At 69.2% G+C, this 56955-nt stretch carries 51 protein-coding genes, 1 tRNA gene and 2 pseudogenes (1 of these 54 running past the window's edge); 28 read left to right on the plus strand and 26 right to left on the minus strand.

All coding sequences use genetic code 11. From position 1 onward, the window contains the following. From ACI2LP_RS13985 to ACI2LP_RS13995, 3 genes are all read right to left on the minus strand, one after another. Positions 1 to 1945: tetratricopeptide repeat protein (locus ACI2LP_RS13985; protein ID WP_404724762.1), on the minus strand; the 1945-nt coding region annotated here is incomplete at its 3' end. Between the two features lie 93 nt (positions 1946 to 2038). Next, positions 2039 to 2425 (minus strand): hypothetical protein, encoded by a 387-nt coding sequence (locus tag ACI2LP_RS13990; RefSeq protein ID WP_404724763.1) that lies wholly within the window; start codon positions 2423 to 2425, stop codon positions 2039 to 2041. Positions 2426 to 3054: 629 nt separating this feature from the next. Next, the gene (locus tag ACI2LP_RS13995) at positions 3055 to 3954 is read right to left on the minus strand and encodes a pentapeptide repeat-containing protein (RefSeq protein WP_404724764.1); all 900 of its coding nucleotides are present in this window, start codon (positions 3952 to 3954) and stop codon (positions 3055 to 3057) included. A gap of 331 nt (positions 3955 to 4285) precedes the next feature. Here ACI2LP_RS13995 and ACI2LP_RS14000 point away from each other — a divergent pair. Next, positions 4286 to 4591 (plus strand): annotated as a pseudogene (locus ACI2LP_RS14000) (IS481 family transposase); the annotation flags it as partial. 65 nt (positions 4592 to 4656) lie between these two features. Here ACI2LP_RS14000 and ACI2LP_RS14005 read toward each other — a convergent pair. Continuing rightward, a complete protein-coding gene (locus tag ACI2LP_RS14005) occupies positions 4657 to 5433 on the minus strand; it encodes a GntR family transcriptional regulator (RefSeq protein ID WP_404724765.1) in 777 nt (258 codons plus the stop codon). A 185-nt stretch (positions 5434 to 5618) separates the two neighbouring features. Between ACI2LP_RS14005 and ACI2LP_RS14010 the strand changes: the two genes are divergently transcribed. The 4 genes from ACI2LP_RS14010 (at position 5619) to ACI2LP_RS14025 (ending at position 9149) form a co-directional block, all read left to right on the plus strand. Continuing rightward, positions 5619 to 5981, plus strand: a complete 363-nt coding sequence (locus ACI2LP_RS14010) for a hypothetical protein (protein WP_404724766.1) — start codon at positions 5619 to 5621, stop codon at positions 5979 to 5981. Next, entirely contained in the window at positions 5978 to 7285 is a 1308-nt protein-coding gene (locus ACI2LP_RS14015; RefSeq protein WP_404724767.1) for an FtsK/SpoIIIE domain-containing protein, read from the plus strand. The genes ACI2LP_RS14010 and ACI2LP_RS14015 overlap by 4 nt, the downstream gene beginning before the upstream one ends. After that, positions 7282 to 7476, plus strand: coding sequence for a hypothetical protein (locus tag ACI2LP_RS14020; protein ID WP_404724768.1), 195 nt, complete (start codon positions 7282 to 7284; stop codon positions 7474 to 7476). The genes ACI2LP_RS14015 and ACI2LP_RS14020 overlap by 4 nt, the downstream gene beginning before the upstream one ends. Positions 7477 to 7742: 266 nt before the next feature. Continuing rightward, complete coding sequence (locus ACI2LP_RS14025; RefSeq protein WP_404724769.1) at positions 7743 to 9149, plus strand: replication initiator; 1407 nt, start codon at positions 7743 to 7745, stop codon at positions 9147 to 9149. A 127-nt stretch (positions 9150 to 9276) separates the two neighbouring features. Here ACI2LP_RS14025 and ACI2LP_RS14030 read toward each other — a convergent pair whose 3' ends face one another. From ACI2LP_RS14030 to ACI2LP_RS14055, 6 genes and pseudogenes are all read right to left on the minus strand, one after another. Continuing rightward, positions 9277 to 10719 carry a recombinase family protein gene (locus tag ACI2LP_RS14030; RefSeq protein WP_404724770.1) on the minus strand — a complete coding sequence of 481 codons (1443 nt, stop codon included), beginning with the start codon at positions 10717 to 10719 and terminating at the stop codon, positions 9277 to 9279. Between the two features lie 13 nt (positions 10720 to 10732). Further along, a pseudogene (locus ACI2LP_RS14035) lies at positions 10733 to 11482 on the minus strand (EamA family transporter); the annotation flags it as partial. After that, positions 11479 to 11967 carry a YbaK/EbsC family protein gene (locus ACI2LP_RS14040; protein ID WP_404724771.1) on the minus strand — a complete coding sequence of 163 codons (489 nt, stop codon included), beginning with the start codon at positions 11965 to 11967 and terminating at the stop codon, positions 11479 to 11481. The gene ACI2LP_RS14040 and the pseudogene ACI2LP_RS14035, both read right to left, overlap by 4 nt. Before the next feature lie 194 nt (positions 11968 to 12161). Beyond that, positions 12162 to 13802, minus strand: coding sequence for a penicillin-binding transpeptidase domain-containing protein (locus tag ACI2LP_RS14045; protein WP_404724772.1), 1641 nt, complete (start codon positions 13800 to 13802; stop codon positions 12162 to 12164). Between the two features lie 142 nt (positions 13803 to 13944). Beyond that, a complete protein-coding gene (locus ACI2LP_RS14050) occupies positions 13945 to 14856 on the minus strand; it encodes a helix-turn-helix domain-containing protein (RefSeq protein ID WP_404724773.1) in 912 nt (303 codons plus the stop codon). Positions 14857 to 15005: 149 nt separating this feature from the next. Further along, positions 15006 to 15560, minus strand: a complete 555-nt coding sequence (locus tag ACI2LP_RS14055; protein WP_404724774.1) for an ATP-binding protein — start codon at positions 15558 to 15560, stop codon at positions 15006 to 15008. 161 nt (positions 15561 to 15721) lie between these two features. On the opposite strand from ACI2LP_RS14055, the gene ACI2LP_RS14060 reads away from it, so the two are divergent. From ACI2LP_RS14060 to ACI2LP_RS14070, 3 genes are all read left to right on the plus strand, one after another. Beyond that, positions 15722 to 16594 carry a helix-turn-helix domain-containing protein gene (locus ACI2LP_RS14060; protein ID WP_404724934.1) on the plus strand — a complete coding sequence of 291 codons (873 nt, stop codon included), beginning with the start codon at positions 15722 to 15724 and terminating at the stop codon, positions 16592 to 16594. After that, on the plus strand, positions 16591 to 16803 hold the full coding sequence (locus tag ACI2LP_RS14065; protein WP_404724775.1) for a DUF397 domain-containing protein: 213 nt from the start codon (positions 16591 to 16593) through the stop codon (positions 16801 to 16803). Before ACI2LP_RS14060 ends, ACI2LP_RS14065 begins: the two co-directional genes overlap by 4 nt. A gap of 123 nt (positions 16804 to 16926) precedes the next feature. Continuing rightward, on the plus strand, positions 16927 to 17052 hold the full coding sequence (locus ACI2LP_RS14070) for a hypothetical protein (protein WP_404724776.1): 126 nt from the start codon (positions 16927 to 16929) through the stop codon (positions 17050 to 17052). Between the two features lie 288 nt (positions 17053 to 17340). On the opposite strand, the gene ACI2LP_RS14075 is transcribed toward ACI2LP_RS14070, so the two are convergent. Next, positions 17341 to 18147, minus strand: coding sequence for a leucine-rich repeat domain-containing protein (locus ACI2LP_RS14075; protein WP_404724777.1), 807 nt, complete (start codon positions 18145 to 18147; stop codon positions 17341 to 17343). Between the two features lie 256 nt (positions 18148 to 18403). Beyond that, entirely contained in the window at positions 18404 to 19021 is a 618-nt protein-coding gene (locus tag ACI2LP_RS14080; protein ID WP_404724778.1) for a TetR/AcrR family transcriptional regulator C-terminal domain-containing protein, read from the minus strand. A gap of 67 nt (positions 19022 to 19088) precedes the next feature. Between ACI2LP_RS14080 and ACI2LP_RS14085 the strand changes: the two genes are divergently transcribed. Continuing rightward, a complete protein-coding gene (locus ACI2LP_RS14085; protein WP_404724779.1) occupies positions 19089 to 20351 on the plus strand; it encodes a beta-ketoacyl-[acyl-carrier-protein] synthase family protein in 1263 nt (420 codons plus the stop codon). Positions 20352 to 20501: 150 nt separating this feature from the next. Here the strand turns inward: ACI2LP_RS14085 and ACI2LP_RS14090 are convergent, their stop codons facing one another. Continuing rightward, positions 20502 to 20855 carry a hypothetical protein gene (locus ACI2LP_RS14090; protein ID WP_404724780.1) on the minus strand — a complete coding sequence of 118 codons (354 nt, stop codon included), beginning with the start codon at positions 20853 to 20855 and terminating at the stop codon, positions 20502 to 20504. A gap of 126 nt (positions 20856 to 20981) precedes the next feature. Next, a complete protein-coding gene (locus tag ACI2LP_RS14095) occupies positions 20982 to 22703 on the minus strand; it encodes a dolichyl-phosphate-mannose--protein mannosyltransferase (protein ID WP_404724781.1) in 1722 nt (573 codons plus the stop codon). A 53-nt stretch (positions 22704 to 22756) separates the two neighbouring features. Between ACI2LP_RS14095 and rsmI the strand changes: the two genes are divergently transcribed. The 15 genes from rsmI to ACI2LP_RS14170 all read left to right on the plus strand — a co-directional run bounded on the left by rsmI (position 22757) and on the right by ACI2LP_RS14170 (position 41270). After that, positions 22757 to 23644, plus strand: a complete 888-nt coding sequence (gene rsmI / locus ACI2LP_RS14100; protein WP_404724782.1) for a 16S rRNA (cytidine(1402)-2'-O)-methyltransferase — start codon at positions 22757 to 22759, stop codon at positions 23642 to 23644. A gap of 127 nt (positions 23645 to 23771) precedes the next feature. Next, positions 23772 to 24188 carry a hypothetical protein gene (locus tag ACI2LP_RS14105; protein ID WP_404724783.1) on the plus strand — a complete coding sequence of 139 codons (417 nt, stop codon included), beginning with the start codon at positions 23772 to 23774 and terminating at the stop codon, positions 24186 to 24188. A gap of 33 nt (positions 24189 to 24221) precedes the next feature. Then, positions 24222 to 25091, plus strand: a complete 870-nt coding sequence (locus tag ACI2LP_RS14110; protein ID WP_404724784.1) for a TatD family hydrolase — start codon at positions 24222 to 24224, stop codon at positions 25089 to 25091. A 139-nt stretch (positions 25092 to 25230) separates the two neighbouring features. Then, the gene (locus ACI2LP_RS14115) at positions 25231 to 26838 is read left to right on the plus strand and encodes a ubiquitin-like domain-containing protein (RefSeq protein ID WP_404724785.1); all 1608 of its coding nucleotides are present in this window, start codon (positions 25231 to 25233) and stop codon (positions 26836 to 26838) included. Continuing rightward, entirely contained in the window at positions 26835 to 27695 is an 861-nt protein-coding gene (gene rsmA, locus ACI2LP_RS14120; protein WP_404724786.1) for a 16S rRNA (adenine(1518)-N(6)/adenine(1519)-N(6))-dimethyltransferase RsmA, read from the plus strand. The genes ACI2LP_RS14115 and rsmA overlap by 4 nt, the downstream gene beginning before the upstream one ends. Continuing rightward, entirely contained in the window at positions 27692 to 28585 is an 894-nt protein-coding gene (locus ACI2LP_RS14125; protein ID WP_404724787.1) for a 4-(cytidine 5'-diphospho)-2-C-methyl-D-erythritol kinase, read from the plus strand. The genes rsmA and ACI2LP_RS14125 overlap by 4 nt, the downstream gene beginning before the upstream one ends. A 67-nt stretch (positions 28586 to 28652) precedes the next feature. Further along, positions 28653 to 29972, plus strand: coding sequence for an acyltransferase (locus ACI2LP_RS14130; protein ID WP_404724788.1), 1320 nt, complete (start codon positions 28653 to 28655; stop codon positions 29970 to 29972). Between the two features lie 124 nt (positions 29973 to 30096). After that, the gene (locus ACI2LP_RS14135; RefSeq protein WP_404724789.1) at positions 30097 to 31902 is read left to right on the plus strand and encodes an ABC-F family ATP-binding cassette domain-containing protein; all 1806 of its coding nucleotides are present in this window, start codon (positions 30097 to 30099) and stop codon (positions 31900 to 31902) included. 286 nt (positions 31903 to 32188) lie between these two features. Next, the gene (locus ACI2LP_RS14140; RefSeq protein ID WP_404724790.1) at positions 32189 to 34003 is read left to right on the plus strand and encodes a PQQ-binding-like beta-propeller repeat protein; all 1815 of its coding nucleotides are present in this window, start codon (positions 32189 to 32191) and stop codon (positions 34001 to 34003) included. 96 nt (positions 34004 to 34099) lie between these two features. Next, positions 34100 to 35947 carry a PQQ-binding-like beta-propeller repeat protein gene (locus tag ACI2LP_RS14145; RefSeq protein WP_404724791.1) on the plus strand — a complete coding sequence of 616 codons (1848 nt, stop codon included), beginning with the start codon at positions 34100 to 34102 and terminating at the stop codon, positions 35945 to 35947. A 208-nt stretch (positions 35948 to 36155) separates the two neighbouring features. Then, on the plus strand, positions 36156 to 36848 hold the full coding sequence (locus ACI2LP_RS14150) for a LuxR C-terminal-related transcriptional regulator (protein WP_404724792.1): 693 nt from the start codon (positions 36156 to 36158) through the stop codon (positions 36846 to 36848). A gap of 218 nt (positions 36849 to 37066) precedes the next feature. Then, positions 37067 to 38110: a galactose-1-phosphate uridylyltransferase gene (galT, locus tag ACI2LP_RS14155; protein ID WP_404724793.1), complete on the plus strand. Its 1044-nt coding sequence runs from the start codon at positions 37067 to 37069 to the stop codon at positions 38108 to 38110. After that, a complete protein-coding gene (gene galE / locus ACI2LP_RS14160) occupies positions 38107 to 39075 on the plus strand; it encodes a UDP-glucose 4-epimerase GalE (protein WP_404724794.1) in 969 nt (322 codons plus the stop codon). The genes galT and galE overlap by 4 nt, the downstream gene beginning before the upstream one ends. Beyond that, positions 39072 to 40178 carry a galactokinase gene (gene galK / locus ACI2LP_RS14165; RefSeq protein ID WP_404724795.1) on the plus strand — a complete coding sequence of 369 codons (1107 nt, stop codon included), beginning with the start codon at positions 39072 to 39074 and terminating at the stop codon, positions 40176 to 40178. Before galE ends, galK begins: the two co-directional genes overlap by 4 nt. Positions 40179 to 40493: 315 nt before the next feature. Then, positions 40494 to 41270 carry a LuxR C-terminal-related transcriptional regulator gene (locus ACI2LP_RS14170; protein WP_404724935.1) on the plus strand — a complete coding sequence of 259 codons (777 nt, stop codon included), beginning with the start codon at positions 40494 to 40496 and terminating at the stop codon, positions 41268 to 41270. Here ACI2LP_RS14170 and tamR read toward each other — a convergent pair. Then, positions 41229 to 41726: a MarR family transcriptional regulator TamR gene (gene tamR / locus ACI2LP_RS14175; RefSeq protein ID WP_360881784.1), complete on the minus strand. Its 498-nt coding sequence runs from the start codon at positions 41724 to 41726 to the stop codon at positions 41229 to 41231. The genes ACI2LP_RS14170 and tamR overlap by 42 nt on opposite strands. Positions 41727 to 41857: 131 nt before the next feature. On the opposite strand from tamR, the gene ACI2LP_RS14180 reads away from it, so the two are divergent. Continuing rightward, a complete protein-coding gene (locus tag ACI2LP_RS14180) occupies positions 41858 to 42679 on the plus strand; it encodes a trans-aconitate 2-methyltransferase (RefSeq protein ID WP_404724796.1) in 822 nt (273 codons plus the stop codon). Continuing rightward, entirely contained in the window at positions 42679 to 43041 is a 363-nt protein-coding gene (locus ACI2LP_RS14185) for a VOC family protein (RefSeq protein WP_404724797.1), read from the plus strand. Before ACI2LP_RS14180 ends, ACI2LP_RS14185 begins: the two co-directional genes overlap by 1 nt. 164 nt (positions 43042 to 43205) lie before the next feature. Here the strand turns inward: ACI2LP_RS14185 and ACI2LP_RS14190 are convergent, their stop codons facing one another. The 3 genes from ACI2LP_RS14190 to ACI2LP_RS14200 all read right to left on the minus strand — a co-directional run bounded on the left by ACI2LP_RS14190 (position 43206) and on the right by ACI2LP_RS14200 (position 46768). After that, the gene (locus ACI2LP_RS14190; protein WP_404724936.1) at positions 43206 to 44882 is read right to left on the minus strand and encodes an FG-GAP repeat domain-containing protein; all 1677 of its coding nucleotides are present in this window, start codon (positions 44880 to 44882) and stop codon (positions 43206 to 43208) included. A gap of 237 nt (positions 44883 to 45119) precedes the next feature. Continuing rightward, positions 45120 to 45791 (minus strand): TetR/AcrR family transcriptional regulator, encoded by a 672-nt coding sequence (locus tag ACI2LP_RS14195; protein ID WP_404724798.1) that lies wholly within the window; start codon positions 45789 to 45791, stop codon positions 45120 to 45122. Continuing rightward, entirely contained in the window at positions 45788 to 46768 is a 981-nt protein-coding gene (locus tag ACI2LP_RS14200; protein WP_404724799.1) for an acyl-CoA desaturase, read from the minus strand. The genes ACI2LP_RS14195 and ACI2LP_RS14200 overlap by 4 nt, the downstream gene beginning before the upstream one ends. A gap of 213 nt (positions 46769 to 46981) precedes the next feature. Here ACI2LP_RS14200 and ppc point away from each other — a divergent pair, with 213 nt between their 5' ends. Continuing rightward, positions 46982 to 49711, plus strand: coding sequence for a phosphoenolpyruvate carboxylase (gene ppc, locus ACI2LP_RS14205; protein ID WP_404724800.1), 2730 nt, complete (start codon positions 46982 to 46984; stop codon positions 49709 to 49711). 106 nt (positions 49712 to 49817) lie between these two features. Here ppc and ACI2LP_RS14210 read toward each other — a convergent pair whose 3' ends face one another. From ACI2LP_RS14210 to ACI2LP_RS14245, 8 genes are all read right to left on the minus strand, one after another. Continuing rightward, positions 49818 to 50495 (minus strand): hypothetical protein, encoded by a 678-nt coding sequence (locus ACI2LP_RS14210; protein ID WP_404724801.1) that lies wholly within the window; start codon positions 50493 to 50495, stop codon positions 49818 to 49820. Between the two features lie 195 nt (positions 50496 to 50690). Further along, the gene (locus ACI2LP_RS14215) at positions 50691 to 51161 is read right to left on the minus strand and encodes a hypothetical protein (RefSeq protein WP_404724802.1); all 471 of its coding nucleotides are present in this window, start codon (positions 51159 to 51161) and stop codon (positions 50691 to 50693) included. 55 nt (positions 51162 to 51216) lie between these two features. Continuing rightward, a complete protein-coding gene (gene pth, locus ACI2LP_RS14220) occupies positions 51217 to 51813 on the minus strand; it encodes an aminoacyl-tRNA hydrolase (RefSeq protein WP_404724803.1) in 597 nt (198 codons plus the stop codon). 159 nt (positions 51814 to 51972) lie between these two features. After that, the gene (locus ACI2LP_RS14225) at positions 51973 to 52569 is read right to left on the minus strand and encodes a 50S ribosomal protein L25/general stress protein Ctc (protein WP_404724804.1); all 597 of its coding nucleotides are present in this window, start codon (positions 52567 to 52569) and stop codon (positions 51973 to 51975) included. Between the two features lie 190 nt (positions 52570 to 52759). Next, positions 52760 to 53734, minus strand: a complete 975-nt coding sequence (locus tag ACI2LP_RS14230) for a ribose-phosphate diphosphokinase (RefSeq protein ID WP_404724805.1) — start codon at positions 53732 to 53734, stop codon at positions 52760 to 52762. A 109-nt stretch (positions 53735 to 53843) separates the two neighbouring features. Beyond that, positions 53844 to 55292, minus strand: a complete 1449-nt coding sequence (glmU, locus tag ACI2LP_RS14235) for a bifunctional UDP-N-acetylglucosamine diphosphorylase/glucosamine-1-phosphate N-acetyltransferase GlmU (protein ID WP_404724806.1) — start codon at positions 55290 to 55292, stop codon at positions 53844 to 53846. A 110-nt stretch (positions 55293 to 55402) separates the two neighbouring features. Beyond that, a tRNA-Gln gene (locus tag ACI2LP_RS14240) sits at positions 55403 to 55474 on the minus strand. Between the two features lie 27 nt (positions 55475 to 55501). Continuing rightward, positions 55502 to 56359: a hypothetical protein gene (locus tag ACI2LP_RS14245; protein WP_404724807.1), complete on the minus strand. Its 858-nt coding sequence runs from the start codon at positions 56357 to 56359 to the stop codon at positions 55502 to 55504. Positions 56360 to 56515: 156 nt separating this feature from the next. Between ACI2LP_RS14245 and ACI2LP_RS14250 the strand changes: the two genes are divergently transcribed. Beyond that, positions 56516 to 56955, plus strand: the 5' portion of a protein-coding gene (locus ACI2LP_RS14250; RefSeq protein WP_404724808.1) for a sensor histidine kinase. Its footprint extends 895 nt past the window's final position; the window shows 440 of its 1335 coding nt (coding positions 1-440); it begins with the start codon at positions 56516 to 56518; its stop codon lies off the right edge, out of view.

Here is a 56955-nt window from a genome sequence, read left to right on the forward strand (position 1 = left end):
TGGTGAGGGTGTTGGGGTGGTCGGGGCCCAGGACCCGCTCCCGGTCGGCCAGCACCCGCTCGCCCAGGGCGAGGGCCTCCTCGATTCGCCCGACACCGGCATAGGAGACGATGAGGTTGTTGCGGGAGCGCAGGGTGTCGGGGTGGTCGGGGCCCAGGACCCGCTCGAAGTCGGCCAGCACCCGCTCGCCCAGGGCGAGGGCCTCCTCGATTCGCCCGACATCGGCATAGGAGTTCGCCAGGTTGTTGCGGGTGGTGAGGGTGTTGGGGTGGTCGGGGCCCAGGACCCGCTCCCGGTCGGCCAGCACCCGCTCGCCCAGGGCGAGGGCCTCCTCGATTCGCCCGACATCGGCATAAGAGGCGGCGAGGTCGTTGCGGGAGTTCAGCGTGTCGGGGTGGTCGGGGCCCAGGACCCGCTCGAAGTCGGCCAGCACCTGCTCACGCAGGGCGAGGGCCTCCTCGAAACGCCCGACATCGGCGTAGGAGGCGGCGAGGTTGTTGCGGGACTGCAGGGTGTCGGGGTGGTCGGGGCCGTGGATGTCGTTGCTGTGCCGAACAGTTCCCTTGTCGTAGTCGATTGCCTGGTGGTAGAGGCCCACGTCGGTGAGGCTGCTGCTGACGTGGTAGATGCAGGGGTGGGTTGTGGGCCGCCACAGCGCCGGGCGTGTGTGGTGGTCGAGGCGGGTGGTGTTGGCGCGCAGGCTGGCCGACAGTTCGCGGTCCTCGTGGTCGAGCTGGGGCCAGAGACTGAGGATTGCGTCGGCCGCGGTGCGGGAGATGGCGGGCAGAGTGCCGGGCGGGATGGTTTCGCGGACGGCGCGTGCGGTCAGTGCGTGCATGCGGATGGGTGCCCCGTCGGCGTCCTGCGTGATGAGGGCGTAGGTGCGCAGGCACTCCAGCGCGTCACGGACTGCCTGCTCTGTGACTGCCGGGTGGTGCTTGGGTCGGAGCAGGCGGCGCTGACCGCGGCGTGCGGTGCGCAGGTATTGCAGTGCAGGGGGTGTGGTCCACAGTTCGGCGGGGTGTCCGAGCGGGTCCATGAGTGAGATGAGTTCGAGCAGTGGCCCCGCGAGGTGGGTGGTGTCGGCGGTCCGGACGGCGTCGAGGGAGACCAGGAGTGCGGTGGTGACGGGGCGTCCGTAGCGTTCGGTGTCCGCGTCCGGGGGGAGCAGGTCGCTGAGCTTGTGTCCGGTGCTGAGGAAGCGTCGTAGATAGTCGCCCGTCACGCACCGTTTGTTGATCATATATGCGGCGGCGTGTCCCAGGGCGAGCGGGAGATGCCCGAGTTCCTCGGCAAGGGATATGGCGTCATCGGGGTTGCAGAGGTGGCCGTGACCGGCGTCGGTAAGGCGTCGGCGGAGGTAGGCGGACGCTTCCTGCGGTGTGTAGAGGTCCAGGCGGATCAGCTTGCGGCACTGGCCGCTGAGGAGGGCGTCCTGGCGTCTGGTGGTGGCCAGGACCCAGCCGTTGCGGTGGCTGCCGTCCGGCCACCAGGCATCGATGGCTTCCGGATCGGTGATGTCGTCCAGCACGATCAGCCATCGCCGCTCGGTGGCCGCCAGCCAGTCCAGGAAGACCCCCGCAGCGGCCACGCTGTCGTCCGAGGCACCGCCCGGCAGTTTCAGCCGTTTGGCCGTCTGCGCATAGGCGGCGATGATCCGGTCGGGCTCGGTCGCATTCACCCACAACAGCAGATCCAGCCCTCCACCCTCCGAGCGTTCCTGGTCCCGCAGTTCACGCGCGATTGAGGCGGCAAGCTGACTCTTGCCCACTCCGCCGTCACCGGCCAGGACTTGCGAGAGGACCACGCCACTGCCCTCGGCACGGGCCTGAGCGACGGCGTCACGCACATCCGTGCGGGGCTGGAAGGCTGCCGCCAGCTGGGGAACCCTCCCCACCCGCACCGGCCACTCCACCCCCGGCCCCGGCGGAACGTGCACATACATGTCACCCGCGACCTGAGTAACGTCCCCGCCCGCACGCGAACTCTGTCGGGTACGGCGCCGCTCCGGACGATCCACCACCGCATGTCCCCCATTTCAGGCGCGGTCGCCACCGACCTGGTTGATGCCACCGTTCCCGTCGCTGCGCGCCTTCTGCCGCACGTCCTCCCGCACCGGCCGACGCCGCGACCCACCTTGCACACCTTGGTCGCCACCCGTCTGCGTGATGTTGCCCCGCCCGCGCGCCGACTGCCGCACCCGACGACTGGCACCCTCGCCCGCCGGAGACGTACCGGCCTGAGACGCCCACCAGCCCAGCGCGGCCAAAACCCCCGCCGCCAGCACACCCGCCACCGGACCGATCACATCCCACGGATCATCACCCCCGTCCGACAGCACCCCCCAGGGAACTGCCACGGCGCAGAACGCCACAACCGAGCCGCCCACCGCCGCCAGCCACCGCACCACAGCCTGAGCCTGCACACCCGCCCCCGATGCACACCGCCAACACCCCAATGAATCAGCCCATACTGGCACGCGACAGCCGAGGCGGACCGCCAGAAACGGGAAACGGGAAGGCCGCTGACGCGCAACAGTCAACCCGCGGTCGGTGTAACGGCTTTGGGCTGGAGCTGCCATGGGGCGAGAGATCGGGGCCCGTAAGCTTTCCGCGACTCGGGCAGCCTCTGGACCTGCCCGCAATAGCCCGATGTGGGCCCCGATTTTCGAGGCTCGCCCCATGGCGGCTGCGTAAAGCCGCGGAGCCGACCGCCCCAGCCCCATGCCGGCCGATTCTCTAGCAGTTGGCGTTCGCGCTCGGTGCGCCGCCGCCCGGCCGGGGGCAGCCGGGCGAAGACAAAGGCAAGCCCGCGGCGGGGGCCGCGGCGCGCGCCGCGCTTGCGCGGCGCCTTGAGTAAGTGAAGAAGGTTTGGACCGATCCGGGGTTGTCAGTTGTGTCTTGTCTCGGTTGATGCTTGACGCAGTGGCTTCACCTGATGCTTGACACCGCTTTCCTCGGCTTGGCTCTGCGCGTCTTGCCGGCGCGGGCGGGGAGGGCCGGGGCCGTGCTGGTGGAGTTGAGCGTGGTCGAGCAGCAGGTATCGGACATGGCATCACGAGCGCCTCGGCAGTCCCCGTGCGCCTGCCAGCTTGGCGCCTGTGAGGTTCGCGTTGCGAAGGTCGGCGCCGGTGAAGTTCGCGTTGCGAAGGTCCGCGCCCGTCAGGTGGGCGTTGCGAAGGTCGGCGCCCGTCAGGACGGCGTTGCGAAGGTCCGCGCCGTCCAGGAAAGCGTACTGAAGGTTCGTGCAGAGACTTGGGGTCTCCACGCCTGACGCTGTGTCCAAGATGACGCCCGCGCAGGTCATGTCTGCTTTACGAAGGTCCGCACCGGCGAGGTTCGCGTTGATGAGGTTCGCGTCAGACATGACAGCGCCTCTGAGGTCGGCATGGCGCAGGTACGCCATTTCAAGGTTCGTGCTGCTCAGGTCCGCCCAACGAAGATCCGCGCCCGACAGGTCCCCCCAGCGAAGGTCTGCATCGGACAGGTCCGCTCGGGGGAACTTGATGAGGATCCTGTCTGTGACGCGGAGGCCGCGAAGATCGACTTTGCTCAGATCGACGGGTGTCCCCCCGTCGCGGTCGGGGAGGCGCCTGGCCAGCACGGCGATCGCCGCCCGGATATCGGCAGACGGCGTATGAGCATCGGCGCTGTCCGCCATCGGTTCCTTCTCGCTCGCCGAACTGGCCCCTGCGTGCTGGCGTACGAAGGCGGCGAGCACGGAGACAACTGTGGGGTGGTCACGAACGGAGTCCTGCATGATCCGCTGCAGCGCGTAGATCCCGCCCAGTCGTACGTCCAAGGATGCAGATCCCAGGTTGCCAATCGCGGAGTTGAACCGGTTGGTGATCTGCCCCTGCTCGGTGATCCGCAGTTCCTTGCTGGTCTGCCCCACCTGCATCCAGGTGAACAGCAGCGCGGCCAGTGCAGCCAGCCCCGGCAAGCTGACCGCCACGAGCCCGACCCAATGTGCTCGGTCCCTGGTTTGGGACTGATGCGCCCCGGATTGATGGCTCCGCAGACGTCGGCCCCGAGGGGCACCACGCCGATGAACGATCCGGCGGAGCCTATCGGCGCCAAGATTGCGGGTCACCTTCCCTATGCCATCTCACTGGTCGAGCCGTCGCAACTCTCATTGCTCCAGCGTCGTCCTTTGGCCACGCGACTTTGCCCCCTCAACCAAGGGCCTCGGTGATGCGGCGGTACGTCGTGTGGGTGATGCCTCGGGCTCGGACTTCGGCCTCGAGCTGGTCGAGCTGGCTGAGCGTGGTCGCAGGGTCGAGCCGCTGCCCTGTCCGCTGTCGGTCTCCGCCTGCGGTCGGCTGCGAGGCGGTCGACCGGCGGGGCCGCCCCCGGCCTGCCGCCCCCGCCGCGCAGATTGCCGAGCGGACAGGCAGCAAGGTCGGAGGCTTCTTGGTGGCCGGACAACGCATCCAGCTCGGCCGCAGCCCGGCAGGTGTCAGCGCCCACCTGGACGAGCAGGAGACGGCATCTTCCACGGCGGAGAGTTGATTGCCACCGTCCCTCGCAACACCACGAAGGAGGTGGTGATGCGCACCTCCGGTGCATACAACGGCCTGAAGATCGTCTAGGGCAGACGTCAAGCATCACCCGATGCCAACCCGTCAACCATCAACTGAGACTCGACACGGGGTTGTCAGTTGCGGACGGCGCGGAGTGTGCGGGGGCTGTCGGCGGTGATGCGGTAGGTGAGTTGGGCCTGGCCGCCGTTGACACGGAGTTCTTCGAGGATGAGGGGTTGGTGGTCGGTGCCGTGGGTTACGCGCATCGTGTGGATGACCGGTGTGGCGTCGGGGAGCTTCAGGGCGCTGCGTTCGTCGGCTTGGGGCATGCGCGCTCGTACGGTTTCGGACCAGGTGAGTTTGTGTCCGGCCGCTGTCAGCGCGGCGTAGATCTCTTCCAGCGCGGTGTCCGGGGCATCGAGCAGTGGCGGCGTGTTCTCGGCGGTGGCGAACGGGATGAGCACGCGGTGCAGGGCTCGGGTCCCGGTGCGGGGGTCGGTCAGTACGCGGTCGACACCGAAGAGTGCTTCTCCCTCGGCGAGTTCGAGTAGCGGGCCGGTCGTGGCAGTGGTTTCGGTCCGGTACACGGTCGGCTCGTGCGGCTGCTCCCAAGGGGCGTGCTCGGGAGCGTACGTCTTCCCCGTGCGGGTGATTGAGCGGTCGATCGTCAGGGGCGGTGTCGGTGTGCCCTTCACGAAGCTGCCTTTGCCGTGCCGCACTTCGATGAGGCCTTCGGAGCGCAGTGCTGCGATGGCGTTGCGCACGGTGGGCCGGCTGACTTCGTAGCGCTCGATGAGCTGGGCCTCTGAGGGGAGCGGGGTGCCGGGCGGGAATTCGCCGTTGGCGATGCCTTGCCGGATGGCGGCGGCGACCTGCTGGTACAGCGGTCCGGGGCGCTCGATGCCTGCCATGTCTGTGGCCTTCCGCTCGTGGACGCCGGGATGGGTAGCGGGCGGCTGACGCCCGTCGTGTTACGTCACTCGTCAGCATAAGCACTTGCCTTCTCGCGTCAAGACATGCATGGTTGTAACTCGTCAGTACGAGTGACGTCAGGTTGGTTCCCGGCGTCCTGGATGGCCAAGGAGGCCAACTACCCATGCAGTCCATACCTGTGGACACATCCCGGCTCGGCGTACTGCGGTGCGCTGTCGAGCCGGAGGCGAAGGTCAGCAACTTTGAGACCAAGGAGGTGAAGAAGGACCGGGACGGCAACACGATCTACACCGTGGCCGTCATGGTCCGCCAGGAAGGCCGCCGGGTCTCGGTGATCGAGATTTCGGTGACCGGGGAGCCCAAGGGCATCACGGAAGGAACCGAGGTCAGGGTTACGGGCCTGGAGGCGTTCGCGTGGGCGATGGGCGACCGGCACGGGATCAGCTTCCGCGCCGCCGCGATCACGCCCGTGCCTGGCGGTGGCGGGTCGGGAACAGCTGCTGCCAGTAAGGCGGGTGGCGCATGAGGGCACCGATCTTGCTCGCGTTCGCGCTCGCCGCACTCGCCTGGTTACTGGTCGCCGGGTCGGCGCTCAAGCAACGGCATCCGGTGTGGTTCTGGTACCTGACGGGATACCCGGTGACCGCTGTGCGGGTGCTGGTCACCTGGCGCAGGGTCGCGCAGTTCAACGGCCTCACCGTTACCCACAAACCGGCCCGCCGGATCGTGGGTGATCTGGAAGTGCGGGGTGAGCCGGTGCGCCCCATCGCCCCGCGCATCTCCTTCCCCCGCGCCACACCCACGGGTCTGTCCCTGGTGGTGCGGCTGCATCCGGGGCAGACGCCGGGCCCGTTCATCGCTGCCGCCGACGCGCTGATGCACGCCTGGCGTGTGCACGGGGTGCGGGTGACCTCCCCCGAGCGAGGAACCGTGCTCATCACGGCAACGGCCGGGGATCCGCTGGAGCGGCCCGGCTTGGTGTCGGCTCCGGCCGAGCTGCTGTGTGCGGTGGTCGGCGTGCGGGAGTCGGGTGGGGCGTGGGTGATGGACCTGCGGCAGATGCCGCACTGGCTGATCACCGGGGCGACTCAGTCAGGCAAGTCGACTCTCCTGGCGCGGCTGGTGTGCCAGCTCGCTCCGCAGCCGGTCGCGCTGGTCGGGATCGACTGCAAGGGCGGCATGGAACTGGGCCTGTTCGGCAGTCGGCTTTCCGCGCTCACCACCGACCGGCGGGAGGCGGTGGCCGTGCTCGGGGCGCTGGTGGTCGAGATACAGGACCGGATGCGCATCTGCCGCCAGGCCGGGGCCCGCTCGATTTGGGAACTGCCCCACACACAGCGGCCGGTGCCCGTCGTGGTCATCGTCGATGAACTCGCCGAGCTCTACCTCACCGACGGCACCCGCGAAGGCAAGGCGGAGGCGGAACAGTGCTCCACCTACCTCCTGCGCCTGGGACAGCTCGGTGCGGCCCTTGGAGTGCATCTGGTGGTCGCCGGGCAGCGTGTCGGCTCCGATCTCGGGCCGGGTGTGACGGCGCTGCGCGCTCAGCTGGCGGGACGGATCTGCCACCGCGTCAACGACCCCGGCACCGCGGAAATGACCCTGGGCGATCTCAACAAGGACGCCGTCGCCGTCGCCCAGTCCATCACTTCCCAAGAGAAGGGCGTGGCCGTGTGCAGCGGGACGGACGGCGGGTGGGACCGGGCCCGCTCCCACCTCACCACCACCGAGGAGGCACGCAAGACCGCCTCCGCCTACGCGGGCATGACCCCCGAACTGCCCGGCCTGGACCGTGCCCTGAAGGCGACGGCTGGGGGTGAGCGCGCATGAGTGAGGAAGCGGCGATTCCCTTCGCGCTGGTCTTCGGGATCATCTCCGTCCTCCTGGTCCGCTCCCGCGATGTGAAGACGTGGGAGGCCGTGATGATCGGCCTGTTCGGGCTCTACCTCGGACAGACCCCGGTCATCTTCACCGTGGACGGCCTCGTGACCTGGATCTTCTCCGGATTCACCCACACCTGACAGGGAGCCGTATGCCGATGCGCCGCGTGCGCTGCCCCGTCTGCAAGGGCGAGCGCTACCGCAAGACCCGCACCGGACACCGGCGGCGCTGCCGCTGCTGCCGGGGCACCGGAACCATCCGCTGAACCCATCCACCAACACCCCGAACAACAGGGAGTGATCCACATGGATACAGCCCACCCACCATCCGTCCGTGCCGCTTCGGCGGCCCAGCAAGGGAGGTCCCCACCATCACCGCCGAGATCACCTCGGCTGACAGACGCGCCGTGCTCGACCGCGCGGCGCGTCTGCGTCAGCTCACCGAAGCCGACCAAGACGCCATCCGCCTGGCACAAGACCCGCAGTTCGCCCGCTGGCTGGAACAGATCACCGCAACCGGCGGCTGCGCCCACCCGATCCACCTCACCGGCGCCACCACCATCCGCGACACCCACAGCGGCGAAATCCTGCACCACTACGACACCACCGCCGAACCCGGCGAACGGCTCCTCGTCCGCTGCCGCAACCGGCGCGCCACCATCTGCCCGCCCTGCTCCCGCCTCCACGCCGGAGACACCTTCCACCTGGTACGCGCCGGACTCCTCGGCGGCAAGACCGTCCCCGCCGACGTACGGGAGCATCCGCGGCTCTTCGTCACCCTCACCGCCCCCGGCTTCGGCCCCGTCCACCACATCACCACCGGCACAGAGCGCTGCCGCCCCCGCCGCGCAGGGCACTGCGAACACGGACGGCCCGTCGGCTGCCCCGCACGGCACACCGACACCGACCCCCTCGTCGGCCAACCGCTCTGCCGAGACTGCTACGACTACCCGGGACACGTCCTCTGGCACGCCCACACCGGCGAGCTCTGGGCACGCTTCACCCGCACCGTCCGCCGCACCCTCGCCACGGCCGCCGGGATCCCACAGACCCGATTCCCCGACCACGCACGGCTCTCGTTCGCCAAAGTCGCCGAATACCAGAAGCGCGCAGCCATCCACGTCCACGCCGTCGTACGCCTCGACGGCCCCGCCGGTCCCGACACCCCGCCACCGCCCTGGGCAACCACCGACGCACTCACCACTGCCGTCCACGCCGCCGCCCGGGCCGTCACCGTCCACACCCCGTACAGCCCGGCCACCGGAGAACATGCCCTGCGATGGGGTGCCCAGCTCGACGCCCGGCCCCTACGTGCCTTTGGCGACGGTGAAGGGCTCGCAGACGATGCGGTCGCCGCGTACGTGGCCAAGTACGTCACCAAAGGAGCGGCCGACACAGCCGCCGGCACCGACCACCGACTCACCTCCGCCGACGACATAGAAACCGCTCCCGTCTCCCCGCATCTGCGATCCCTCATGCGCACCTGCTGGCGACTCGGCAGCCTGCAGGAATTCGCGCCCCTGCGACTCCGGGCCTGGGCACACACCCTCGGCTACCGCGGCCACATCCTCACCAAATCCCGCGCCTACTCCACCACCTACACCACCCTGCGCGCACAACGAGCCGACCACGAACGCACCGCCGCCGGAGCCGATCTACCCGACGATCCCGACGCGGTCACGCACGCAAGCTGGCGCTACATCGGCTCCGGCCACACCCCCGGCGCCGCACTCATCGCCGCAGGAGTCGCCGAAGACCTCACCCGTAGCCGGGAGATCGCCCACGAAGAGGTCAGCCGATGGGCGGTGGGCTGATGGCGCGGCAGGACCCTGAGAAGTGGAGACGCGCCGTTGAACGAGAAGCGGCGAAGATCCCCAAACGCATAGGGCCGAAGAGCTCTGCCCGCCTGGCGCGGCTCCTCGGCCCCGGCCCCGTTGATCGTTAGGGGAGGGGGTTCGGCTTGACCTCGACGCGGTCTGTGTCGAACCCTCGGCCTCGGGTCTTCGGAGGATGCACGATGACGGCGGAGAAAAGGAACCGGTAGATCGCGTTCATGCGGGCGTAGTTCTCCCTCCTCTCCAACTCCGTCCAGTTGGCCTCGGCATCCGGGCCCGCGATGCCTTCGAGCACAGCCACCGGCCGCTGAACGGTCCTGCGCTGGCGCTCCTTCATCCTCTTGACGATGACGCCCCGCATCGACTGGTACTCGCTCGTAGAGAGATCATCGCCAAGCCAGAGCTGATTCAACTCCCTGAGCTTCTTCTCGTCCTTCTCTTCGGCCTCCACGTCGGCTTCCGGGCGCACCGTGCTGACGAGCGGGCGGCCGGATACATCGATCTCCGTCAGCCCCTTGACCGCGACATCTCGCATGAACCTCTCCAGCGGCCCGGCTGATACGGAACGACCGCACTTCTGCTCGCCGTTCAGCGCCGCTCGGGTGCACCGGTAGTATGCGTACCTGCCACCGTTCGTGCCAGCCATGCGCATCCCGCAAGTGCACGTGGCCACTCCACGCAGCAGGTAGTAACGATCGGGCCGCTTACGTTCCTTGTCGATGCGCGCGGCGCGGTGCTTCCGGTACTGCTGTACTTCGTCCCACTGTCCCCGATCGATGATGGCGGGCCAAGTGCCCGGCCCGATCTCCTCGCCCTGATGAACACGAATGCTGGCGACGTAGTTGGAGGACAGCAGGTGTCGCACGTTCTCCGGCTGCCAGCGCTTCCCTTTGGACGTCGGGACCTTGCGGGCGTGGAGGTCCTGAGCGATCGCACTGGGTGACTCCCCGTCCAGGTAACGGCGGTAGACCTCCCGCACGATCTCGGCTTCCTCCTCGATGATCGCGTGCCCGCTCCTGGTGTATCCGTACGGGCGATTCCCGATGTGCGGAGTGCCCGCCTCGGCCATTTCCTTGAACGCGTCCTTGAGCCGACGCGATGTGTCATCGGATGAGCGGCAGGCATGTGCGACTTCGATGCGCAGGATGAAACGGTCGTCCGGGTCGGACAAGTCACGACGGTTGGCCTCGCCGTGCAACAGGACGCGTTTGTCCTCGGCTATGGACAAGAGCTCTTCAAGGTCCTTCGGTTGCCGCATCAGCCGGTCCGGGTGATAAACGATCACGTGCCGGATGGCACCCTCGCTCATCATTTTGAGCATCTCGTCCCAGCCCGGACGCTTGCGGTTGCGCTGCCAGGCTGAACGGTTGTTGTCCACGTAGACGTGTTCCGGCGCGATGCGTAATTGCAGGCGCTCGGCGACCTCCCGACAGATGCGCTCCTGTCGGTCTACGCCGGTCTGATCGTCGTCCTTCACGTGCGAGATCCGGCAGTAGATCGCCGCGTCATCGCCGGGAGTGATGCTCACCTTGCTCTTAGATCGGCTCATGACAAATACGGTACGAGCCCGGTATGACTGACGACTCGCGCAGCGCCGCTATGGGCGCCAGCGGTGCCTTGGTCTGCGCCCACAGCACCAGTCCGTACGCCGATACCGAAAGCAGTGCGCCGAGCAGTCCGCGGGCCGCGTACGGGCGCAACTGGGCGAGCAGGCCGCCCCGGTGGACGTACAGCGTGTACGCCGGGATCAGCGCCCCCTCCAGGATCATCAGCCAGGCGATATAGCCGAGCGGCGTGCCCGAGGCGCGCACGCCGACGCCGTCGACCACCGTGTACGCGGCGATGGACAGACCGGTCGCCAGTGCGGCCAGCAGCGCCGGCCAGTGCGGATGGGCATCCGAGCCCCTGATGCCCCACAGGGCCACGCCCACCAGGCCCGCCGAGGCGATCACCACGCCCGCCAGCTGCCAGCCGTTCAGGCTCTCGCCGACGAACAGCGCCGCGAGCACGGTCACCACCAGCGGCGCCGTACCCCGGGCGATGGGATACATCTGGCCGAAGTCGCCCAGGGTGAACGACCGCATCAGCAGCGCCTGGTAGCCGATGTGGAGCAGCGCTGAGGCGATCAGATACGGCCAGGCGGCGGCCTCGGGCAGCGGGGAGAAGCAGGCGAGTGCCGCCCCGATGACCGTGCCTCCGCCGGCGATCAGTGTGAAGGCGACCAGCTGATCCCGGATGGTGTGGGCAAGGGCATTCCATGAGGCATGCGTGACCGCGGCTATCAGGACGGCAGTGGCGACGAGAACGGTCACGCCGTGCGCTCGCGCACGTCCACCAGCGCGCCGTCCGCGTGCGCGATCAGCGACTTGGGGTCGAGCGGGAAGACGGCGTGCGGGGTCCCGGCCGCCGCCCACACCACGTCGTGGTCGAGCAGGGCACGGTCGGCCAGCACCCGGGTCCTGGTGGCGTGCCCGAAGGGCGGTACGCCGCCGATCGCGTAGCCGGTGGTCTCCCGGACGAGATCGGCGTTCGCGCGCTTGACGGACTCGGCGCCCAGCTCCTCCCGTACGCGCTCGACGTCCACGCGCGAGGAGCCGTCCATCAGCACCAGGACCGGCACACCGTCCGCCTCGAAGATCAGCGACTTGACGATCTCGCTGACGTCACAGCCGATCGCGGCGGCGGCCTCGGCGGCCGTGCGAGTGGCGTCGGAGAAGCGCCGGACCGGGACCTCGAGCCCCAGCGCGCGCAGAGCCTCGGCGAAGCGGGGGTGGGCGTCGGTGTCTTGAGTGCTCATGGCACGCACGCTAGCGGTAGCTGTACGGGCCATGCGAGTGGCTTTCCCGTGCAATGGCCGGTCCGGACGCTCACCGCGGGCCCGGGCCACTCCGCAAGCCCGCGGGACCGAGCCCGCGGGACCGAGCCCGCGGGACCGAGCCCGCGGGACCGAGCCCGCGGGACCGAGCCCGCGGGACCGACCCACCCGGGCGCTCACCGTGCGCGCAGCACCGACGCCACCACCGGACCCGCCGCGTCGCCGCCGTGCCCGCCGGACTGCACGACCGCGGCCGCGGCCAGATCGTCGGCGAACCCGGTGAACCAGCTGTTGGACTTGCCCTGTCCGTCGACCTCCGCGGAGCCGGTCTTCGCGCCCTTGTCGCCGCCGACACCCGCCATCGCGGCCTGACCCGTGCCGTTCTGCGCCGTGGCCCGCATCATCTCGCGCAGCGCCTGCGCGATGGAGCCCGGCAGCGGCTGCGCGGTGGCCAGTTCACGGTTGTCGAGGGACTGCGGAACGATCACCGGCTGGTGGAAGGCGCCGCTCTTCGCGGTGGCGGTGACCGACGCCATGTTGAGCGCGTTCATGGTGATCTTGCCCTGCCCGATGTACGAGGCGGCGGTCTCCGCGCCCGACGACTCGGGCACGCTGCCGTCGACGCTGACGACGCCCGTCTGCCAGTTGAGGCCTATGCCGAAGTACTTGCGGGCCGTCTCGCCCAGTGCCGTTCCGGCGATGCCCTTCTTGTTGAGCGGCTTGACGGCCTTGATGAAGGCGGTGTTGCAGGAGCGCCGGAAGCTGTCCTGGAAGGTGCCGTTCTTGATCTCGAACCGGTCGAGATTCTGGAACTTCACGCCTTCCCATGTCACGTCCGGCGGACACTCCACCTTGGCGCCCGCGCCCTTGACGACACCGTTGTCCATCATCATCGCCGACGACACGATCTTCCACGTGGAGCCCGGCGCCTGCGCGCCCATCATCGCCGTGTTGTAGCCGCCCGCCGGGCTGTTGGCGACGGCCCGGATCTCACCTGTGCTCGGCTTGATCGCGACCACGGATGCCTGGCTGTACTGCTTCACAGCCTTCTCCGCGCCCGCCTGCACATCCGCGTCCAGCGTGGTCTTCAGCGTGCCTTCCTTGCCCTTGGTCAGGGTCAGCAGGCTCTGATCGGCCACATTCTGGTCGCTCGACGCGACGACAAGCTCAATGCCCGCCGTCCCGCCCGCGTCCTTGCCGTACTTCTTGCGCAGCGCATCCAGAACGGGCCCGAGCGACGGGTACTTCTCCTTCGTCAGCTCCCGGTCCTTGCGGTCGACGGCCTTGATCGGCGGGGCCGACGCCTGCTCCGTCTTGAGCGTCGTGCCCTTCGTCAGCTTGGGATGCACAACAGTCGGCGACCAGGCGACGAGCGGCCTGCCGGTGGCCAGCCCGCGGACCACGGTCAGCTCGGAGGTGTACGACCAGGGCTTGCTCTGCCCCTCGTAGGACACCTGCGCCTTCACCGTGAACGGCACCTTGGCGCCGACGGCCTTCCCCCGCGTGATCACGGCCGCGGAGACATGCGCCTGTTCCCGGTATCCGGCGAGCAACGGCTCCGCCTCGGACGCGTTGTTGGTCAGCTGCGCGGCCTCGGACGCCTTACCGCTCGCCCACGCCGCCAGGAAGTCCTTCGCGGTCGTGTCGATCTCGTCCGCACTCGGCGGCCCGGACCTCTTGGTCTCGGACGCGGACTTGGTACCCGTCCCAGCGCCGCCGGTCAGCCCGCTGTACAGGTTGTATCCCCCGTAGCCGACGCCACCGGCGACGACCAGAAACACGCCGCCGACGACGGCGACCTTCGCTCCACTGCGCATTGCTGCGTTCCCCTCCCAGGAGCGCGGCTCTTGAACATGTTCAAGAGCGGCATCGCATGCACTCTACGGGACAGGAGTGACAGTCGTCGCGGCTGTTACGAGACCGCGACGATGGGGCGGGAACCGCCACGACCAAGCGGAATCAGTCCGGCTTTCGGCGTGCGGCGGCCAGGCAGGGGCGACAGTCACCTGGTTCCGGCGAGCGGAAGGCCCGGTCGCAGCTGTCGCAGTTCTGGAGCGGGTGCTGTTGGGCACGTGCGCGGAACGGGGGTGGCGATGGAAGTCGGACGGTGAGCCGGTGGGCGAGGAGGCGCACACCGTCGGGAGGGAGATCGGAGGTCAGGGCGTGCCGTACCGCGGCGGGGCTGACGTCGCGCTCCAGCCATGCGGCGACCCCTGGTGCCAGGCGGTCCGCGTCCCGTGCGGAGAGCAGCAGGCGCGGGTCCTGGTGGTGAAGTCCTGCGAGGAGGTCGGTGGCGGACTGGAGGAGGGACGGGGCGGGGGAGGCGGGCTGCGGTACGTGCAGGGGCGCGGGTTTGCGGCGTGGTGCGAGGCGGGCGGACGAGGGCGCCGGTACGGCGGTACGCGCCGGGCCGGGCGGGCAGGGCCGGTCGGGCGGGCGCCGGTCGGCCGGCTTGCTGGGGTGCGGGTGTCGATCGGCAGCGGGCTGGTTGCAGGAGACGGTGCGGGTGACGATCCGACCGCCGGGAACGCGCTCGCGCACGCGCCGCAGATAGCCATGGGCCTCCAACTCGCGCAGAGCGCCGGAGATGCGGTCCGCGCCCTCGGGAAAGCGGGCGGCCAGGGTCTTGATGTCCACGCGGGCACCGGTCGGCAGGGACTGGATGTGCACGGACAGTCCGATCGCCAGTAAGGACAGTTCGGAGTGCTGGGCGAGGTGGTTGCCGATGACCGTGAAGCGGGTGGTGTGGCGGGTGTTGGCATGGGTGACGCCGTACGGGTGCCGCTCGCGCTGCTCGGGGAGGGCGCCGGGTGGCGTGTCGGCAAGGGCGGACGGGGCGTGCGAAGGCACGCTAGGGTGCTGCGTATCCATCAGGAAGGGCCTAACTTCCTCGGTGGTCAGGCCCTCGCATTGGGATTGCCGTCCCGGCGGGGGCCGTCGCATATCTGCTGTCTGCGGTTGTGTGTCGCGGTGAGCCTAGAACACGTAACCCCGCTCCTTGCCAGTCCAGTTGGCGATGTTCACCCGTGGGAGTGAGACCGCCCGGCGGGCGGGAGGGGTGGGGCTTGGCGGGGTTCTTTCTTCTCTTCCGTTCCTTGGGAAAGACCGCGCGAGCGCCCGGAACACGGGTGTCCGTGCTCCGGTGCGAGGTCCAGCTCGGCCCACACCGTCTTGCGGGGGACGGGCCCCGGTGTGACGCCCCAGCGGTCGGCGAGCGCCTCGACGAGCAGCAGCCCGCGCCCCGACTCGCAGTCCGGGGAAGGAGGTTGGTGGTGAGGGCGGGGGAGGCGGTCTCCGCGCGTATCGGTCACCTCGATCCGGAGCGTGCGGTCGTCCTCCGTTGCGCGGAGGGCGAGGAGGAATTCACGGCCGGGCAGCCGGCCGTGCGTGGCCGCGTTGGCAGCGAGCTCGGCGACGAGGTGCTCGGCGTTCGCGACAACCCCGTGCGGCAGATCCCAGTCGCTCAGGTGCGCACCGGTGAGCAGGCGGGCGAGACGGGCGCCACGTGGCGTGGGGGACAGGACCACGGTGAAGTGATGTGCGGGGGCACCGAGTTGGGTGATCTTCTGGTTCACGTCACTCAGCGTGGCGGGCCGAGCCTAGGCTGACCAGTGACGACTCCGATGCGTACGGTGACTGTCGGGAGCTTGTCCGGCGCTGTCCGGGCTGTCCGGAGAGGGCGTACGGGTAGGGGGCGTCCGGATACGGCGGTACGGGCGGAGGTGGCAGGGTGCGGGTGGAAGCGGACGGCACGGAGCGGCCCGGGGGCGAAGCGGACGAGCCCGGTTGGGAGGTCGACCCGGACGACGAGTCGGGCGCGGCGGTCGTCGCGACGGTAGGGCGCCAGTTGAGGCTGCGGCGTGAGGCGGCGGGGATGCGGGCGGCCGAGTTCGGGGTCGCGATCGGGTACGGGGAGGACCTGGTCTACAAGGTCGAGGCGGGCAAGCGGATTCCGCGCCAGGAGTATTTGGACAGGGCGGACGAGGTGTTGGGGGCGGGCGGACTGATCGCCGCGATGAAGAAGGACGTGGCGGAGGTCCGGTACCCGAAGAAAATCCGGGACTTGGCGCGGATGGAGGCGCGGGCGGTCGAGATCGGGGTGTACGAGAGCAATAGCGTCAACGGGCTTCTGCAGACACCGGAGCACGCCCGAGCCCTTTTCGAGACGCGGCAGCCGGCGTACTCGCAGGACGAGGTGGAGCGTATGGTGGCCGCCCGCGTCGCACGGCAGTCGATCTTCGAGCGATCGCCCGCTCCAGCACTCAGCTTCGTCCAGGAAGAGGCGGCGCTGCGCCGTCCCGTCGGAGGCACAATGGTGTGGCGTCAGCAGCTCGAACGTCTGCTTGAGGTTGGTCGTTTGCGCAACGTCTCGCTTCAGGTGATGCCGATCCACGGCGAGGCCCACCCGGGGCTGGACGGCAGGATCGAGGTGCTGAAGTTCGGGGACGGCACCGCAGTGGGGCGCTCCGACGGTGCGTTCAACGGCCGCCCGACGTCCGATCCAAAGCAGCTTCGGATCCTTGAACTGCGCTATGGCACCATCCGGGCTCAGGCTCTCACGCCGGGAGAGTCGCTGGCCTTCATCGAGCGAGTGCTGGGAGAAACATGATCCGCAAGACCTCTGCCGGGGATGCTGCCAGTCTGGATTGGTTCAAGAGCAGCTACAGCAGCGGCACTGAAGGCGACTCGTGTGTTGAGGTCGCGACTTCGACCGGCACGGTGCACGTTCGCGACTCCAAGAACCTCCAAGGCCCCCGGCTCGCAGTCACGTCCGCTGCGTGGTCGGACTTCGTGTCGTACGCCTCCGGAAGCAGCTGACGTCGCAACTGCCCACGCCTCGTTCACGGTTGAACCCGAATAGCCCGTCACGATCACGTCCGCGGTGCGGCATCACGTGCCGAGGCAAGCACAGCCGCGGTGGTACGAGCCGGTGCTGGCCGTGTGGACCTCATCGACATCAGCGGTTGGGATCCGAGCGACCACGACGAGTACACGTTCCGGATCGGCCGGGGTCCGCCCCACGATCTCAGCCTCAGCCTGTTCGTCGAGGCTGGCCCGCACAAGTGAGTTGAAGACGTGGTCAGCATCGTCAGTTGTGTAGCCGTCGGCCCATATGTGGACAACCCTGCCGGTACTCAGACGGATGTGCCAGAGCGAGGGAACGTCCAAGAGCTGCACCACGCCAGGCTAACGCGCGGCAGCAACCCAGATCGTGGGCCGCACCTTGACCACGCCCAGCCGAAGAAGTCGTGGTACCAGCTGGGAGGTACGGGCCGGACGGCCACGTCGTAGCCGTCGAGAAACGTCTCCCCGGCGCTGGTCGGGCTCGAGTGGGTTGCCGTCCCGTACAGGAAATCAGGCCCAGTCTGCTGAGGGTTGGGCAACGTCCCAACCGCCCTTGTGGCTCCCGGGCGCGTACCCGTCCGCCCCGGGCGGCAGCGCGTCAATGCAGGCGGCTGAGCAGGCACTGACCAGAAGAGGTAGCACGTCAGTCGCGACCCGTCTGGATATCCAGACCTGGTGAAGCTCATTGCCGTCCATCGGGCGGTCGCAAACGCTGCACGTGCTGATGGCAGTCACGCCCCACTTCTTGGGGTCGAGCGCATCACGGCTGCTGTGCGGGCCGGAGTCTCCCACCGTCCGCAGCCGTGGGAAGGGCGGACGCAGCTTGGAGTTGCCGAACAGCGACCGGGTGCTGACCGTGCTCCTCGCAAGCTTGGTGCACCGGGTGATCTCGTACGGGAACCAGTGCAGCCGATGCGAGGTGTACGGAGTGAACTCCTCCAAGCTGGTCATCAGCCCGATCTCTGGCGGAAGCCGCACCAGGTTGCTGCCGTAGAGCCTCAAGTGCTTCACGGCGCTCAGTCGTCCAATACTCCGGGGCAGCGTGATGACGTCCCGCCGCTCCTGCGGACTGAGCTCCACAAGCGGGTTGAACTCTTCCCTGCCGTCCCCGACGGCCTCGTCGACGAGCGCGAGCAGATGCTGCCAGCCTGCCGACGACGTGTCCTGCTGCTCCGCGTGGAAACCGACCCGGGCCCGCGGGTGCGCCTTGTACTGATCGAAACAGGTGCAGGACTCCCGTTGGATTGGACGTCCGTCCGGCCCGATCCACTCGGGCCAGCGGTTCGCGATCAGAGCGGGCTCGGGCTCGGCATCCATGAGGCAAAGATATGAATCAGGCAGGAGGCTCGCACTGGATTTCGGTATCAACCAGTGAGCGCATCTTGGCGGCTTCGGTGCTCAGACCACGCGCAGGCTGCGGTGATCAGAGGTGCGCGATGCGGTGCCGGATCGGCTTCCCCCCGGCTCATCCAGACAGCGCAGATCGCATCGGCGACGGCGAACACGCCGACCGCGACAAGGCCACCGTCGGGCGGAACCGCGGACGTCGCCGCCGTGGGCCCGTTCGACTGAGCTAGCCGTGCTCGGGTTCGTCGTGGATGGTCAATGCTCCGGCGAGGTCCAGGTCGGCGACAGTGCCGTGTGCCCCGGCGCGGACGAGCAGCACTGCGCCGAGCGCGGTGCTCCAGAACGTCCTGGCCTCCACGTCGAGCGGTCGACGGGCCCTCCAGCCGCGAGCGTCCATGAGCTGGCTCACGAAGCGCTCGGATTGCCGGAAGAGCAACTGGAGGTGCCGGTCGACCACCGGGGCGAGTTCGGGCTTGGAGATCCCGGCTGCGAGTGCTCGCGCGACCGATGGGAGCGAGGGCATGGCCAGTACGGCGCGGGCGATGTTGCGCCGAAATGTCGCCGCATCGAGGGCTTGGCGACCGATGCGCTCCATCCGTCGGGCGTCGTGCAGCAAGCCGAGAAAGGCGGCGTGCACGAGCAGCGAGTCCTTGGAGCCGAAGTAGTAGGTGACTTGATTGGGGAAGACGCCTGCCGCGTTCGCGATCTCCGCGACGCTCACCTCAGTGCCGGGCCGCTCCTTGCAGAGCCGTGCAGTTACCTCAATCAGCCGGCGCCTCGTCGCGCGACCGCGGTCACGCGACCGAGCCGACGTTGATCGAGCTTCGGTTCGCTTCTTCTCCACACCCAAATTGTATGTGATACAACAAGGCTTCGTTCACTTGTATCGCATACAAGAAAGATTGAAGGGCATGCACCGGACTGAAGTCGTTGTGACCGGACTCGGCGCGATCACACCACTCGGTGGAGACGTGGAGTCCACCTGGAAAGCCCTGCTTGCCGGCGAGTCCGGCATCCGCGGCGGCGTCCTTCGTGGCCACGAGGATGCCGGCCTTCCCGACACCGTCGCGGGGACGATGGCGATCGACCCCGCCGAGTCGCTGCTGCCGGTGCAGGCCAGGCGGCTCGACCGCTCGCAGCAGGCAGCCCTCACCGCAGCGGCCGAAGCCTGGGCCGATGCCGGTGCCCCGCGGGTGGACCCTGACCGGCTTGCATCAGTCATCGGCACGGGCATCGGGGGCATACGGACGCTGCTGAAGGAAGACGACGTACTGGAGGCGGCCGGGACGCGGCGCGTCTCGCCACGTACGGTCCCGATGCTCATGCCCAATGCGGCGGCGGCGCTGATCAGTATTGAATACGGCGCACGGGCCGGGGTCTACACACCCGTCTCGGCGTGCTCTTCCGGTGCCGAGGCGATTGCCCTGGGCGCCAGGCTCATCCGTGCCGGCGAGGCGGACGTGGTCATCGCGGGCGGGACCGAGGCAGCGATCACCCCGATCACCGTCGCCGGCTTCGCCCAGGCACAGGCACTGTCGCGGCACACCGCCGAACCCGCCTCAGCGTCCCGGCCGTTCGCCGCGGACCGCAGCGGATTCGTCCTCAGTGAAGGCGCCGCTGTCATGGTGCTCGAAAGCGCCGAGCACGCCAGCGCCCGAGGCGCGCGCGTCCACGCGGTACTCGCGAGCGCCGGCATCGCCGCCGACGCTCACCACATCACGGCACCCGCTCCCGACGGCTCCGGTCAGATCTCGGCCATGCGGAAGGCCCTCACGCAAGCCGGCTTGGCTCCCGAGCAGATCAGCCACATCAACGCCCACGCCACCGGAACTCCGGTCGGCGACGTCGCCGAGGCACACGCGATCAGGGAGGTCTTCGGCCGCGCCACCGTGACAGCCCCCAAAGCGGCACTCGGTCATCTCTTTGGCGCGGCCGGTGCGATCGAGGCGCTCATCGCCGTCCTCAGTGTGGAGCACGGCGTCATCCCGCCGACCCGCAACCTCACCGCGGCCGGCGTCGGGCCTGACATCGATCTCGATGTCGTCGCAGAGCGACGAGACGTCCCCCAGGAGGCCGTGCTCAGCAATTCCTTCGGCTTCGGCGGACAGAACGTCGCACTCATCGTCACCGGCGCACGGCACCACGCGTCTCGTACGGACTCGACGACACCATGACCCACGCGAACGCACCATCGTCCGTGGAGGGGCGCCGCCGGTCGCGGCTCGGGCGTACAGCTAGGCGTCTTGACGGCAGTCACCCGTCCTCGATCCGCCATCCGGCGATACCTCAAGGCAACTGGTCGTCCAGGTCTGAGACCCGCTCGGTCATTGCGATGACCATAAGGTGGCCTGCTCGATGAGCAGTTCAAGCACTCCCGGCGCTGCGCTGTGCATCACGTCGTACAGGTACGCATCCAGATCGCCCGCGCGGTCCGGCAAGGCCAACTCCGCCGTAAGCGGCACACCTTCAGTCTTGCACCGGCCCGGCGGCAGGCCGACCTTCTCCGGATGCACGCACGCGGGAACGCCTGCGGCTGTGTATCGGTGGCCGTCGGAGGGATCGAAGGGGCACTCGCCGGACGGGCGCTCGAACGCGTCGAACTCACCCAGCGGGAAGCGGCGAGAGGGGCAGATACCGCACGCCGGATGCTCGCCGCCGCCGACGAAGGCCTCCTCCATGGCACGCAGCGTAGTGGCCCGACGACACCTTTTTGGGGCCCGCAACGACCAGGGACTACCCACAACGACAACGGCGGGTGCAGCACCACCGGTGCCCCACCCGCCGTCGCCCCCGCTGGACCGTCGCTAGACCCAGGTGTCCAGCCACATCCTGTTCCGCCACTCCTCCACCGGAATCGGAATCCCCGTGTACAGCGGATAGAAGTAAATAAAGTTCCAGATGATCAGCAGCACCAGCACCCCCGCGCCGATCGCCCCGAGCGCCCGCCTCCGTTCGTCCGAGCCCGGTGGCCCCAGCATCGCGCCCAGCATCATCGCGACCGCCAGGCACAGGAACGGCACGAACACCACCGCGTAGAACAGGAAGATCGTGCGCTCCTGGTAGAAGAACCAGGGCACCCACCCGGCCGCGATGCCGCAGGCGATCGCGCCCGCGCGCCAGTCGCGGCGGAACAGCCAGCGCCACAGGATGTAGCAGATCGCGAAGCAGGCCGCCCACCACAGCAGCGGTGTGCCGAGCGCCAGCACCTCGCTCGCGCACTTGTCCCCGGCGTCGACCGGGCAGCCTCCCGTGCCCGCCTTCGGGTCCTCGTAGTAGTACGAGACCGGGCGGCCCAGCACGATCCAGCTCCACGGGTTCGACTGGTAGGTGTGGCCGGAGGTCAGATGGACGTGGAACTCGTAGACCTCGTTCTCGTAGTGCCACAGGCTGCGCAGCCAGTCCGGCAGCCAGGTCCAGTTGCCGCCCTTGCCGTCCTTCTGGGCCCAGTCCCTGAAGTAGCCCTTGTCGGTGACGATCCAGCCGGTCCATGAGGCGATGTACGTGGCGATCGCGACCGGCACCGTGGAGACGAAGGCCGGTACGACGTCCTTCCGGAGCACCGCCTTGTGCGGCTGCACCGCGCCCGCTGTGCGGCGGGCGCCGACGTCCCAGAGGACCGTCATCAGGCAGAACGCCACCATCACATAGAGGCCGTTCCACTTGGTGCCCGCGGCCAGGCCCAGCATCAGGCCGGCCGTCAGCCGCCAGGGCCGCCAGCCCAGACGCAGCGTCTCCGCGATGGTGGCGTCCGGCCGCAGGACACCGTCCTCGTCGGTCGGGAGCGCTGCCGCAAGTTTTCTGCGCGCCCAGTCCCGGTCGATGACCAGACACCCGAAGGCCGCGAGCACGAAGAACATCAGCACCTGGTCGAGCAGCGCCGTGCGGCTCATGACGAAGTGCAGGCCGTCGAAGGTGAGCAGCGTGCCCGCGAGGCAGCCCAGGAACGTCGAGCGGAACAGTCTCCTGCCGATCCGGCAGAGCATCAGTACCGACAGCGTGCCGAGCACGAAGACCATGAACCGCCAGCCGAACGGCGTGAACCCGTAGAAGTGCTCGCCGAGGCCGATGACCCACTTGCCGACCGGCGGATGCACCACATAGCCGGGGTCGGTGGGGACCGGGACGCTGGAGGGATCGATCAGGATCCGCTTGTCGACGTCCTTCGGCCAGCTCCCCTCGTACCCCTGATTGATCAGGGCCCAGGCGTCCTTGGCGTAGTAGGTCTCGTCGAATATGACGGCGTCCGGCTTGCCGAGGTGCCACAGCCGTAGCCCCCCGGCGACGCTCGCCACCAGCAGCGGCCCGCCCCAGGCCGCCCAGCGCAGCAGCCACTCCGCAATCACCGGGGGGATGCCGAACACCTGCCACACCCGCTCGGAGGGGCGGGTGTAGGGCGGCACCAGGCGGTCGCGCAGCCCGATCACGGGCCGGGGCGCGTAGCCGAATCTGCGCAGTCGCTGCTGCCAGCCCGGCGGCTGCTGATCGGCGTCCTTGCCCTGCAGGGTCTGTGGCGCGGTACTGGTCACCGCGCCATCGTAGGGAACGCGGCTGTGCGAGTCGTGCGACCGGTCCTGCGAGGATGGCCTGTGTGACAGGAACGCTGGTACTCGCAGGGACGCCCATCGGCGATGTCGCGGACGCGCCGCCGCGACTCGCCGCCGAGCTGGAGGGCGCCGACATCGTGGCCGCCGAGGACACCCGGCGGCTGCGCCGGCTCACCCAGGCGCTCGGTGTGCACACCCGGGGCCGGGTCGTGTCGTACTTCGAGGGAAATGAGACCGCCCGTACGCCGGAGCTGGTCGAGGCGCTGGCCGGCGGCGCCCGGGTGCTGCTGGTCACCGACGCCGGAATGCCGTCCGTCTCCGACCCCGGCTACCGGCTTGTCGCCGCGGCCGTCGAGAAGGACATCAAGGTCACGGCGGTGCCGGGGCCGTCCGCCGTGCTGACCGCGCTCGCCCTGTCCGGGCTGCCCGTGGACCGTTTCTGCTTCGAGGGCTTTCTGCCGCGCAAGGCGGGCGAGCGTCTCGGCAGGCTGCGCGAGGTCGCGGACGAGCGGCGGACCCTGGTGTATTTCGAGGCGCCGCACCGGCTCGACGACACCCTCGCCGCGATGGCCGAGGTCTTCGGCGCCGAGCGCCGGGCCGCGGTGTGCCGCGAGCTGACGAAGACGTACGAGGAGGTCAAGCGCGGCGGTCTCGGCGAGCTCGCGGCGTGGGCCGCCGAAGGCGTACGCGGTGAGATCACCGTTGTCGTCGAGGGCGCGGCCGAGACCGGGCCCGGTGAGCTGGACCCCGCCGAGCTGGTGCGCAGGGTGCGGGTGCGCGAGGAGGCGGGGGAGCGGCGCAAGGAGGCCATTGCCGCGGTCGCCGCAGAGGCCGGGCTTCCCAAACGAGAGGTGTTCGATGCCGTCGTCGCGGCAAAGAACGCGGATCGGCCGGTCCCCGCGGACAGTAAAGGACTATCGTAAAAAGCAAAGCGCAGACCGTGTCCTGAGCGTTTCTGCATGGGAAGGCCAAAGACCACACCATTAATCGACAGGCGCTGATGCGCTCCCGCTCGAATGGGCGTCCACTGGTCGGTGGAGAGGAGCTGGCATGAGTGAGATCACAGGCGCCGCCAAGGTTCACGAGGCATACGCCTTCGCTTGCATGCGCTGCGGGCACGGCTGGGAAGAGTCGTACGAGATAGAGCACCACGTCGACACATCCGGGCACGAATTCGTCATCTACAAGGCCGGCGGTCTGCGGGTGCCGTCACCGCTCTCGAGCCCGAGCTGCCCGACCTGTGGGGGACATGTCGTACGGATCATGCGGTCGGGGCAGGTCTCCTCACTGCATGGACTGATGGCGCAGGCGGGGTCGATCGCAGGGCCGTGGCCGAGCGAGGGGCCGCGACAGCCCGAGCAGATCAAGAAGCCCGAGAAGACCGAAAAGCCGGAAAAGGTAGAGCCCGCGGAACCTGGACATCACTGGCACCTCTCCGATCTCCTGCACCCCTTCCACCGCAAATGAAGTCACGGGCGCGAGCCTCGTAGGATCGCGCCCATGAGTTCGAAGTCCGCACCACCGCCGCTGCCCGAACCGCTCCGGGTGGCGGTCGCCGATTCCCACACCCACCTGGACATGCAGGAGGGCACCGTCGAGGAGGCGCTGGCCAGGGCCTCCGCGGTGGGCGTGACCACGGTTGTGCAGGTGGGCTGCGACATCAAGGGCTCACGCTGGGCCGCGGAGACGGCAGCGGCCCACGACGGCGTGTGGGCCGCGGTCGCCCTGCATCCCAACGAGGCCCCGCGCATCGTGCAGGGGGATCCGGACGGCTGGTCCCGGCAGGGCGCGCGGGAGGCGGGCGGCGATGCCGCGCTCGACGACGCGCTCGCCGAGATCGACCGGCTGGCCGCCCTGGATCAGGTGCGAGCCGTCGGTGAGACGGGCCTCGACTACTTCCGTACCGGCCCCGAGGGCATGGCCGCCCAGGAGCGCTCGTTCCGCGCGCACATCGAGATCGCCAAACGGCACGGCAAGGCGCTGGTCATTCACGACCGCGAGGCGCACGCCGACGTACTGCGGATTCTTGCCGAGGAAGGCGCTCCCGAGCGCACCGTCTTCCACTGCTATTCCGGTGACGCGGAAATGGCACAAGTGTGCGCGGCCGCGGGCTACTTCATGTCCTTCGCCGGCAATGTGACCTTCAAGAACGCCCAGCCGCTGCGCGACGCACTCGCCGCTGCCCCGCAGGAACTCGTACTCGTCGAAACGGACGCGCCCTTTCTCACTCCGGCGCCGTACCGCGGACGGCCCAACGCGCCGTATCTCATTCCGGTCACGGTGCGGGCGATGGCGGCGGTGCGGGGCGTCGAGGAGGACACGCTGGCCGCGGCGATTTCGGCTAATACGGCCAACGCCTTTGATTACTGAGCGATAACAGAGGCCGGCGCGCGCGAAGGGCAGCGGCGCGACACTGCGTAGTCGAATCGCTTTGGAGAGTGACCACAGCTTCGATAGGGTCCCGGCCCGCAACGCCATCGGGCGGACCGGACCGGACCTACGGAGCGTCGTGAGCAATTCGCAGGGCAGTCATCGTGCCGCGGGGGCGGCAGGGCCGTACGAAGCGCCTGCGGGGTCGTACGGGACGACTCCGTCGTACGAGTGGCACGAGGGGTACGAGCCGTACGAGTCGGTCGCGGGGTTGGGCGGCCGTGCCGCCGCCAACCGGGTGGCAGTGTCGTACGAAACGCCCGCCTGGGCGTACGAGTGGCACGCAGCGCCGACCTTGGGGTACGAGTGGCAAGCGCCGACCTCGGCGCACGAGTGGCACGATGCGCCGACCTTGGCGTACGAGGGTCCTGAAGCGCCCACCTTGGCGTACGAGCCGTACCCGTCGGCGTACACCCCGACCGTGCCGGCGCTGCCGCGTCCGAGCCTTGTTCCCGACGGCCACACCCGGCCCGCCCCGTCCCCGGCGCCCGCGCCGGTGCGCGCGCCCGCTAACGTGCCCGTCCCCACCCCTGCGCCGGCCGCCGGTCGCGCCGAAGCCCGTCGCGCCGCTCGACGTCGCAGATCCGGCGGCAAGCCCGACGCCCTGCGTCGGCTCATCCCGCAGGCCCTCGTCGTCGCCTTCCTGGCCGGCGGTACCTCGGCGTTCGTCGCCAGCGACAAGGCGGTGCGGCTCACCGTCGACGGCGTGCCGCGCACCATGCACACCTTCGCGGACGATGTGAACGAGCTCCTGCGGGACGAGGGCCTGGCCGTCAGCGCGCACGACATCGTCGCCCCGGGCCCCGGCTCGGTCCTCGCCAGCGGTGACGAGGTCGTCGTCCGCTACGGCCGGCCCGTCACGCTCACCCTGGACGGCCGACCCCGCCGGGTGTGGACCACGGGGCGCACCGTCGACGAGGCGCTGCGACAGCTCGGGGTGCGGGCCGAGGGCGCGTATCTGTCCGCGTCCCGCTCCCAGGCGATCTCCCGCCGGGGCCTCGCACTCGACGTACGGACCGAACGCACCGTGACCTTCATGGCCGACGGGCGCGAGCACACGATCCGCACCAACGCGGCGACTCTGCGCGAGGCGTTGGACGAGGCCGGGATCGAGCTGCGCGACGAGGACACCACGTCCGTGCCGCCCGACAGCTTCCCGCGCGACGGTCAGACCGTCACCGTCATGCGCATCACACGCACCAGACAGGTGCGCGAGGAGCCGATCGGCTACGCGACCGAGAAGACCCGCGACAGCTCGCTCTTCGTCGGCACGGAGGTCGTCGTACGGCAGGGCAGAGCGGGCGCGCGCCGGGTCACGTACGCCCTGCGGACGGTCAACGGGGTGCGGCAGAAGCCGAACAAGATCGCCGAGACGGTGGTGCGGGAGCCGGTCACCGAGCGGGTGGTGGTGGGTACCAAGCCGCTGCCGACCTCTGTGGAGGGGGCGGACGGACTGAACTGGAGCGCCCTCGCGCACTGCGAGTCCGGCGGGCGTCCCGACGCGGTCGACCCGTCGGGGAACTACGGCGGGCTGTACCAGTTCGACACCGGGACCTGGCACTCGCTGGGCGGCAGCGGGCGGCCGCAGGACGCACCCGCGGCGGAACAGACGTACCGGGCGAAGAAGCTCTACGTGCAACGGGGGGCGAGTCCGTGGCCGCACTGCGGCCGTAGGCTGTATCGGTGAGCACCACTGAGCCCGACGCACTCCTCGGCCCCGCCGACATCCGTGAACTGGCCGCAGCGCTGGGCGTACGCCCCACCAAGCAGCGCGGCCAGAACTTCGTCATCGACGCCAACACCGTCCGCAGGATCGTGCGCACGGCCGAGGTACGCGGGGACGACGTGGTCGTCGAGGTCGGCCCGGGGCTCGGGTCGCTGACCCTGGCCCTGCTGGAGGCGGCGGACCGGGTCGTCGCGGTCGAGATCGACGATGTGCTGGCGGGGGCGCTGCCGTCCACGATTCTGGCCCGGCTGCCGGAGCGGGCCATGCACTTCTCGCTGGTCCACTCCGACGCGATGCTGGTGCAGGAGCTGCCGGGGCCCGAGCCGACGGCCCTGGTCGCGAACCTGCCGTACAACGTGGCCGTGCCGGTCCTGCTCCACATGCTGGACCGCTTCCCGACGATCGAGCGCACGCTGGTGATGGTGCAGGCGGAGGTCGCGGACCGGCTGGCGGCCTCGCCCGGCAACAAGGTCTACGGCGTCCCGTCGGTCAAGGCGAACTGGTACGCGGAGGTGAAGCGGGCCGGGTCCATCGGCCGCAATGTTTTCTGGCCCGCGCCGAATGTGGACTCGGGTCTGGTGTCGCTGGTGCGCAGGTCCGAGCCGGTGAAGACGACGGCCTCGAAGAAGGAGGTCTTCGCGGTGGTCGACGCGGCGTTCGCGCAGCGGCGCAAGACGCTGCGGGCGGCGCTGGCGGGGTGGGCGGGATCGCCCGCGGCGGCCGAGAAGGCGCTGGTGGCCGCGGGGATCTCGCCGCAGGCCCGGGGCGAGTCCCTCACGGTCGAAGAGTTCGCACGGATCGCGGAGGCCAAGGCGTGAGCGTGACGGTACGGGTGCCGGCGAAGGTGAACGTCCAGCTGGCGGTGGGGGGTGCGCGGGCCGACGGCTTCCACGACCTCGCCAACGTCTTCCTGGCGGTGTCCCTGTACGACGAGGTGACGGTGAGCCCCGCGTCGTCGCTGACGATCACCTGCGCGGGTCCGGACGCGGCGCAGGTACCGCTGGACCGTACGAACCTGGCGGCGCGGGCGGCGGAGCTCCTGGCGGCGCGGCACGGTCTGTCCCCCGACGTGCACATCCACATCGCCAAGGACATCCCGGTGGCGGGAGGCATGGCGGGCGGCAGCGCGGACGGAGCGGGTGCGCTGCTCGCGTGCGACGTGCTGTGGGGCCTGGGTTCGTCACGGTCCGAACTCCTCTCCATCTGTGCGGAGTTGGGCAGCGACGTCCCCTTCAGCCTGGTGGGGGGCGCGGCGCTGGGCACGGGCCGTGGCGAGATGCTCACCGAGCTCGAGGTGGGCGGCGACTTCCACTGGGTGTTCGCGGTGGCGGACGGCGGTCTGTCGACGCCGGCGGTGTACGGGGAGTTCGACCGCCTGAACGAGGGCGTTGCGGTCCCGGCCCCGGTCGCGTCCCCGGCCCTCCTCGACGCGCTGCGCACGGGCGACGCGACGGCCCTGGCGGGTGCGCTGGCGAACGACCTCCAGCCCGCGGCGCTTTCGCTGCGGCCTTCGCTGTCGGCGACGCTGGAGGCGGGGATGGCGGCGGGCGCGCTGGCGTCCCTGGTCTCGGGCTCGGGCCCGACGACGGCGTTCCTGACGAAGGACGAGGAGTCGGCGCGGTCGGTGGCGGACGCGCTGCTGGGCTCGGGCACCTGCCGCACGGCCCGCCCGGCGTCTTCCCCGGCACCCGGCGCGACCGTCCTGTAGGTACTCAGATCCCGGTTGAGTACGGGAGCGCTCACGCACCCCCTCGCCCCCGCGGCACCGTACCCCCATGGGATCAAGCGTTCGTGAGCTCGCCGCCGCCACACCCGGGACGCGGGACAGGTATGTCGACCTCCTGCGGGTCGCCTCGCTGGGGACCGTCGTGCTCGGGCACTGGCTGATGGCCGTCGTCACCGGCGACGGGGTCGGGAATCTCCTCGCCGTGGTGCCCGGGCTGCAACTGCTCACCTGGGTGCTGCAGATCATGCCCGTCTTCTTCTTCGTCGGCGGCTTCTCGCACGCCCTCTCCTACCGCGCCCTGCGCCGCAAGCAGCCCGACGGCTCGGTCTACTCCGCCTTTCTGCGGGCCCGCCTCCAGCGGCTCCTGCGGCCCACCGTGGTGTTCATCCTCGTGTGGGGCGCCGCCGCGCTGATCGTGCAACTCCTCGGCGGTGACGGCGGGTTGACCGGCGTCGCCATGCGGCTCGTCGCGCAGCCGCTCTGGTTCATCGGTATCTACCTCGCGATGGTCGCCTTCACCCCGCCGCTGCTGAAGCTCCATGAGCGCTACGGCTGGGGGGCCTTCGGCGCCCTCGTCGCGGGCGCCGTCCTCGTCGACGTGGCGCGCTTCGCCGGGCACGTGCCCTTCGTCGAGTTCCTGAACTTCGCCTTCGTCTGGCTCGCCGTCCACCAGCTCGGCTTCCTGCGCGCCGACGGCCGCATACGGATGCCCGCGGTCCTCGCCGCCGCCGGCCTGACCGGGGCCGCCGCGCTCGTCGCGTTCGGGCCGTACCCCCTGTCGATGGTCGGGATGCCCGGCGAGAAGGTCTCCAACATGGCCCCGCCCACCCTCGCGCTCCTGTGCCACGGGCTGTGGCTCGTCGGCGCGGTGGAGCTGCTCCGTGCGCCCGGCGCACGGCTCGCCGCCCGCCCGAAGGTCTGGCGCGGTGTCGTCGCGGCCAACGGGGTCGCCATGACCGCGTTCCTGTGGCACCTCACCGCGATGCTCGGGGTGTACGGCGCGATGCTCGCCCTCGACGTCACGCTGCCCGCGCCCGCCACCGCCGCGTGGTGGGCCCAGGCCCCGGTCCGTATCGCGGTGGCCGCGGCCCTCACCGCGGTGCTCGTCGCCGCCTTCCGCGGCTTCGAGCGCCCGGTCCAGGCGGCCCCGGCCACCGGATCGGGTCCCGTCGCCGCCCTCGGCATCACGCTCTGCCTGTTCGGCGTCCTCGGCCTGTCCATGGTCGGCTTCGGCGGCATGCTGGAGGGCCGGACCGCGATGCTCGTCGCCGTACGCGTCACGGCGCCCGCCGCCGTCGCCATGGCCCTGATCGGCTGGCTGATGGTGGAACGGGCGGGGCGCCGGACGCTGAAGCCGGTCGCCTCCTAGCGGGTGCCGGCTGCCCGCAGCCGTGCCACCCCGTGCCGCAGCCCTTGATCGACCGCCGCATGCTGTCGCATGCCCTGCGGCGATTAGGCTGGGACGTCGATCCACCCCCCGGTACAGGAGTGAAATGGCGACCAATCTGGTCAATGTCGAGGCAGTCAGCAAGGTGTACGGAACCCGTGCCCTGCTCGACGGAGTCTCCCTCGGCGTCTCCGAGGGGGATCGCATCGGCGTCGTCGGCCGCAACGGCGACGGCAAGACGACCCTCATCCGCATGCTCGCCAAGCTGGAGGAGCCCGACACCGGGCGGGTCACCCAGAGCGGTGGGCTGCGGCTCGGCGTGCTCACGCAGCACGACTCGCTCGACCCCGCCGCGACCGTCCGGCACGAGGTCATCGGCGACCTGGCCGACCACGAGTGGGCGGGCAACGCACGCATCCGCGACATCCTCACCGGGCTCTTCGGCGATCTGCACCTGCCCGGCTTCGAGCAGGGCCTGGACACCGTCATCGGTCCGCTCTCCGGTGGCGAACGCCGCCGTATCGCGCTCGCCAAGCTGCTCATCGCCGAGCAGGACCTGATCGTCCTCGACGAGCCCACCAACCACCTCGACGTGGAGGGCATCGCCTGGCTGGCCAAGCATCTCCAGGCGCGCCGCTCCGCGCTCGTCTGCGTCACCCACGACCGCTGGTTCCTCGACCAGGTCTGCACACGGATGTGGGACGTCCAGCGCGGCTCGGTGTACGAGTACGAGGGCGGCTACAGCGACTACGTCTTCGCGCGCGCCGAGCGCGAGCGCATCGCGGCCACCGAGGAGACCAAGCGGCAGAACCTGGTGCGCAAGGAGCTGGCCTGGCTGCGGCGCGGCGCCCCCGCCCGTACCTCCAAGCCGCGCTACCGCATCGAGGCCGCCAACGAGCTGATCGCCGATGTGCCGCCGCCCCGGGACACCAGCGAGCTGATGAAGTTCGCCGGCGCCCGCCTCGGCAAGACCGTCTTCGACCTGGAGAACGTGACGGTCCAGGCCGGACCCAAGGTGCTGCTGAAGCATCTGACCTGGCAGCTCGGTCCCGGCGACCGCGTCGGCCTGGTCGGCGTGAACGGCGCGGGCAAGACCTCTCTGCTGCGCGCGCTCGCCGATGCCGCCCGTACGCAGGGCGACTCGCAGCCCGCGGCCGGCCGGGTCGTCGTCGGCAAGACCGTCCGCCTCGCCTACCTCTCGCAGGAGGTCACCGAACTCGACCCGAATCTGCGGGTGCTGGAAGCCGTCCAGCGGGTGCGCGACCGCGTCGACCTCGGTAAGGGCCGGGAGATGACGGCGGGTCAGCTGTGCGAGCAGTTCGGCTTCACCAAGGAGAAGCAGTGGACGCCCGTCGGCGATCTGTCCGGCGGTGAGCGCCGCCGGCTCCAGCTGCTGCGGCTGCTCATGGACGAGCCGAACGTCCTCTTCCTCGACGAGCCCACCAACGACCTCGACATCGAGACCCTGACCCAGCTGGAGGACGTGCTCGACGGCTGGCCGGGCTCGATGGTCGTCATCTCCCACGACCGGTTCTTCATCGAGCGGACGACGGACAAGACGTTCGCGCTGCTGGGCGATGCGACCCTGCGGATGCTGCCGCGCGGCATCGACGAGTATCTGGAGCGCCGTCAGCGGATGCTTGAGACGGCTGCCCCGGCCGCCGTCGCGGCTCCCGTTCCCGCCGTCAAGGAGAAGTCGGCGGCCGATGTCCGCGCGGCGAAGAAGGAGTTGCAGAAGATCGAGCGGCAGCTCGACAAGCTCTCCGAGAAGGAGTCCAAGCTGCACGGCCAAATCGCCGACAACGCGACGGACTTCGAGAAGGTGGCGAAACTCGACGCGGAGCTCCGGGAACTGGCGGGCGAGCGCGAGGAGTTGGAACTGCGCTGGCTGGAGCTCGCCGAAGAGGCGTAGAGAAGCCGAAGAGGCGTAGAGAAATCGTGGAGATCCCGCCGGGCTCATCGGGCGGGCAGACCTCGAACCTCCGGGCGTAACAGCAGCATCACGGGCCGGTCCTCCCTTGGGAACAGGGGTGCACCGGCCCCTTGTTCGAGAGTGCTCGAGTGATAGAAAGAACTCCCGCTCGACTGACGTGAAACAGCGGTATCCATGTCCGAAACGCTCCTTTCCGGGTCGAGTGCTCGCCGGAATAGCGGGGGAGTCCGGCCGGGCAGCGGACCGTATGAAGGGGGAAGCGCTGATGACTCAGCCGCCCAGCCAGCAACCGCCGGGGGGCTTCGGAGCTCCGCAGGATCCTCAGCACGGGGTTCCTCAGCCGCCCGCGCAGCCGCCCCAGATGCCGCCCGCACCGCAGGGACCGCCGCAGACTCCGCCGCCCGCGGCCCCTCCCGGCGCGCCTGGCTACGGCTATCCGCAGCAGCAGCAGCAGCAGCCCGCCCAGCCCGGTTACGGCTACCCGCAGCAGGCCCCCGGCCAGCCGGGTCCGTACAACCAGCAGCCCGGCCCGTACAACCAGCAGCCGGGCCCGTACAACCAGCAGCCGGGGCCCTACGGCGGCTACCCGACGCAGCCGCAGTACCCGGGCGCGCCCACCCCGCCCGGCGGCGGTGGCGGCAACTTCATCACGAGCAAGCCCGGCATCATCATCGCCGCGGCCGTGGCCGGACTGCTGGTGATAGGCGGCGGCACCTACCTCGCGCTCAGCGGCGGTGACGACAAGAAGGACGACAAGCAGAACGTCGGCAAGAGCGACGACCCCAAGCCGACCGGCTCGCAGTCCGTCGACCAGGGTAACGGCAGCGGCACCGGCCGGGACGGGAACGACGACCTCAACGCCGGGCGCAAGCCGGGCGAGGCGAAGGTGCTGTTCCTGACGAAGAACGACGTCGACCTGCCGCGCAACGGCGCCGAGGTGTTCGGGCCGTGGACGGCCGGCGACATCGTGGCCAAGGGCATGTACAAGGAGGTCGTCGGCTACTCGGTCGCCGACGGCAAGAAGAAGTGGACCCTGCCGCTCGCTGCCCAGATCTGCTCGGCGCCGAGCCAGACCACGACCGACGGCAAGATCGTCGTGGGGATCAAGGACGGTCTCACGGAGAAGGCCAAGTGCCTTGTGCTCCAGCAGATCGATCTGAAGACCGGCAAGGCGGGCTGGAAGAAGTCGATCCCGGAGGGCAGCGGCTTCGCCGCACTCTCCGACTTCACCCTGTCGATCAGCGGCAACACCCTCGCGGCGGGTGGCTCCGGCAACTCCTACGGCTTCTCGATGACCGACGGCAGGCAGCTCTTCAAGGGCCCCACGGAAGGCTGCAAGCCGTTCGCCTTCGCCGGCGGCCCCAAGCTGTTCGCCGCGTCGAGCTGCCCCACCTCGGACTACGACAAGCCCAAGCAGCAGCTGTCGGAGGTCGACCCGGCCACGGGCAAGGCCAAGTGGACGTACAAGACTCCCGTCGGCTGGGAGATCGACAAGGTCTACTCGGCGAGCCCGCTCGTCGTCTCCATCACGCAGCGTGAGCCGAAGAAGTGGGCCATCATCGCGCTCAAGGACAACGGCACGCTGCGCTCGCAGATCGCCGGCGGCAAGGACAAGTTCGCGCCGCGCTGCGGCGGTGCGTTCGTGGTCTTCGGCCACAACCTCGAAGGCTGCACCGGTGTCGCCGCCGACGCCTCGAACTTCTACATGGCGACCGAGACCGCCTACGGCACGGCCAACGAGGTCGTCGCCTTCAGCCTGGACACCGGCAAGGAGAAGTGGCGTTCGCCCGCCGGCGGCGAGCGCAAGATGACGCCGCTGCGCATGGAGGGCGGGAACGTCCTCGTCTACATGGATGCGAAGTACGACGCGGGCGGCGCGGTCGCCGCGATCGCTCCGACGGGTGGCGCGCCGAAGGTGCTGCTCCAGCACCCGGCCTCGACCGCCGAGATCGAGAGCTCCTTCTTCTCCTCGCACATGGTGTACGCGGACGGCCGGTTCTTCCTCGCCAGCGGCCGCGTCAGTGCCAGCAATGACGCGGAGGAGAAGGAGACGAAGACCATGATGGCCTTCGGCAAGTGACCGCGCACTGACCGCGCACCCAGTGCGTACTGAGCGCGCACTGAGGCATTCCGCCCCAACTCCCTTTCGCCAGCATCCTTTCGAGGTACGTACGCCATGACGCAGCCGCCCCCGCCGCCCAACCAGCCCCCGCAGGGAGGCGGGTTCGGCGCGCCCCAGGATCCTCCGCCAGGAGGCTTCGGAGCCCCGACGCCGCCCCCGCAGGACCCTTCGTACGGCTATCCGCAGACGCCGCCGCCCGCCCAGCCTCCGCAGACGCCGCCGGGTCAGCCCGGCTACGGCTACCCGCAGACGCCGCCGGGGCAGCCCGGTTACGGCTACCCGCAGGCTCCGGGCCAGGAGCCGGGCTACGGCTATCCGCAGACGCCGCCCGGACAGCCGGGGCAGCCCGGTCAGCCGCCGGGACACCCGGGCTTCGGCTACCCGACGCAGCCCATGCAGCCGCAGTACCTGCCGCCCCAGCCCGGCGGCAGCGGCGGCAAGAAGCTGAGCACGCAGATGCAGATCATCATCGCGGCGTCCCTCGCCGTGGTGCTGATCGTCGGCGGCGGCATCTGGTTCGCCTCCTCCAACGGCGGCGACGGCAAGAAGGACGAGAGCAAGAGCAGTTCGGGCGGCGGATCCGAGGGCTCCACCGGCGGGGACAAGAACGGCGGCAAGGCCGCCGACGGCCCCGGCAAGGAGAAGGCGCCCGCGAACATCCACTCCAAGGTGGCCTTCCAGCTGCCGGAGCCCGCGCGCACCGACATCACCAGCGTCAAGGGCTCCTGGGTCACGGACAAGGCCTACGTCAAGCCCGGCATCAACTCCCTCGTCGGCTACGACGCGGCCAAGGGCACCCCGCTGTGGACTCTCCCGCTCCCGGGTCAGATCTGCGCGGCCTCCCGCCATGTCTCCGAGGACAACAAGGCCGCGATCGTCTTCGAGGCCGCCAAGCGGCTCCCGCCGAAGAACTACCAGAGGTGCACCGAGGTCGGCGTCGTCGACCTGGGCACCGGCAAGCTGCTGTGGAGCAAGTCCGTCAAGGGCGACAAGTCCGGTGACGAAAAGGCTGCCTTCACCGAGATCACCCAGAGCGGCACCACGGTCGCCGCGGGCGGCACCGACGGCGGCGCGGCCTTCGATCTCAATACCGGCGCGGTCCGCTGGAAGCCCACGGTCAACGCCGAGGGCTGCTACGACATGGGGTACGGCGGCGGTCCGGCGCTCGTCGCGGCCCGCAGGTGCGGTACGTACGACAACCCGCAGGTCATCATCCAGGGCCTGAACCCGGCCAACGGCACCCCGGCGTTCTCGTACAAGCTGCCGGCCGGCGTCGGCTACGCGAGCATTGTCTCCACCAAGCCGCTGGTCGTCGCCGCCGACGTCGGCGACACCGGCTCCGGCGGTATCTCGGACTTCTTCTCGCTGGACGACAAGACCGGTGCGCTGAAGGCCAAGATCTCGGCCACGGGCGACAAGTTCCAGGCGCGCTGCGGGTCCACCGAGGTCGAGCAGTGCCAGAAGGTCGTCGTCGGAAACGGCCGGATCTATCTGCCGACCGCGGACCACGAGGGCTCCGGTGAGTTCGGCGACACCAACGAGATCGTCTCCTTCGACCTCGCCACCGGGAAGCCCACCAGCGACCGCGCGGACGCGGGCGACCGGTACACGATGTTCCCCATCCGTATGGACGGCGGCAACATCATCGCGTACAAGTGGCCCCCCTACGACAAGGGCGGCCAGGTCATCAGCATCGACGGCAGCACCTTCAAGCAGACGGTGCTCGTGGAGAACCCGGCCGACAAGGCGGTACGGGAGGCGGAGACCGCCTTCTCCACGGACTACGCCGAGTACCGCTATGCGAATGGCCGGTTGTACATCGGTGCGGTACTGATGAGCAAGCCGTCCTCCTCGTCGTTCGGGAAGAAGTACCTGGCTGTCGCGTTCAGCACGGCCGACTGACCTCGTCCTCGCAGCGTAACTCGGCCCATGGCCCGGCACATCTGATCTTCGATGTGCCGGGCCTCGGTCATAAGTAGCCCTGTTTGGCGAAGAATTCGGCACTCTGGGGGACTTCTGCCGAGTTAGGGGCGCGCGATGTCGAACAAGCGTGTAGCTTGCCGGGGCAGAGGGCCGGGGGGCCAGCACCAGCGGGGAATGGGGTTGCTCGATGGGCGTGCGGCTCATGGTGGTGGACGATCATCGACTGCTCGCCGAGGCGCTCGCCTCGGCCTTGAAGCTGCGCGGGCACCGGGTTCTCGCCGCGGCGGCACCCGCGGCCGGCGCGGCCGAGCTGGTGATCAGCAGGGCGCCCGAGGTGTGCCTGCTGGGCACGGCGACGCCCGCCGAACCGGGTGCGTTCGACCCGATCGTCAGGATCAAGCGGGAGCGGCCGCAGGTCGCCGTGGTGGTGCTCGGCCCGGTGCCGAGCCCGCGCGGGATAGCCGCGGCCTTCGCCGCCGGTGCCTCCGGCTATGTACGGCACGACGAGCGCATCGAGGGCGTCGAACGCGCCATGGTCAAGGCGCGGGCGGGCGAGGCGGTGGTGGCTCCGCAGCTGCTCCAGGGTGCGTTCGCCGAGCTGCTCAACCCGGCCGCGCAGCCGGACGACGAGGGCCAGCGGCTGCTCCAGCTGCTCACCCCGCGCGAGGTCGAGGTGCTGGTCCGGGTCGCCGAGGGTGAGGACACCCGGCTGATCGCGGCCGGTATGGGGATAGCGCCGAGCACGGCCCGTACGCATGTGCAGCGGGTGCTGATGAAGCTGGGGGTCGGCTCCCGGCTGGAGGCGGCGGCGCTGGCCGCCCGCACCGGGCTGCTCGACCGGGCGATCGTCTCGGCACCGCCCGGACCCGAAGCGCAGTAGCGACCACACAGCGTCGGACAGGGCGTGCGCCGTCGGGCGCAGCTTCGGCCCGCACACGTGGCTGCGCTGTTCGCGCGCCGTACGCCCCTGGTCAGGACCTCTCATCTCGGTGCCCGCAAGCGCTCTCTACGCTGCCGGGCCTGCCCATTGACGCCGCCTGTTGGCTTGTGATTTGTTGTGTGCGGTTCTGTTTGTTGGGAGGCTGAGGGAGCGCCATAGTGAAGAAGACGTCGACCCGGCTGGCCGACGGTCGTGAGCTGCTCTACTACGACTCCCACGACGACGCCGTACGCGACGCCGTCGACCGGCGCCCGCTCGATCCCATCGCCACCAGCTCCGAGATCCGCCACGACCCGCTGCTCGGTGACTCGGTCGCCATCGCCTCGCACCGCCAGGGCCGCACCTACCATCCACCGGCCGACGAATGCCCGCTCTGCCCCTCCCGGAACGGACGTCTCAGCGAGATCCCGGCCGCCGACTACGACGTCGCCGTCTTCGAGAACCGTTTCCCCTCGCTCGCCGGCGACTCCGGTCGCTGCGAGGTCGTCTGCTTCACTTCCGACCATGACGCCTCCTTCGCCGACCTCAGCGAGGAGCAGGCCGCGCTGGTCCTCGACGCCTGGACCGACCGCACCGCCGAACTCGCCGAACTCCCGCAGGTGGAGCAGGTCTTCTGCTTCGAGAACCGGGGCGCGGAGATCGGCGTGACGCTGGGGCATCCGCACGGCCAGATCTACGCGTACCCCTTCGTGACGCCGCGGACCTCGCTCATGCTGCGTTCGGCCGCCGAGCACCGGGCGCGGACCGGCCGCAATCTCTTCGACGACATCGTGGAGCAAGAGCGCCTGTCGGGCTCGCGTGTGGTGCTGGAGGGCGAGCACTGGGTCGCCTTCGTGCCGTACGCGGCGCACTGGCCGTACGAAGTGCATCTGTACCCGCGCCGGCGCGTGCCGGACCTGCGGGCGCTGGGCGACGCGGCACGCACAGAGTTCCCACAGATCTATCTGGAACTCTTGAGGCGCTTCGACCGGATCTTCGGGGAGGGCGAACCGCCGACGCCGTACATCGCGGCCTGGCACCAGGCGCCCTTCGAGGAGCCCGGCCGAGCCGACTTCGGGCTGCATCTCGAGCTTTTCACCATCCGCCGCACTTCCGGCAAGCTGAAGTTCCTGGCGGGTTCGGAGTCCGGTATGAGCGTGTTCATCAACGACGTGCCGCCGGAAACCGCGGCCGAGCGACTGCGAGAGGTAGCGAGTTCATGAGTGGGAAGTACCTGGTCACCGGCGGTGCGGGCTATGTCGGCAGCGTGGTCGCCCAGCATCTGCTGGAGGCGGGCCACCAGGTGACCGTCCTCGACAACCTCTCCACCGGCTTCCGGGAGGGCGTGCCCGCGGGCACGGACTTCATCGAGGGCGACATCCGCGACGCCGCCAAATGGCTGGACTCCACGTATGACGCGGTGCTGCACTTCGCCGCTTTCTCGCAGGTCGGCGAGTCCGTGCTGAAGCCCGAGAAGTACTGGGACAACAACGCCGGCGGGACGATGGCGCTGCTCGCGGCGATGCGTTCGTCGGGGGTGCGCACGCTGGTCTTCTCCTCCACCGCGGCGACATACGGCGAACCGGTCTCGACGCCGATCACCGAGTCCGACCCGACCGCGCCGACCAGCCCGTACGGCGCGTCGAAGCTGGCCGTCGACCACATGATCACGGGGGAGGCGGCGGCGCACGGCCTGGCGGCGGTGTCCCTGCGGTACTTCAACGTGGCGGGGGCGTACGGCAGCTGCGGCGAGCGCCACGACCCCGAGTCGCACCTCATTCCCCTGGTGCTCCAGGTCGCCCTGGGCAGGCGCGAGTCGATCTCTGTCTTCGGGGACGACTATCCGACGCCGGACGGGACCTGCGTACGGGACTACATCCATGTCGCGGACCTGGCTGAGGCGCATCTGCTGGCGCTGGACGCGGCGGTCGCGGGCGAGCATCTGATCTGCAACCTGGGCAACGGCAACGGCTTCTCGGTGCGTGAGGTCATCGAGACGGTCCGGGAGGTCACCGGGCATCCGGTCCCGGAGGTCGTGGCCGAGCGCCGGGGCGGCGACCCTGCGGTGCTCGTCGCGTCCGCCGCGACCGCGCGCGAGCGGCTCGGCTGGAACCCGTCCCGCGCGGATCTGGCCGGGATCGTGGCGGACGCCTGGGAGTTCGCCCGGGCGAGGGAGGGCGCTTCATGAGTGACGGAGTGTGGGCGGCACCGGGCCGGGTGAATCTGATCGGTGAACACACCGACTACAACGACGGCTTTGTGATGCCCTTCGCGCTGCCGCACACCACCGTCGCCACCGTCACCCGGCGAAACGACGGTGTGCTGCGGCTGCACTCGGCGGACGTCGCGGGCGGCGCGGTCGAACTGCGCCTCGACGATCTCGCGCCGGGCCACGGCCCCGGGGGCTGGACCGACTACCCGGCGGGCGTGGTCTGGGCGCTGCGGGACGCGGGCCATGCGGTGGGCGGGGCGGAGTTCCGCTACGAGTCGACGGTGCCGACGGGCGCGGGCCTCTCCTCCTCCGCGGCGCTGGAGGTCGTCACCGCGCTGGCGCTGAACGATCTGTACGAACTGGGCCTTCAACGCCCGCGGATGGCGCGGCTGTGCCGGCGCGCCGAGAACGTGTACGTCGGTGCGCCCACGGGGATCATGGACCAGACGGCGTCGGCGTGCTGCACCGAGGGCCATGCACTGCACCTGGACACACGGGACCTCGGTCAGCGCCAGATCCCCTTCGACCTGGCGGCGCGCGGCCTCGAACTGCTGGTGGTCGACACCCGCGTCAAGCACGCGCACAGCGACGGGGAGTACGGCAAGCGCCGCGCGGGCTGCGAGTCGGCTGCCGCCGCACTGGGCGTCCCGGCGCTCCGGGACATCCCGTACGAGGGACTTCCCGCGGCCCTCGACCGGCTGCCCGACCCGGAGCTGAGGCCCCTGGCCAGGCACATCGTGACCGAGAACCACCGCGTCGAGCGAGTGATCGCCCTCCTGGAGGCGGGCGAGGTCCACGCGATCGGCCCGGTCCTGACCGAGGGCCACGCATCCCTGCGGGACGACTTCGGGGTCTCCTGCCCGGAGCTGGACCTGGCGGTCGACACGGCGCTGGAGGCGGGGGCGCTGGGGGCGAGGATGACGGGTGGCGGGTTCGGCGGCTCGGCGATCGTCCTGACGGACTCCTCGCAGTCCGCGACGGTACGCAAGTGTCTGTCGGAGTCGTTCGCGTCGGCGGGCCACAAGGCCCCGCGGATCTTCCCGGCGACCCCTTCGCGAGGCGCTGCGCGCGTGTCCTGAGGGAGAATTTCGGGCCGTTCCTCGAGCAGCCTGCGACGATCTTTGTCGACTTCTGCCTCAATACGAAACATCTGGCACACCGTAAACAGCCTGGCCAATCAGTTCTGCAAATAGGCTTCCGCTCCAGCCCCCCAGCCGTACTCTGATGCTCAGCACCGGTGGGGGCCGGTGTTGATCAGGGGGCGAGACAGTCGGGTACGACGCCCGGGGCGGGGTATCAGTCACAGCACGGCGGCGGCCGAGCGACCGCTGTACTACCCCATCTCCCCGGGCGCCGTACCTGCGCCGGTCCGTCCTCCGACACTGGGGGTGTCTGTGGTTCGTATCCGGGTCCTGGTCGTCGACGACCACCGAATCTTCGCCGAGTCGCTCGCTGCCGCTCTCGCGGCCGAGCCCGACGTCGACGTTGCGGCAGCCGGCAGCGGTCCCGCCGCGCTGCGGTGCCTGGAGCGGGCCGCCACCGAGGGGCGCAGGTTCGACGTCATGCTCGTCGACGCCGACCTCGGTGCGCAGGCGGTGCCCGGCGCCCGCGCCGTCGTCGCCCGTGCCGTGCCGGACAACGGCGAGGACGGTCTCGTCGACGGCATCTCGCTGGTCGCCGGCGTCCGTTCCGGCCAGAGCGCCGTCCGTACCGTCGTGCTCGCCGAGAAGGACGACCCGCGCCGCGCCGCCCTCGCGCTGCAGGCCGGTGCCTCGGGCTGGGTCGCCAAGGACTGTTCGCTGCAACGGCTGCTCGCGGTGATACGGGGAGTGCTGCGGGACGAGACGCACCTGCCGCCCGCCCTGCTCACCGGCGTACTGCGGGAGTTGACCGCGGCCCGCAAGCACCGCACCGAGAGCGAGCGGCTGGTGGAGTCGCTCACGCCGCGCGAGCGGGAGGTACTGCGCTGTATGGTCGCGGGCCTGGGGCGCAAAGCCGTGGCCGAGCGCCTGTTCCTGTCCCCGCACACCGTCCGCACGCATATGCAGAACGTTCTGGGGAAGCTGGGCGTCCACTCCACACTCGCGGCCGTCGCCCTCGCGCGCCGGGCCGGCGTCGGCCCGGTCGACCTAGCCGGGGATGTTGTCGAACGGGGCGGTCAACTGGCGTAGCAGGGCGGCCAGTTCCGCCCGTTGGGCCCGTGACAGCTCGGCGAGGATCGCGCGCTCCTGCGCGAGCAGCCCGGCGAGCGCCTGATCGGCGCGGTCCCGCCCCTCGGGGGTGAGGCGCACCAGCACCCCCCGGCGGTCGCTGGGGTCCGGAAGCCGTTCGACGAGGTCCTTCTTGGCCAGGCGGTCGATACGGTTGGTCATGGTGCCCGAGGTGACCAGCGTCTGGGTCAGCAGTTGGCCGGGCGAGAGCTGGTACGGAGCCCCGGCGCGGCGCAGCGAGGTCAGCACGTCGAACTCCCACGGCTCCAGATTGTGCTCGGAGAACGCGAGCCGGCGGGCCCGGTCGAGATGGCGGGCGAGCCGGGAGACACGGCTGAGCACCTCGAGCGGTTCCACGTCGAGGTCGGGGCGCTCACGGCGCCATGCTGCGACCAGTCGATCGACCTCGTCCTCCATGTCGATCAGTGTAGAGGGTCCCTCGACGTGAAGTCTCTTGACATCAAGATATATTCGGGCGCAGGCTTGGGCATGGTCGGGCCGGAACCTCGTTCCGCTTCGGCACACCGTTCCTGCAAGGGGGCTCGAACATGCATTCCGAACCAACCTGGGATCCACACCAGTACCTGCGCCACGCCGGTCACCGGACCCGGCCGTTCCTGGATCTTCTCAGCCGGATCCCGCGGCTGCCGAACGGGGACCGTCCCGCCCGAATCGCGGACATCGGCTGCGGACCCGGAAATGTCACCGCACTCCTCGCCGACCGCTGGCCCACCGCGCACATCACCGGCTTCGACCTGTCACCCGAAATGCTGGCCATTGCCGAGAAGGAGCACGCCGGAACCACAGCGGGCGGTGGCTGGCTGGACTTCAGGCTCGCCGACGCCGCGCACTGGACGCCCGACGAGCCGTACGACTTCATCGTCTCCAACGCCGCACTGCAATGGGTGCCCAATCACCCCGAGTCCTTCCCCATCTGGATCGAGGGCCTCGCCCCCGGCGGCACCTTCGCCTTCCAGGTCCCCGGCAACTTCACCTCACCCAGCCACGCCATCCTCGGCGAACTCTGCAAAACACCGCAGTGGCGCGGCCGCCTGGGCGACCACGGACACCGCTATGTGCACATACTCGAGCCGGCCGACTACCTCGGCCGGCTTGTCGACCTCGGCTGCGAGACGGACGCCTGGGAGACCACGTACCTCCAACTCCTGGGCGGTGAGGACCCGGTGCTCGACTGGGTCAAGGGCACGGCCCTGCGCCCGGTCCTCACCGAACTCGCGGACGATCCCGCCGCCACGAACGAATTCCTCGGCCAGTACCGCGACCTGCTCCGCAAGGCATATCCGCCCGGCCCGCACGGCACGGTCTTCCCGTTCCGCCGGATATTTGCCGTCGCGCGAAAGGGGTTCTGATGCTCGTCGCCGTCGACCATGTCCAACTGGCCGCACCTCCCGGATCGGAGGACGCGCTGCGCGCGTACTACACGGACGTGCTGGGCATGACGGAGATCCCCAAGCCCTCGGTCCTGGCCGCCCGCGGCGGCTGCTGGTTCGGGGCAGGGCTCGTCCAGCTCCATCTGGGCATCGACAGGGACTTCCTGCCGGCGAAGAAGGCGCACCCGGGGCTTCGGGTCACGGGCATCGAGGCGTACGCGGCACGGCTGGAGGAGCGCGGTGCGAAAGTGGTCTGGGACGACAACCTCCCCGGCCATCTCCGCTTCTACTCCGAGGATCCGGTGGGCAACCGGCTGGAGTTCCTGGAGCCCGTCGGCTGAGGTCAGCCGTACCAGGTGACCTTGCAGCTCGCAGCGCGTCCGGCGGGAGCCCGGGCATGGGGATCAGGGGCCCGTACGGGCCGTCGGGCTGCTCGTTCACAGAAGCGCCCCGCCGCCGGGTGACCGGCAACGGGGCGTTCTGGGACTTCGGTTCAGGTTCCGGATCAGTACAGGGAGCTGTAAATGTTCCAGCCGGTACCGAGCTTGGCCTTGGCGCCCAGTCCGCCGGTGCCGTTGGAGGTGTAGCGGTACAGCTCGCCCGCGGAGTTCGCGCCGAGCAGATCCGCCCGCCCGTTGCCGTCGAGGTCGCCGGGTACCGCCAGCTTGTTGTACGTGTTCCAGCCGGAGCCGATCAGCGACTTCGCCTTGAACGGCGCGGAGGCCACACCCGTGCCCGCGTACAGGTACAGGTTGCCGTCCGTGGCGCGGGCGAGCAGGTCGCTGCGGCCGTCGCCGTTGATGTCACCGGCGCCGACCAGCTTGTTGAACGTGTTCCAGCCGGAGCCGACCTTGATACGGGCGGCGAACGCCGTGCCCAGGCCGTTGCCGCGGTACAGATACAGCGCGCCGGAGCCGTCCCGCGCCAGCAGGTCGCCCTTGCCGTCGCCGTCGAGGTCGCCGGGGCCGGTGAGCAGGTTGTAGATGCCCCAGCCGCTGCCGATGGTCTGCGCATTGCCCGAGGTGTGGCTCAGGTTGTAGAGCGTGCCGTTGTAGAGCTCCAGCAGATCACCGAAGCCGTTGCTGTCGAGCGAGGAGGTGAAGGTGAGCTTCGCCCCCTTGAAGCCGCCGACCTCGCTCGCCTGGTCACGGGCGCTCAGCAGGCCGTTGTTCATCGAGTAGTACGTGAACAGCGTGCCGTTGGTGTCCAGGCCGAGGACCTCGTCCTTGCCCCAGTTCGGAATGTTGCCCGCCCCGGAGAACTGTGCGGCCGCGTTCCAGCCAGAACCGCCCTGGACCCGAGGAAGGAAAGCGCCCGTGCCCGTGGACTCGTACGTCCACAGCACGCCCGCGGGCGTACGGGCCACGAGGTCGCCGAGACCGTCGCCGCTCGTGTCGTCGAGGCTGAGGATCTGGTTGTAGCCGTTCCAGCCGGAGCCGACCTTGACCCGGGGCTTGAACGGGGACGAGGGGTCCGGGTTGCCCGAGTAGAAGTACAGATCTCCGCCCGGCGTACGGGCGAACAGGTCCGCGATGGCGTCGCCGTTCACGTCGTTCACGCCGACGATCTGGTCGTACGCGCCCCAGCCGGAGCCGATCTTGATCCTGGCGGCCATCGGGGCGGCCGCGCCCGGCGTGGTGCGGTACAGATACAGATCGCCCGACGGCGTGCGCGCGAGAATGTCGCCGCTGCCGTCACCGGTCAGGTCGCCGGGCGAGAAGACCTTGTTGTACGCCTGCCAGCCCGTGCCGGACCAGAAGATGCTCGCCCCGCTGACGGAGCTCGCGTACGCGTTGAGGCGGCCGTTCGCCGACAGGGTGAAGTGGACCGGGTTCGCCTGGAGGCCTCCGACCGAGAAGACGTCCTTGTAGGTCTCGTTGGGGTCCTGGTAGACGCCGGCGTCGAAGGGGTACTCGTACGCCCCGGCGCCGCTGTGCGGCGCCACATAGATCTTGCCGTTGACCGCACGGTAGACAAGGTCGCTGAAGCCGTCGCCGTCGATGTCGGCGCGCGTCTTGGCGACCGGGACGTCGTCCGCCTGCGCCGCGGCGCGCTGTGCGCCGGCCTTGGACGTGGGAGCGGGAAGTGTCAGCCTCGGCTGCTGGGCGGTGGGCCTGGTCTGCTCGACCCCGTGGTGCGGCGCCGGCGTGCCGTCGGCCGCGGCCGGGACGGCGAGCAGCATGCCCGCCGAGACGGCCAGGGCCGTGCAGGCCGCGATCCGGCGGGCACGTCTGAAACGCACACCGGCAAGGCGGCCGGGTTCCACAGAAGACAAAGGTCCCCCCCTGGGGAAAATGGTGGAACCGGGTGGAAGACGTTCGCTCTTGCTCTCTTTGAGTGGCGAACCGTTCCCCGGATGAGCCAGGATTCTACAACTGAGGAATCCGGGTCGGTAGACATGTCCGGGGCCGAGGGGGCATCAGTTCTTGCGGTGCCCTATCAGCCTCGGCTTCTGCTCCAAACCGTCAAGTCCATGCCATGCCAGGTTCACCAGATGGGCCGCGACCTCCGCCTTCTTCGGGCGGCGGGCGTCCACCCACCACTGGCCGGTCAGCGCCACCATGCCGACCAGCGCCTGCGCATACAGCGGGGCGAGCTTCTGGTCGAAGCCGCGGGCCTTGAACTCCAGGCCCAGAATGTCCTCGACCTGGGTGGCGATATCGCTGATCAGCGACGCGAAGGTGCCCGTCGACTGGGCGACCGGGGAGTCCCGCACCAGAATGCGGAAACCGTCCGTGTACGCCTCGATGTAGTCCAGCAGCGCGAACGCCGCCTGCTCAAGGAGCTCACGCGGATGCCCCGCGGTCAGCGCCCCCGTCACCATGTCCAGCAGGTGACGCATCTCGCGGTCGACCACGACGGCGTACAGGCCTTCCTTGCCTCCGAAGTGCTCGTACACCACCGGCTTGGAGACCCCCGCCTTCGCGGCGATCTCCTCGACGGACGTGCCCTCGAAGCCCTTCTCGGCGAACAAGGTGCGGCCGATGTCCAGCAGCTGCTCGCGGCGTTCCGCCCCGGTCATCCTGACTCTGCGCCCCCGGCGGGGCCTGTCGCTGCTGGTACTGCCTTCGCTCGCCACGTTGTCAATCATGCCGCTTCCGCGGCCTCGTCCCTGCGCCGGGCTTCGATACGGGCGGCATTCGGCCAGCGGACGTCATAGGCCCAGCCCAGCTGCTCGAACCAGCGGATCAGCCGGGCGCTGGAGTCGACCTGGCCCCGCAGCACGCCGTGCCGAGCGCTGGTCGGGTCGGCGTGGTGCAGGTTGTGCCAGGACTCGCCGCAGGACAGCACCGCCAGCCACCACACGTTGCCCGAGCGGTCGCGCGACTTGAAGGGCCGCTTGCCGACCGCATGGCAGATGGAGTTGATCGACCAGGTCACATGGTGCAGCAGCGCGACCCGGACCAGCGAGCCCCAGAAGAAGGCCGTGAACGCGCCCCACCAGGACATCGTCACCAGGCCGCCGACCAGGGGCGGGATCGCGAGGGAGAGGATCGTCCAGTAGATGAAGTCACGGGAGATGCGGCGCAGCGCCGGGTCCTTGACCAGATCCGGTGCGTACTTGTGCTGCGGCGTGCGCTCCTCGTCGAACATCCAGGCAATGTGTGCCCACCACAGGCCCTTCATCAGCGCCGGCACGGTCTCGCCGAAGCGCCACGGCGAGTGCGGGTCGCCCTCGGCGTCGGAGAACTTGTGGTGCTTGCGGTGGTCGGCGACCCAGCGCACCAGCGGGCCCTCCACGGCAAGCGAACCCATGACCGCGAGCGCGATGCGCAGCGGGCGCTTCGCCTTGAAGGAGCCATGGGTGAAGTACCGGTGGAAACCGATCGTGATGCCGTGGCAGCCGATGTAGTACATCGCCACCAGCAGGCCCAGATCGAGCCAGCTCACCCCCCAGCCCCAGGCCAGCGGCACCGCCGCGAGCAGGGCGAGAAAGGGCACCGTGATGAAGAGCAGCAGGGCGATCTGCTCGATCGACCGCTTGCTGTCCCCGCTGAGCGTGGCATAGGGGAGGTCGGCCGACGACGTCTCCGGGGCGTCGTCCAGCAGATCGGGGCTTGTCGTCATAGAGGGTCCCCTGTGGGGTGAGAGGTAGAACCGAAGCCGCGCTACGGATCCGTAACCTACGGCAACGTAAGTATGGCAGCGTGCGGCCTCGCAGCAAGAGACCTGTGGATAACGTCAGGGAAATGGACACCTATCCTGGGTGTCGTCGGACAGCGCGGTCCGCAGCCTCCAGACCCCTCCAGACGTGCTCAAACACTGCAAGGAGCCGCACCTGTGAGCAGTGCCGACCAGACTCCCACCGCCAGCGCCGAACTGCGTGCCGACATCCGCCGACTGGGCGACCTGCTGGGCGAGACCCTCGTCCGGCAGGAGGGCCCCGAGCTGCTCGAGCTCGTCGAGCGGGTCAGGGCCCTGACGCGCAGCGACGGTGAGGCCGCAGCCGAGCTGCTCGGCGACACCGACCTGGAGACCGCAGCCAAGCTGGTGCGGGCCTTCTCCACCTACTTCCATCTGGCCAACGTCACCGAGCAGGTGCACCGCGGCCACGAGATGCGCGAGCGGCGGGCCGCCGAGGGCGGGCTGCTGTCCCGCACCGCGGACATGCTCAAGGACGCCGATCCCGAGCATCTGCGCGAAACCGTGAAGAACCTGAACGTGCGGCCCGTCTTCACCGCGCACCCGACCGAGGCAGCGCGGCGTTCCGTACTGAACAAGCTCCGCCGGATCGCCGAACTCCTGGAGACCCCGGTCAGCCCCGCCGACCGGCGCCGGCACGATCTGCGGCTCGCCGAGAGCATCGACCTGATCTGGCAGACCGACGAGCTGCGGGTCGTCCGCCCCGAGCCCGCCGACGAGGCACGCAACGCGATCTACTACCTGGACGAGCTGCACGCGAACGCCGTCGGCGACGTCCTGGAGGACCTCGCCGCCGAGCTGGAGCGGGTCGGCGTGGAACTGCCCGCAGGCACCAGGCCGCTCACCTTCGGCACCTGGATCGGCGGCGACCGCGACGGCAACCCCAATGTCACCCCCGCGGTGACCTGGGAGGTGCTGATCCTCCAGCACGAGCACGGCATCACCGACGCGCTGGAGTCGGTCGACTCCCTGCGCGCACTGCTGTCCAACTCCATCCGCTACACCGGTGCGACCGAAGAGCTGCTGACCTCCCTCCAGAGCGACCTCGAGCGCCTTCCGGAGATCAGCCCCCGCTACAAGCGGCTGAACGCGGAGGAGCCGTACCGCCTCAAGGCCACCTGCATCCGGCAGAAGCTCGTCAACACCCGCGAGCGGCTCGCCAAGGGCACGCCCCACGAGCCGGGCCGCGACTACCTCGGCACCGCCGAGCTGCTGCAGGACCTGACCCTGATCCAGACCTCGCTGCGCGCGCACCGCGGCGGGCTCTTCGCCGACGGCCGCCTGGACCGTACGATCCGTACCCTCTCCGCCTTCGGGCTGCAGCTGGCGACGATGGACGTACGCGAGCACGCGGAAGCGCACCACCACGCCCTCGGGCAGCTCTTCGACCGGCTCGGCGAGGAGTCCTGGCGGTACGCGGACATGCCGCGCGACTACCGGCAGAAGCTGCTCGCCAAGGAGCTCCGCTCACGGCGGCCGCTCGCGCCGACACCCGCGCCGCTGGACGCCGCGGGCCAGAAGACGCTGGGGGTCTTCCACACCGTCAAGGAAGCCTTCGAGCGGTTCGGCCCCGAGGTCATCGAGTCGTACATCATCTCCATGTGCCAGGGCGCGGACGACGTCTTCGCGGCCGCGGTGCTGGCGCGGGAAGCCGGTCTGATCGATCTGCACGCGGGCTGGGCGAAGATCGGCATCGTGCCGCTGCTGGAGACGACCGACGAACTGCGCGCCGCGGACGTGATCCTGGACGAAATGCTGGCCGACCCCTCGTACCGCCGTCTCGTCTCCCTGCGCGGAGACGTCCAGGAAGTCATGCTCGGCTACTCGGACTCCTCGAAGTTCGGCGGCATCACCACCTCGCAGTGGGAAATCCACCGCGCTCAGCGGCGGCTGCGCGATGTCGCGCACCGGTACGGCGTACGGCTGCGACTCTTCCACGGCCGCGGCGGCACTGTCGGCCGCGGCGGCGGCCCCTCGCACGACGCGATCCTCGCGCAGCCGTGGGGCACGCTGGAGGGCGAGATCAAGGTGACCGAGCAGGGCGAGGTCATCTCCGACAAGTATCTGATCCCGTCCCTGGCCAGGCAGAACCTGGAGCTGACGGTCGCGGCCACCCTCCAGGCGTCCGCCCTGCACACCGCCCCGCGCCAGTCGGACGAGGCACTCGCCCGCTGGGACGCGGCGATGGACACCGTCTCCGACGCGGCACACGACACGTACCGGCGCCTGGTCGAGGACCCGGACCTGCCCGCGTACTTCTTCGCCTCCACGCCGGTGGACCAGCTCGCCGAGCTCCACCTGGGCTCGCGCCCGTCCCGCCGCCCGGACAGCGGGGCCGGTCTCGACGGGCTCCGCGCCATCCCGTGGGTCTTCGGCTGGACGCAGTCCCGGCAGATCGTGCCCGGCTGGTTCGGCGTCGGCTCGGGCCTCAAGGCGCTGCGCGAGTCGGGCCTGGACACGGTCCTGGACGAGATGCACGAGCAGTGGCACTTCTTCCAGAACTTCATCGCGAACGTCGAGATGACCCTGGCCAAGACGGACCTGCGGATCGCGCGCCACTACGTCGACACGCTCGTCCCCGAACACCTCAAGCACGTCTTCGCCACGATCGAGGCGGAGCACGCGCTGACGGTGAGCGAGGTTCTGAGGGTGACGGGCGGGGAGCGGCTGCTGAGCTCGAACCCGGCGCTGCAGCAGACGTTCGGGATCCGCGACGCCTATCTGGACCCGATCTCCTACCTTCAGGTCTCGCTGCTGGCCCGCCAGCGCGGGGCGGCGGAGCGGGGCGAGGAGGCGGATCCGCTGCTGGCACGGGCGCTGCTGCTGACGGTCAACGGCGTGGCGGCGGGCCTGCGCAACACGGGCTGACGTCCGCGCCGACGCACAAAGCCGGCGCACAGCCGAACACAGAGCCGACGCACACAAGGGTGCCCCCGCCGGAAGTCCTGAATTCCGGTGGGGGCACCCTTGTGTGTCAGTGCTGGCGGCCGGTACGGCGGCGGGCCAGCAGGTAGCCGCCGGCCGCCACCAGCGCGGCCGCTACGGAGGCCAGGACGCCGACAGGGGCGCCGTTGCCCGTCTCGGCGAGGTCGCCGCCCGGGCTCGGGGCGGAGGTGGGCTTCGTGTCGGCCGGGGAGGTCGACTGGTCGTCCGCCGGGGTGGACGGCTGGTCGGACGGCTGCTCGCCCGGCTTGTCGCTGGGCTTGTCACTCGGCTTGTCGGACGGCTTCTCGCTGGGCTTGTCGTCGTCCTCGCAGTCGGTCCAGAAGACCTTGTGCTTCGCTGCGCCGTGCTCACCGTCGAAGTTCCAGATGAGCTTGTAGTGCCCGTCGGGCAGGGACTTGTCGTCCGTACGGCCGTGACCCTGGGCGTCCAGCGTCAGCGAACCGCTGTCCGCGAGCTTGCCCTTGGTGCCCGTGGGCGGCATCTCGACGATCTTCCAGTCGACTTCTTGAGCGCCGTCGAAGCCGAAGGCGTCGAGATAGAAGGAGCAGACGTGCGGCTCGTTCTTACGGAGTTCTTCGCCGGTCTTGGCGTCGTGGATCTTCACGGTGCCGTTGTCGCCGGGAGGGGTGGCGTGCGCGGCCGGAGCGGCCAGCAGCGAGAGCGCCGCTGCCGTCACCAGGGCGCCGGTGGACGTGAGGGTGCGCATGGGCAATCCAACGTGAGAGAGGGCGGATGCCGTGGGGGGCGGCTCAGCGTCCTGTGAACCCACGAGCAGGTCAAGACGCGCGGTGACGCATCTGCCCCAAGCGCCTCACCTTGTCCCAATAGTCCCGGATAACGATCAGGTGAATGTGACGTTCCGGTAAGGCGTTCCGGTGCGGGAGTCCAGGGGGCCGGGGGCTCAGAGCGCGAAGAACGCCCCGAGCAGCAGCGCACCGCCCGCCGCCGCCATCCCCCACGCCGTACGCGTCAGTCTCAGCCCACCGCCGACGACCAGGGCCGCAAGAAGCAGCGCGCCCCCCATCGGCAGCCAGGCATGCAGGGCACCCGCCGTGCCCGTGCGGACCACCTCGTCCGTGTCCGGCTTCACCACCACCGGAAGCTTCGCGCCCTTCTTCACGCCGACCGACTTCTCGATCGTCATGCCCTTGCGGGGCCCCGGCAGGCCCTCCGGGTCGTACGGGCCCGTGCAGGTCTTCTCGCCACAGCTCGCGACCGTGATCGTGCCGTGCTCGCGGCCCTTCGCGAGCAGAACGTGCTGCGCCGTACCCCACGACGACCAGAAGCCGGCCACAAGGAGCAGGAGGGCGACGAGGGCCATGGCCGCATGGCGGGCGTGAGCCAGTAGGCGGTGGGGGGAACTCCGCTTCATGGGGCGCGATCCTTGGCCATGCGACCGCGCTCGGTCAAACCATGGCCCCGCCTTATCAGGAGTTATAGGTACTTTGAGCCCGCTCCAGGCCGTCAATCGCCAGACACTCCACCGCGTCCGCCGCACGATCCACGAAGTACCCGAGCTCCTTGCGCTCCGCCGAGGAGAAGTCCTTGAGGACGAAGTCCGCGACCTGCATCCGGCCCGGCGGACGGCCGATACCGAAACGCACCCGGTGATAGTCCGGGCCCATCGCCTTGGTCATCGACTTCAGGCCGTTGTGCCCGTTGTCGCCACCACCCAGCTTCAGCCGCAGCATGCCGTAATCGATGTCCAACTCATCATGAATCGCAACAATGTTGGCGATCGGCACCTTGTAGAAATCGCGCAACGCCGTCACCGGGCCGCCCGAAAGATTCATGTACGACATCGGCTTGGCGAGAATCACCCGCCGGCTCCCCGGACCCGGCGGGCCGATCCGTCCCTCCAGCACCTGAGCCTGCGCCTTCTGAGCCCGCTTGAACGAGCCGCCGATGCGCTCCGCCAGCAGGTCGGCCACCATGAACCCCACGTTGTGCCGGTTCGCGGCATAACCGGGCCCGGGATTACCGAGGCCCACGATGAGCCAGGGAGCGTTGGCGTCGGTCGTCATCTCGCGGCGTCTCCTCGCGTACGTACAGGGAGTTCAGGGAGTCAGGGACTTCAGGACAGGGAGTTCAGGGAGTTCAGGAGTTCAGGGAGTTCAGGGACAGGGAAACGGGGTGGCGGGCCGAAGCCCACCACCCCGTCCGCGTCAAGCAGAGCCTACGGCTCAGACCTCGGCGACCTCTTCCGCCTCGCCCTCGGCACCCTCGGCGGCCGGCTCCTCGGCCTGCGCGGCCAGGACCTGCAGGACGACGGTGTCGTCCTCGACGGCCAGGGTCGTGCCGGACGGCAGCGGCACGTCCTTGGCGAGGATGGAGTCACCGGCCTCCAGGCCGGCGATGGAGACCGTGACGGACTCCGGGATGTGCGTGGCCTCGGCCTCGACCGGCAGGGCGTTCAGCACGTGCTCGACCAGGTAGGCACCCGGGGCCAGCTCGCCCTCGGTGTGCACCGGGATCTCGACGTTGACCTTCTCGCCGCGCTTCACGATGAGCAGGTCGACGTGCTCCAGGAAGCCCTTGATCGCGTCGCGCTGCACGGCCTTCGGGATGGCCAGCTCGGTCCTGCCCTCGAGGTCCAGGGAGATCAGAACGTTGGACGTCCGCAGGGCGAGCAGCAGCTCGTGACCCGGCAGCGTGATGTGGACCGGGTCGGAACCGTGACCGTACAGAACACCGGGAACCTTGTTCTCGCGGCGGACGCGACGGGCCGCACCCTTGCCGAACTCGGAACGGATCTCGGCGGCGAGCTTCACCTCGGACATGTGCACTCCTCGTATTGCAGAAAAATCTGGTGGCGGTCACCCGGCCACGACAGGCCTGCTACGAAGAGCGCGTCGATAACGGACCGCCGTACAAATGAGTACGGCCTCCCTCGCCGAGCAACTCTGCGAGTCTACCCGGCAGGGAGGCCGTGCCCCAAAAGGATCTCTACGCGAAGATCTACTGCTCGATCTACTGCTCCTCGAAGAGGCTCGTCACCGAACCGTCCTCGAAGACCTCACGCACCGCGCGCGCGATCGTCGGCGCGATCGACAGCACCGTGATCTTGTCGAGCTCCAGGTCGCCCGGGTCGGGCAGCGTGTTCGTGAAGACGAACTCACTGACCTTCGAGTTCTTCAGACGGTCCGCCGCCGGGCCCGACAGCACACCATGCGTCGCCGTCACGATGACGTCCTCCGCACCGTGCGCAAACAGCGCGTCGGCAGCGGCACAGATCGTGCCACCGGTGTCGATCATGTCGTCGACCAGCACACAGACCCGGCCCTCGACATTGCCGACAACCTCGTGAACCGTGACCTGATTGGCCACATCCTTGTCGCGACGCTTGTGAACGATCGCCAGCGGCGCGTCCAGCCGGTCGCACCAGCGGTCCGCGACCCGCACACGGCCGGCATCCGGAGAAACAACCGTCAGCTTCGACTTGTCGACCTTCGTCGCGACATAGTCGGCGAGGATCGGCAGCGCGAAGAGATGATCGACCGGGCCGTCGAAGAAACCCTGGATCTGGTCCGTGTGCAGATCGACCGTGAGAATACGGTGGGCGCCCGCCGTCTTCATCAGATCGGCAACCAGACGGGCCGAGATCGGCTCACGACCACGGTGCTTCTTGTCCTGACGCGCATAGCCGTAGAACGGAACGATCACCGTGATGCTCCGGGCGGACGCCCGCTTCAGAGCATCGATCATGATGAGCTGCTCCATGATCCACTTATTGATCGGAGCCGTGTGGCTCTGGATCAAGAAGCAGTCCGCGCCACGCGCCGACTCCTGGAAGCGGACATAGATCTCGCCGTTGGCGAAGTCGAAAGCCTTCGTCGGCACGAGGCCCACACCCAGCTGGTGCGCGACCTCCTCGGCCAGCTCGGGGTGGGCGCGGCCGGAGAAGAACATCAGCTTCTTCTCGCCGGTCGTCTTGATCCCGGTCACAGCACTGTCTCCTAAGAGGGGTTCTCTGGCCGCGATCTGGACGTGCGCGAACCAGCCGAATTTATGTGCACGTTTCACGGTACGCCGACTTGGACGCACCCGTTTCCGGTCAGTTTTCGCCTTCGCCCTGCTCCACGGCCGCGGCAGCCGCCTGCGCGGCCGCGCTCCCGGGCCGCTTACGAGCCACCCAACCCTCGATATTCCGCTGCTGGCCCCGGGCGACAGCCAGCGAACCAGCCGGCACATCCTTCGTGATGACCGAGCCCGCCGCCGTGTACGCGCCGTCCCCGACCGTGACAGGCGCCACAAACATGTTGTCCGAGCCCGTCTTGCAGTGCGAACCGATCGTGGTGTGGTGCTTGGCCTCACCGTCATAGTTCACAAACACGCTCGCGGCACCGATGTTCGTGTACTCGCCGATCGTCGCATCGCCGACGTACGACAGATGCGGCACCTTCGTGCCCTCGCCGATCGTCGCGTTCTTCATCTCCACATACGTACCGGCCTTGGCCTTCGCACCGAGCCTCGTACCGGGACGGAGATACGCGAACGGACCCACCGAAGCGCCCTCGCCGATCTCCGCGGAATCCGCGACCGTGTTGTTCACGCGCGCACCGCTGCCCACGACAGTGTCCTTGAGGCGGCTGTTCGGCCCGACCTCCGCATCCTCCGCGAGGTGCGTCGAGCCCAGCAGCTGCGTGGCCGGGTGAACGATCGCGTCCCGCTCGAAGGTGACCGTCACATCGACAAAGACGGAAGCCGGGTCGACGATCGTGACGCCCGCCGTCATCGCCCGCTCCAGCAGCCGCTCATTGAGCAGCCGCCGCGCCTCCGCCAACTGCACACGGTTGTTGATGCCCAGAATCTCGCGGTGATCGGCGGCGACCGACGCACCGACCCGATGACCGGCCTCGCGCAGGATGCCCAGCACATCGGTGAGGTACTCCTCGCCCTGGCTGTTGTCCGTACGCACCTTGCCGAGCGCATCCGCGAGCAGCTGCCCGTCGAAGGCGAAAACCCCGGAATTGATCTCCCGGACGGCGCGCTGCTCCTCGGTGGCGTCCTTGTGCTCGACGATCGCGGTGACCGCGCCGGTGACGCCGTCCCGCACGATCCGGCCGTAGCCGGTCGAGTCCGGCACCTCGGCGGTCAGCACGGTGACGGCATTGCCGTCGGCGACATGCGTCGCGGTGAGCGCGGTGAGGGTCTCGCCGGACAGCAGCGGGGTGTCGCCGCACACGACGACGACGGTGCCCTCGAGGGTCCGGCCGAGCTCTTCGAGCGCCATCCGGACGGCGTGCCCGGTGCCGTTCTGCTCGGCCTGGTAGGCGGTGCGGGTGCCGGCGTACTGCTCGGCGAGATGCCCCTTGACCTGCTCACTCGCATGACCGACAACGACGACGAGGTGCTCGGGGTTCAGCTCACGGGCTGCGGAGACGACATGTCCGACGAGCGAGCGCCCGCAGATCTCGTGCAGGACCTTGGGGGTCTTCGACTTCATGCGGGTGCCCTCACCCGCTGCGAGGACGACGACGGCTGCCGGGCGGTTGGCGCTCACGGGAATGCCCTTCGGCTTCGGGTGGTGGACATCCGAAGGATACCGGGGGGTTTCGGGGGCGAAATAAGGGCGGGTCCTGAATGGTGCAGTCAGGACCCGAACCCAGGAAGCTCCCCCGCCAGGACTCGAACCCGGACAGATGGCACCAAAAGCCACAGTGCTGCCAATTACACCACGGGGGATGAAACACGGCTAAACCGGACATTTGGTCAGGTCGCCGAATCGGCACCCAACACTATGCCGTACCAAGCGCCTTCCATGCGACGGTAAAGATCGGCGCTCTTGGTGACGTAGATGACCAGGCAGCCTCTGTATGTCTCGCCGGTGTTCTTCCGTGTGGTCCGCGGGTTGTGCTTCTTGAGCGTCGCTCTCTGGAAGACGGTCGTGTCGACACCTGCCAGGTCCGCCCAGTACCGCTCGGCCTCGGCTACATCTGCGGACTCGTGGATGCTCACCCGGAATCGCATGCGCTCACGCGGGACCCCGAGGAGTTCGAGCCAGCGCAGGTGCACCTTGATCACGTCGGGATCGCTGTTGATGAACTGGAGGACCTCGCACCTGCGGTACGGCTTGTCCTTGGCGCCCTCGGCCCAGTAGAGAGCGACTCCGACGAGGAGCAACTCCCGGTCGGTGAGTTGGCCGATCTCCCTGAGAGCTGACTCCTTGGTTTGCTGGCGTTCCTGGTCCTGTGCTGCGCGAAGGTGGGCGAGGCCCGCGTCCATGCGGGCACGCCGTTCCTGGTCGGTGTAGCGGGGTTCCGGCTTCGGCAGATCCCGTACCCACAACGAGATCGAGCTCTTCGAGCAGCCCAGCTCGACCTGTATCTGGTCGTACGTCAGGCCCTGGAGTCGCAGCTCCCTCGCCTTCGCCCGGAGGTCGTCGTTCGCGTTCGGGCGCTTCGTCCACTCCGGTGGCGGCTCGCCCTCCAGCAGCCGGTTGAGGATGTCGTTGTTGTCGACGTGGAGCCGGTCGCGGATCTGGCGGCGGCTGAGGCCTTCCCGGCGGAGGGTGATCGCCTGTTCGCGCAGGCCCTCGAAGTCGGCGTACTTGCCGAGGATCTCTGTCATGCGGTGATCGTCATCCGGAATACGGACGTCCGTCTCGAAAGCCCGCTCGATTCACCGGATCGTGCGATCAGTGCACGTTTCGTACGTGTTCGATCGCGTTCCGTGCTGTCGAAACTCCCAGGAAAATGAGTCGCGCCCGCCCTTAGGCTGGACGACATGACCACAACGGGGGCACACCAGGACGCCACGGGCAGCCCAGCCCGTACCTGGCTGTGGTGGGGGCGGCGGCGCAGTGTCGTGCTGGACGCGGGGCTCGGGCTCGTCTCTGCCTTCGAGTGCGCTCTGGAAGGTGTCGGGTTCGCGGACAAGGCCGCGCTTCCCGTGCCGTTCGGGGTGTTGTTCGGGCTGATTGTCGGGGGAGTGCTGGTGCTGCGGCGGCGGTGGCCGATCGCCGTGGTGCTGGTGTCGATCGCGACCACGCCCGCGGAGATGGGCTATCTGATGGGCGTCGTCGGGCTGTATACGCTCGCCGCGTCCGACGTTCCGCGCCGGATCACCGCGGCGCTCGCGGGGATGTCGCTGGCCGCGACGCTGATCGTGACGTTCGTACGGGTGCGGCAGGACGTGCAGTCCGCGGACTTCGATCCGGAGCCTGG

Origin of the sequence: Streptomyces sp. NPDC019890 (assembly GCF_044903445.1) — a bacterium.
In the GTDB taxonomy this organism is placed as follows: Bacteria; Actinomycetota; Actinomycetes; order Streptomycetales; family Streptomycetaceae; genus Streptomyces.

Bases quoted from the DNA above. Each gene is read 5' to 3' on its own strand.
- galK (WP_404724795.1), top strand. From the start codon at position 39,072: ATGAGTGACGGAGTGTGGGCGGCACCGGGCCGGGTGAATCTGATCGGT.
- ACI2LP_RS14130 (WP_404724788.1), top strand. From the start codon at position 28,653: ATGGGATCAAGCGTTCGTGAGCTCGCCGCCGCCACACCCGGGACGCGG.
- ACI2LP_RS14190 (WP_404724936.1), bottom strand. From the start codon at position 44,882: ATGCTGCTCGCCGTCCCGGCCGCGGCCGACGGCACGCCGGCGCCGCAC.
- ACI2LP_RS14180 (WP_404724796.1), top strand. From the start codon at position 41,858: ATGCATTCCGAACCAACCTGGGATCCACACCAGTACCTGCGCCACGCC.
- ACI2LP_RS14135 (WP_404724789.1), top strand. From the start codon at position 30,097: ATGGCGACCAATCTGGTCAATGTCGAGGCAGTCAGCAAGGTGTACGGA.
- ACI2LP_RS14005 (WP_404724765.1), bottom strand. From the start codon at position 5,433: ATGGCAGGCATCGAGCGCCCCGGACCGCTGTACCAGCAGGTCGCCGCC.
- ACI2LP_RS14245 (WP_404724807.1), bottom strand. From the start codon at position 56,359: ATGACAGAGATCCTCGGCAAGTACGCCGACTTCGAGGGCCTGCGCGAA.
- ACI2LP_RS14215 (WP_404724802.1), bottom strand. From the start codon at position 51,161: ATGAAGCGGAGTTCCCCCCACCGCCTACTGGCTCACGCCCGCCATGCG.
- ACI2LP_RS14045 (WP_404724772.1), bottom strand. From the start codon at position 13,802: ATGCGCAGTGGAGCGAAGGTCGCCGTCGTCGGCGGCGTGTTTCTGGTC.
- ACI2LP_RS14225 (WP_404724804.1), bottom strand. From the start codon at position 52,569: ATGTCCGAGGTGAAGCTCGCCGCCGAGATCCGTTCCGAGTTCGGCAAG.
- ACI2LP_RS14185 (WP_404724797.1), top strand. From the start codon at position 42,679: ATGCTCGTCGCCGTCGACCATGTCCAACTGGCCGCACCTCCCGGATCG.
- ACI2LP_RS14150 (WP_404724792.1), top strand. From the start codon at position 36,156: ATGGGCGTGCGGCTCATGGTGGTGGACGATCATCGACTGCTCGCCGAG.
- ACI2LP_RS14065 (WP_404724775.1), top strand. From the start codon at position 16,591: ATGATCCGCAAGACCTCTGCCGGGGATGCTGCCAGTCTGGATTGGTTC.
- ACI2LP_RS14050 (WP_404724773.1), bottom strand. From the start codon at position 14,856: ATGGATACGCAGCACCCTAGCGTGCCTTCGCACGCCCCGTCCGCCCTT.
- tamR (WP_360881784.1), bottom strand. From the start codon at position 41,726: ATGGAGGACGAGGTCGATCGACTGGTCGCAGCATGGCGCCGTGAGCGC.
- ACI2LP_RS14140 (WP_404724790.1), top strand. From the start codon at position 32,189: ATGACTCAGCCGCCCAGCCAGCAACCGCCGGGGGGCTTCGGAGCTCCG.
- pth (WP_404724803.1), bottom strand. From the start codon at position 51,813: ATGACGACCGACGCCAACGCTCCCTGGCTCATCGTGGGCCTCGGTAAT.
- ACI2LP_RS14200 (WP_404724799.1), bottom strand. From the start codon at position 46,768: ATGACGACAAGCCCCGATCTGCTGGACGACGCCCCGGAGACGTCGTCG.
- ACI2LP_RS14075 (WP_404724777.1), bottom strand. From the start codon at position 18,147: ATGGATGCCGAGCCCGAGCCCGCTCTGATCGCGAACCGCTGGCCCGAG.
- ACI2LP_RS14015 (WP_404724767.1), top strand. From the start codon at position 5,978: ATGAGGGCACCGATCTTGCTCGCGTTCGCGCTCGCCGCACTCGCCTGG.
- ACI2LP_RS14195 (WP_404724798.1), bottom strand. From the start codon at position 45,791: ATGATTGACAACGTGGCGAGCGAAGGCAGTACCAGCAGCGACAGGCCC.
- ACI2LP_RS14145 (WP_404724791.1), top strand. From the start codon at position 34,100: ATGACGCAGCCGCCCCCGCCGCCCAACCAGCCCCCGCAGGGAGGCGGG.
- ACI2LP_RS14210 (WP_404724801.1), bottom strand. From the start codon at position 50,495: ATGCGCACCCTCACGTCCACCGGCGCCCTGGTGACGGCAGCGGCGCTC.
- ACI2LP_RS14010 (WP_404724766.1), top strand. From the start codon at position 5,619: ATGCAGTCCATACCTGTGGACACATCCCGGCTCGGCGTACTGCGGTGC.
- ACI2LP_RS14020 (WP_404724768.1), top strand. From the start codon at position 7,282: ATGAGTGAGGAAGCGGCGATTCCCTTCGCGCTGGTCTTCGGGATCATC.
- ACI2LP_RS14040 (WP_404724771.1), bottom strand. From the start codon at position 11,967: ATGAGCACTCAAGACACCGACGCCCACCCCCGCTTCGCCGAGGCTCTG.
- galE (WP_404724794.1), top strand. From the start codon at position 38,107: ATGAGTGGGAAGTACCTGGTCACCGGCGGTGCGGGCTATGTCGGCAGC.
- ACI2LP_RS14030 (WP_404724770.1), bottom strand. From the start codon at position 10,719: ATGAGCCGATCTAAGAGCAAGGTGAGCATCACTCCCGGCGATGACGCG.
- ACI2LP_RS14085 (WP_404724779.1), top strand. From the start codon at position 19,089: ATGCACCGGACTGAAGTCGTTGTGACCGGACTCGGCGCGATCACACCA.
- ACI2LP_RS14090 (WP_404724780.1), bottom strand. From the start codon at position 20,855: ATGGAGGAGGCCTTCGTCGGCGGCGGCGAGCATCCGGCGTGCGGTATC.
- ACI2LP_RS14105 (WP_404724783.1), top strand. From the start codon at position 23,772: ATGAGTGAGATCACAGGCGCCGCCAAGGTTCACGAGGCATACGCCTTC.
- rsmI (WP_404724782.1), top strand. From the start codon at position 22,757: ATGGCCTGTGTGACAGGAACGCTGGTACTCGCAGGGACGCCCATCGGC.
- ACI2LP_RS14110 (WP_404724784.1), top strand. From the start codon at position 24,222: ATGAGTTCGAAGTCCGCACCACCGCCGCTGCCCGAACCGCTCCGGGTG.